This is a genomic window from Halalkalibacter sp. HAAS-P013 (assembly GCF_056619925.1).
The window spans coordinates 115,344-166,681 of sequence record NZ_JBWQTU010000003.1 but is presented as its reverse complement, the minus strand read 5'-3'; the positions used below and the strand labels follow the sequence as shown (position 1 = coordinate 166,681).

Here is a 51,338-nt window from a genome sequence, read left to right as displayed (position 1 = left end):
CCACTCGCTGCGCGCCTAAAGGAGAAACCCACTCCTTTAGGCTTAAAACATTGCAGCGGCTACGCACATTGCTTCGAGCTTAGGAAAAAAGGGAAGGGCGCCCTTTTTTCCTAAGCTCTATACCATCTTATTAAATTCTTTCTGTAATCTTTTAATTATTCTTTTTTCTAATCGTGAAATGTAGGATTGCGAAATTCCTAACATGTCGGCTACGTCTTTTTGTGTTTTTTCTTCATCACCAGCTAGTCCAAACCTTAGTTCCATAATTTGTTTTTCACGATCATTTAACGTATGCAAAGCTTTGACCAAAAGTCTTCTATCTACTTTTTCTTCAATTCCTCTTGTAATAATGTCCTCCTCTGTACCTAATACGTCTGAAAGCAGAAGTTCATTACCATCCCAATCAATGTTTAACGGTTCATCAAAAGATACTTCAGAGCGTGTTTTATTGTTTCTTCGTAAATACATTAAAATTTCATTCTCAATACATCTTGATGCATATGTTGCTAGTTTAATTTTCTTTTCTGGATTAAAGGTATTAACAGCTTTAATTAATCCAATTGTTCCGATGCTAATTAAGTCTTCAATATTAATTCCCGTGTTCTCAAACTTACGAGCAATATACACAACTAAGCGTAGATTACGTTCAATCAGCATTGAGCGAACAGCCTTATCACCAGAAGGTAGTTTCTTCAAAAGGACAGCTTCTTCTTCTTTTGATAGAGGTGGTGGTAAGGCTTCACTTCCACCTATGTAATAAATTTCATCAGCTTTCATTCCAAGGCGATACATTAATTTGTACCACAATAAGGTTAGTTTTAGCTTTAGCATGTTGTGTGCCTCCTAATTACTTGATTATGCTAGCTTATCAGTGGAAACACCGAGTACTAACTTTGGATGAACGATACAATTGAATACCCCATCAGGAGATAACTCCTTTTCTTGTAATCCTAGCAAGACATTAGTTGTTTCAAACTGTTCTTCTTGATGAAAAATCTTAATCTTATCTGGTCTCAGTCCCGTTATAAAAGGCTGTGATTGACCAATTACTCGGTACGGGATAATGCAAGCACGTTCTAGTAAATTCTGCTCTCCTCCCTCTTGTGCATGTTCGTGAAAGTGTACGATATGATTGACTGATTGTTCCGAAAAGAAGGGGTACAATAGTTTGGCCTCAATAATCATTACTGGTTTCTTTGTTAACGGGTCAGTTAATTGATTTCCACTATCGATAAGCCCTTTTGTTCTAAACGTATAGCCAGCTATCGTAATGTCTACATCTACAATTTGATCATATTGAACACGCTTCATTTCAATCGTCTCAAAACGATGCTTCGAAAAATACCAAATTAACGGAAACCCAATCAGAACAAATACCCAACTTATTCCACTACCAAAATAACCGGAATTCACTTGAACCATTCCATCTAAAACATCAATTTCGGTATGCCAGAAATAATGTAAGGCAAACAACCCTCCTCCTGTCATAAATGCAACAAAATAAAACATTAGCAAACCCTGTAAAAAGTATTGCAACCTCCTATACCCAAATGCAATAAATACAATAACTGCTGAATAAAGAAACTTCATCCAAGGCTCGTTAAATAATGATGCAATCGGACTGAACATCAAAAAAACAATTAGTGATGCGAACAGTGCTGCTAGGATCATTCGAATGTGATGGAACTGTCGCTTTAACACTAATGCCGTTAAAGCAATTAATAAATAGTCAATACAAAGATTCAGTAGCCAAATCACATCAATATATAAGGTCATATTCATCCTCACATCCATTGATTTGAAACAAGTATATTACACATTCTATTAAGAAGTCTGTCGCTTCATGACAAGCACGAGGGAGTTATTTTAGGAGATTTTTTGTATTATTGTCATCTTTTCAGTTGAGGAAATAATTGATTAATTCACGGCAATTTTTATGCAAAAAAGGGTTTATCCAAAAGGTATGATTTTCACCTTTTGGGATAAACCCGAAGCAATGTGCGGAGTCGCTACATCTTTTAAGAGCCTTGAGAGGAGTGGGGTACACATTCACGGCGAGAAGCAAACGGTCCATCTCTGTTCCTGACTTTGAACTGCACCCCAATTTTTATGCACAAAAAAGTATCTGCTCTATGCATAGAGCAGATACTTTAAAATCTAATTATCTATTTCTGTTTCTACGGTTGCGCAAGAATGTTGGAATATCCAACGTATCCGTTGGTTCTTGTGGCGTTTGACTTTGTTGAGTAAACCGTGATTCTTTTTGCTCCTCTTGTACAGGTGCTTGGTTGGTTTGTCCTTTTGACATTTTTGGTGACATCGGACGAGGATGTCCATTATTTTCAACATCATCAAAACCTGTTGCGATAACTGTAACAACAATTTCATCTTTTAGATTTTCATTAATTACAGAACCAAAAATCATATTTACTTCTTGATCAGAAGCAGCTGAGACTATTTCTGCAGCTTCATGAACTTCATACAATGATAGGTTCGATCCACCAGTAATGTTCATTAGTACACCCTGTGCACCATCAACTGATGTTTCAAGTAACGGACTTGATATTGCTTTTTTCGCTGCTTCACTTGCACGATTTTCACCAGTCGCAATTCCGATCCCCATTAACGCTGAACCTTTCTCACTCATAATCGTTTTCACATCAGCGAAGTCTAAGTTGATTAGCCCCGGTACAGCGATCAGATCCGAAATACCTTGTACACCTTGACGTAAAACATTATCTGCTTCTCTAAATGCTTCAAGCATCGGTGTGTTTTTATCGACAATTTCTAATAAGCGATCATTAGGTATAACAATTAATGTATCAACTTTTTCTTTAAGAGCTTGTATACCAGATGCTGCATGAGTTGAACGCTTGCGACCTTCAAATGTAAACGGTCTAGTAACAACACCAACTGTAAGAGCTCCTAATTCTTTAGCAACTTCAGCGATAACTGGCGCTGCCCCTGTACCTGTTCCACCACCCATTCCAGCAGTGATGAATACCATGTCTGCTCCTTGTAATACTGCTTCAAGCTGCTCTCGACTTTCTTCTGCTGCTTTTTTTCCGATATCTGGATTAGCTCCAGCACCTAAACCACGCGTGAGCTTCCCGCCAAGCTGTAGTTTTGCTTCTGCTTTTGATAGATGTAACGCTTGTGCATCAGTATTTACAGCAATAAATTCCACACCTTGTAATCCATTCTCTATCATACGGTTAACGGCATTGCTACCACCGCCGCCAACACCTATAACTTTAATTTGTGCTAATTGATCCATATCCATTTCAAACTCTAACATGTAAGGTCCCCCTAATCAGACTGTATCCCGTTCATTATCTATTCAAAAAAAACTTTAAACCAGTTCTTCATTTTACCCTTTGACTTCGTCTTCTCTTTCTTTGGTGCTGCCTGTGCTTCATTACGTTCTCGTTTCGGTTCTTCATATGCTTGATTTTCAGTCACGGAAGCAGCTACTTCTTTTCCTTGAACCTTTGCATTTTTATATGCAAATTGGATGAGACCAACACCTGTTGTATATTGAGGTTCACGCACCCCTAAATAATCTGGAACAGCCACACGAACATTAGCTTGTAGTAGTTCACTTGCTAGCTCTAATACACCAGGTATCATAACGGTACCGCCAGTTAATACATATCCGCTTGGAAAATCACGATAACCTAAACGACTCAATTCACGGAAAATTAATTCAAACATTTCTTCAACTCTTGGTTCAATAATATGAGCTAGCTCATATTGTGAGAACTCTTCTGTATCTGAACGTCCAATCGTTGTCATATCAAAACGCTCTTCTTTTGAGGCATCATCAATATAGGCATGTCCATGTTTCGTTTTGATACGCTCAGCTTCTTCTGACGAAATACGTAGACCAACGGCAATATCATTAGTAATGTGGTCTCCACCTATTGGAAGTACGGTTGTATTTTGCAATGTGCCTTGTTCAAAAATAGAGATAGTAATGGAGCCACCACCAATATCAATCAAACAAACACCCAAACTTTTTTCATCTTTGGAAATAGCAACAGAACTTGTTGCTAAAGGTTGTAAGCATACCTCAGCAACTTGTAGACCTGCACGTTCAACACAGCGAAGCAGATTATGTAAAACCGTTTTCGAACCTGTAATAATCATACCTTCCATTTCAAGCCTTACACCTATCATACCACGCGGATCATTAATTTCATCAAGACCATCTACAATAAACTGCTTAGGTATAACATCAATAATCTCACGCTCAGGCGGGATCGAGAGTACTTGAGATGCATCTATCACACGAGTGATATCTTCATCACCAATTTCTCTATCCGGACTAGAAACAGCTACTACTCCATGACAAGGTTGTAACTGAATATGATTGCCATTAACTCCAACTACCACTTGTTTGATTGAAAGTCCGACCATTCGCTCAGCTTGGTCTACTGCTCTGCGTATAGATTGAACTGTTTCATCAATATCAACAATTGAGCCTTTTTTTATCCCTTCAGAGTTTGCTTTGCCAACTCCAATAATATTCATCGTTCCATTTGACATTTCACCAATGATCACTCTGACATTGGATGTACCGATGTCTAAACTTACGTATATCTCGTTGCTGTTCAATCTATGGCACCTCCTCGTGTAATCAACCGCGTCAATTTAAGTTTAACAATAAGTATAGCTTTTAAGAATTAGCGATTTTAACATATATTCATAGATTATAGACTAATTCAACACTCGATACTATTATCCTTTTAATAAACGCCGTTTTTCTAATTTTTTTCTGTTTTTTCACGCATTTTCATAAGTTTCCTTTTATCTTTGTTATTTTTGGTGACTTGCCTGCCATTTAGAAAGCAGCATTCGACGTATCACTGCAATATTATTAAAAAGACGAACACCAAAAGCAAAGATCGCTGCTAGGTATAAGTCTACACCAAGATGAACCCCTAGAAAAGCTAAACCTGCAGCTAAAAGAATATTAAAGAAAAAACCTGATAAAAATACATTTGAATCAAAAGTATTTTGTAAAAAAGCTCGAATTCCACCAAACAGTGTATCTAAAGCTGCCAATAATGCTATGGACAAATAGCTTGAATACTCAGCCGGCACACGAAATTCAGTCATTAATCCTAATAAAACCCCAATAATTAATCCAACTATCGGTAGCCACATCGATTACCCCTCCTTTACTTCTTCCATATAGCGAACTCGTCTTGTTTGATCATATGCTGGTATTTCCACTTCTTCGGCTTTCTCGATCGTTAAAGAAAACCCTCTGATCTCCAAGTATTCAATCGAAGCAGATACGACCATATGATTGTGAAGACTCTCCGACTTATCTGAAAGAACTTTCACCTGCAATGGAAGAGGTGGTAATCGGCGGTTATTTAAATAGGTTATTTCATTAACATCTCGAAAAGCAGAAGTAGTAATGATTCTCTCTGCCCCAACTGCAATCTCTTCCGCTCCGTAAATGTTTAATTCATTTACGAGATAACGAAGTACCTCGGAAGGAGGAGAACGCTTTGCTTGTCCAACAAATTGATCGTTATAAAGCGAATCAATTGTAATAATAATCCCCTCGCCACGTGTTTCCTCAAGTCCCGCTTCTATTCTTAGATCTTCAATCTGCTGAGAAAGAACTTCTGTGACATCTTCTTCTCTATTATCCATAGATCTTTCATACTGTAACAAAAGGGCTTGCGTCTTATCAATTTCACTATTTAGCTGCTGCCTTCGCTCTTGTTCTGTTAGTAATTCTCTCCTGAGTTCACGAATATCTCTTGTATCTCGAATAACGGGCTCTTGTGTTGTTTGAAATTGAATTGCCAACATTAATCCGATAATAAAGGTTACTATAGTAAAAATCCACTTTATATTATTCATCTTTTCACCCTCTTTCAGACAAGTGCGGTTCTAGTGTGAGGGTGCTTTTCTTTTGAATTCTTACTGTTACCTCGTCATTTACAAGCTGCTGTTGGACACCACCCGGCAATGTTAAAGCTGATTCTAGATGATCAGAATCACCAATAGCAGTGATCACAAAAGGAGCTGACGACGTATTGCCGTCCACTCGAATGACCGGTCCTGTACATTGAATATAGGACTGATGCGATAGCCTAAACCCATTTATAGCCACCGCCTCTGCTCCTGCAACAAAAAGCTCATGAACAACTCGTTGAATATGAAACTCGTGGACAATATAATCATTTGGATTCGCGCCATCAGGTAGATAATCAGAATCTTCAAGTGCTATTTCAATCCCCGGCCCTTGTACTGGTACTTGGCCGACTAGTTTTCGCAGCCTTTCAATATCTTCAAGTAAATTTATTGCTTTTACTTCTTGTTCTTCGTCCAATGAAGCAAGATTATTTTCAAGCTCTCTGATTTCAGCCTGATATAATCGCAAATCCTCTTGTAACTTGCGATTTGTCGTCTGTTCCATAATTACTTGGTTTCTAAGTTCATCTTCAATTTCCCATTGTCTTTCGAAACCTGGTAAAAGTGCCGAACTCCTTTCGCTCGTTATCTCATAACTTAATGCCAAGATAAATCCAGTTACAAGCAAGACGAAGGATAGAATAATATGTTTACCCTTCACCTTCACTATCTGTCTCCTCCTCCGTAATAAATTCCTCAAAGTAAGGACTCATCCGCAAGTGAAGAATCCCTTGTTTTTCTCGATCAAGTTCCTTAACGATTGAAGGATAAGGAGCTATATACTCCGAAAAGTTTCGAATGGATGTATGTACCTCAATGCCATCAGTCATAAATAATACGATAGAAAGGGTATCGCTGTCTGTTGGTTCATATACAATTTCCGATATTCTCTCAATTAACTGACTCGGAACTTTTTGCAGTTCCGCAGAAAGCTCTGCTAATTGCTCTCCTTGAGAGAATTCAACCAGCAATGGGGCATCAGATGGAAATTCTTGCCGTGGCAACTCATCTAAATATTGTCCCGTCTCTAGAATAGGAAAGTATTTATCATCTTGGAAAAGATAACCAATCCTTGAATGTTCTTCAACAGAAATTTTTACTGTACTAGGCAGCTTTCTCTCAATCTGTACATCACGAATGACAACATGTTGGATCATTCGTTCAATGACTGCTTCACTTTCAAGGTTCCACATGCTTGTCCCAGTTGTTATTTGACTGAGATCTGTCAGTTCCTCATCTGAAACAAAGTGATTTCCTTCAACAACGATATTTCTAACATGACTTAGCGGCGATTGAAAATAGACCATTAGCAATAAGAGTAAGAAAAAGAAAGATAAAAAAAACAGCAAACGTCGATTAGCACGCTGCTTTCGCTGCTCTTTCAGCGATGGAATTCGTTCATTAATCGTAACTACCTTTTCCTTGCTCATACCTTCTCCTCCGCCCACGTCAACAATCATAAAGTTAGATCTTTTTTCTCTTTTATCCTTGCCTTATTCCTAGTAAACCCCTAGAAAGGGCTCCTTCCACTCTCCCTATAGGATTGTGAAAGGAGTAGTGACAATTAATCCTCTTATTTGTTTAATTGTAACATATTTACTAATGAAAATAATCTAATTTACTCGTTTTCTTTTGGGCGTCCAATCATTTCTACTTCCGTCTCAATTTCAATATTATGCTTTGATTTTATCGTTTCTTTTACATGGTTAATTAAATTAATTACATCTTCTGCTTTTGCATCATCAATATTTACAATAAAATTTGCATGCATAGTTGAAATTTGAGCACCACCAATTTGAAACCCTTTTAAGCCAGATTCCTCTATTAATTGTCCGGCATAATTAGGGAGCGGATTCCGAAAGACGCTTCCACAAGTAGGGTGTTTCCAAGGTTGAGACTCACGGCGATAATCTTTGTTTGCTTGCATATGTTTGACTATCTCCTCTTTTCCTCCCTTTTTTAATTGGAAAACAGCCTCAACACATATCCCACTTTCCTGTTGAAGGCGAGACGTCCTGTAAGAAAACCCCATGTCTTTTCCTTTTATCCACTCTAGTCTTCCATCTGGAAAAAGAATGAGAGCTTCTTTTAAGATGTTTGAGATATCTGACCCGTGTGCTCCTGCATTCATAAATACGGCACCACCGATAGATCCTGGTATGCCACCAGCAAACTCTAGCCCCGAGAGCCCTTCACGACTTATAATTGTAGCAAGCTTAATAAGAGGATAGCCTCCTCCTACTTTAATTGTTTCACCATCAATTTCAAGATTATCCATTCCTTTTCCGAGCTTGATGACAACACCTTCAATCCCACCGTCAGCCACTAATAAGTTCGATCCCCTTCCAATAACTCTCCAGGGAACATTATGAATAGTAATTAATTCCATAAGACGTTTTAAACTTTCGAGACTATCTGGTTCAATCAAAACATCAGCCGGCCCGCCGATCTTCCAAGTTGTATGATTAGAAAGAGGTTCTCTTTCCTTTACAACTCCAAAATTCTCTTTTTGAATTGCTTCTATAAAATGCTTCATATTACGTTCCCTCTTTTCATGCTACAAGAAGTTATAATTTCTTATATACCTATTTTCAACTTATGCACTTACCTATTTATCGTGCCGTTTCCGTTAGTAGCTGATAGACATTATTCGCAGCTAATGGTACACCAAGTTCCTTTGCAGCTAAATGCATTTCATTCCATTTCTTAGTAACAGTTAACACACTATCAATATCTTTTTGTAATCTTTCACCATTCATATCTTGTTCTTTTACTACAATGGCAGCTCCGCTAGTTTTTAATGCATTAGCATTTTTTTCTTGATGATTATTTGTGACGTATGGACTTGGTATTAAGATACTTGGTAAACCAAGTGCAGTAATTTCTGCAAGCGTCGTCGCACCTGCTCTAGCAACAATTAAGTCAATAGCACCTAATACATCGGGCATATTATGAATAAATGGTTTAATAATCACATTATCTGATTCGTTAGACCCCTTAACCTTTTCCATTACCGCATCATAATGAACCGCTCCTGTTACATACACGACTTGATAATCTTTTTTCGACCATTCATCAATAACAGATAGAAAAGCATCGTTAATAGGTCTAGCTCCCCTGCTTCCCCCAACTATTAATACCGTTTTTTTATTAGGGTTAAGGTTTAAAGATTCTCTTCCGGCTTCAGGATTAATATTCAATACATCTGATGCTCTTGGATTACCCGTGAACACTACCTTCTCTTTAGGAAAAAATTGCTTCGCTTCTTCGAAACAAATAGCAACACGATCCACATACTTGCTCAAGAATTTATTTGTTAGGCCTGGCACGCTATTTTGTTCATGGATCACTGTGGGTATCTTTAACTTTGCTGCAGCAAAAACGACAGGTCCACAAACATACCCACCTGTTCCTATCACAACATCTGGCTTAAATTTATTTATTAATTGCTTAGCACGTCTTGCCCCTGTCAAAAAACGAGTGACCGTTTTAAAGTTTTCAAATGAGAGTTTACGTTTAAAACCGGTAATATGTATGGTTTCAAATGGAATGCCCTCTCTAGGTACAATTTCGGCTTCTAACCCCTTTTCTGTCCCGATATAAAGGATCTCTGCATTTTTATGATTTTTTTTTATCTCTTTAATTAAAGATAAGGCAGGATAAATATGCCCCCCTGTACCTCCACCGCTTACAACTACTCTCATTGGCTTCCTCCCAAAAATACATTAATAATACCATTTTATCATGATCAGAACTTGTATTATACACGAAACCTGTTAGTTTTTTCAGCCTTCCGCTATCTTTCATACTTTCCCACGAATATTTAACTTATGTAATATTTTGATTTCAAATCGTAATTTTCTGTTCATCGTAAAAAAGCTAACTCTATATAGTTGTGACCCTCATATCATCTAGAGTCACAACTATTTGAGATAACCATTATCTTACATATCGACTTATATTTAGTAATACCCCAATTGATACGAGCATGAGTGTTAATGACGAACCACCATAACTAAGCAAAGGCAGCGTAATACCTGTAACAGGCATTAACCCTGTAACAACACCGACATTAATCATGACTTGAATGGCGACCATCGAGATAATCCCAACAGCTAAAAAGCTTCCAAATAAATCTGGTGCCCCTAAAGCGATTCTTATCCCTCGCCATAGTAATATACCAAATAAAAATAAGACAATGAACCCACCTATAAAGCCAAGTTCTTCTGCTAATATTGCAAAAATAAAATCAGTTTGCGGTTCTGGTAAATAGAAATATTTTTGTCTACTTTCGCCAAGGCCCATTCCCATTAAGCCGCCAGGACCAATCGCATAGAGGGATTGAATAATTTGAAACCCACTTCCTAAAGGATCGGACCATGGATCTAAAAATGAAGTAATCCTTTTAATACGGTATGGAGCTGAGGCTATTAACGCAACAAAACCAGCAAGTCCAGCTACACCAAGCCAAGCAAAATGGCTAAGCCTTGCACCAGCAACAAATATCATAATTACGCAAGTTCCTACCATAACCGCGCCTGTCCCTAAATCTGGTTGCAACATAATCATACCAAATGCGACCATAACAAGGGATAGTGAAGGAACAAGCCCTTGTTTAAACGAAACGATTTTCTTCTGGTTTTCGGATAAATACTTTGCAAGAAAAGCGATCATTGCCATTTTCATAAATTCAGAAGGTTGAATAGAAAAAGCCCCTACTCCCAACCAACTTCTCGCCCCACCTCGGACAAGCCCCACTCCTGGGATAAGAACTATGACAAGCAAAATAAAACAAGTAATAATAATGACCTTTGACCAAGTACGCCACGTCCAATAATCAACCCGCATGACAAATAGCATCGCGATAACCCCAACTCCCGCAAAAAAGAGTTGCCGTTTTGCAAAGAAAAACGAATCATCAAACCTATAACTTGCCCACGCAGCACTTGCACTATAAACCATTATTAGTCCAATCGTTAAAAGTGTAATTGTTGTAAACATTAGGACATAATCTGGTGCTGATCTCGTTTTTGGCATTCCTAAACACCTCATCTAACACGATTTAAGTTTTGTTACACTGTACAACCCCTCAACTTAAAGGTATGCATGAGTTCCATAAAACATGTCCAGCATAATGAAAAAAGGCCGACTCAAACATTTGAGTTGACCTTTTTCTTATGATTGTAACGTTGTTTCAAGGCTTTTCACTGCCTCAACAAACCTTTCTCCTCTTTCTTCAAACGTCTTATATTGATCCCAACTCGCACACGCTGGTGAAAGCAATATAACGTCTCCTTCATCTGATTTTTCAAAGGCAGCCAAAACAGCTTCCTGCATTCCATCAGCATAAACAATCGTCTTTACGTTGGCTTCCTCTGCTGTTTTTGCTAGTTTGTCTTTCGTTTCTCCAAATGTGATTAGTGCTTTAACGTTTCCTAAAGATGGCAACAAATCATCAAAGTCATTTCCACGGTCTAGACCACCAGCTAAAAGTACAATTGGTTGGCTAAAAGCTTCTAAAGCCTTTTGAGAAGCCAAAATATTTGTTGCTTTTGAATCATTGAAAAACCTTCTATCTTTATACTCTGTTACAAATTGCAACCTATGTTCAACACCACTAAATGTTTGTAAGACATGCCGAACTTGCTGCAAACGAGATCCTAGCGTTAAAGCAGCTCCAATGGCCGCTAAAATATTTTCAAGGTTATGTGCACCAGGTAATACAATAGAATCTAATGAAATAATTGATTGTCCATTAAAATAAATAGAGTCCTGTTGAATACATAAACCCTTTGAAAGTCTTTGTTTTACAGAAAAAGGAATGAGCGTTGCGCTACTTCCTTTTGCAATCTTACTAACAATTGGGTCATCCATATTATAGACAAGATAATCTTCTTTTGATTGGTTTGCCGTAATTTTTGCCTTTGCTAAACTATATTCATCTTTCGTGCCATGGTAGTCAAGGTGGGCATCAAATAAGTTTAAGAAGACGCTCACTTTTGGCTTAAATTGTTCCGTTCCAAGTAATTGAAATGAGGAAACTTCCAAAACTATAACTTGACTATTCGTTGCCTTTTCAGCCACTTCGCACGCGACAGTTCCAATATTTCCAGCAATTAGAGGCTCTCGATCACTCGTTTTAAGCATTTCATGAATTAATGTTGTCGTTGTCGTTTTGCCATTTGATCCTGTTATTGCCACGATTTCAGCCTCACTGATTAATGAAGCAATCTCAATCTCAGTAACTACAGACAACCCTCTATGTATAGCCTCTTTGATGATCGGATTTGAGTAGGGTATTCCTGGATTTTTTACAACTAAGTCAAGATTTCCATCTAAAAGTGATAGCGGATGATGCCCACAAACCACTTCAATTCCAAGTTTCTCAAGCTCCTTTGCTTGTTGATTCTCCTCATATCGTTTGGCATCATTTACAACAACCGCAGCTCCTAGTTTGTGAAGAAGCCTAGCAGCAGCCTCTCCGCTTTTCGCTAGCCCTACTACCAATATTTTCTTCCCTTTAAATAAATCATTTGATTTCATTACAACCACACCTCTAAATAGATTCCAAGCACAGCGAATACCATTCCAACAAACCAAAATGTTACAACGACACGCCATTCAGACCAACCTGAAAGCTCATAATGATGATGTAGAGGACTCATTTTAAAGATACGCTTCCCTCTCGTTTTAAAGGAGATTACTTGAATAATAACCGAAAGCGTCTCAATAACAAAAACCCCACCAATTAAGATAAGCAAAATTTCCATTTTTGTCATAATCGCAATGGCTGCAATTGCACCACCTAGCGCTAATGAGCCGGTATCACCCATAAAAACTTTAGCAGGGTGCGCATTGTATACAAGAAATCCCAAAACAGACCCAACTATAGCCGCACTAAAGATTGACACATCTATATAGCCGGTATGCCATGCAAGTACAGCAAATGCACCAAAAGCTATTGCTCCTGTTCCAGCAAGTAAACCATCTAATCCGTCTGTTAAGTTTACTGCATTTGACGCACCAACCAACATAACAATCACTAATGGTAAATACAGCCAACCAAGATCAATTGAAAAATTTGTTGCTGGAACATGAATTTCCGTTGAAAAATCCATTTGAATTAATCCAAAATAAAAAAGGATAGCGATAACTAATTGACCGGCTAATTTTTGTTTTGATGTTAAACCAAGGTTACGCTTTAGGACAACCTTAATAAAATCATCTAAAAACCCAACTACACCAAACCCAACAGTTACTAATAATAATAAAAGAATTTCCTGACTAAAAGACAAAAAGCGAGTTGAAATAAAAACTGTCGTTACAAGAACTGTCAAGACAATGACAATTCCTCCCATTGTTGGTGTACCACTTTTCTTTTGATGAGACTTTGGACCTTCCTCACGAATACTTTGCCCAAATTTAAGCCTTCTTAAAAAAGGAATAAAAATCGGGGACAGGAGGACAGCAATTAGAAATGAAGCCAGTAAGGTAAGAAGTAATACACGCTCTAACATCACTGATCATTCCTCCTTTCTTTACAACGAATAACCTTATTCATTTGTCATTATTTTTCTATTATTTAAGTTCAATGATTAAAGACTTTCCGTCTCTAATTATTGTTATCAACTACATGATAATGATATGTCTTTTCATACCAAAAATCTTAATTAGTCTATAAAGAGTTCTTTTCTAAGATTGCTTGGCGAGCTACTTCTCGATCATCAAAGTGAATCGTTTTATCACCAAGAATTTGATATGTTTCGTGTCCTTTCCCTGCAATCACGATGATGTCATCCTTCTTTGCCTCTTTAATTGCTTGTTTTATCGCTTTTTCACGGTCAATAATCACTTCATACTGGCCCTCTTTAACTCCTTCAGTCATATCTTTTAGGATTAATTCAGGATCTTCCGAACGAGGATTGTCTGAAGTGAAAATCGCTCTATCTGCATGTTCACACGCAATTTTCGCCATGACAGGACGTTTTGTTCGATCTCGATCTCCACCACAACCAACAATAGCAAAGATCTTTTTGGTAGCAAATTCTTTTACTGTTTTTAAAACATTTTCTAGACTATCAGCAGTATGTGCGTAATCTACAATAACAGTAAAATCTTGCCCTTCGTCTACGGTTTCGAAGCGGCCAGCTACTCCCTCTACATGATCTAAGCTTTCTTTAATTGAAGCAAGTGAGACGCCTGAAACAAAAGCAGTCGCGATAGCCGCAAGAGCATTGTATACACTAAACATCCCAATTAATTGCAATGAAATCTGTTCTTTTTTTCCAAAAGCCGTTAATTCAAAAGTTGTCCCTGAAGGACTCATTTTTATATTACTCGCTGTAAAGTCAGCTTTTTCTGTAACCCCATATGTAACAATGTCTACAGTAGTTAAACGAGCAATTTCTTTCGAAGCTGGATCGTCTGCATTCAAAACAGCTGTCTTATCTGAAAATGTGTTGCCTAATTGGGCAAAAAGTAACCCCTTTGCATACAAATATGCTTCCATCGTCTTATGATAATCTAAATGGTCTGGAGACAAATTTGTGAAGACAGCAACATCAAAGTCACACCCTCGTACCCGTCCTAAGTGTAGTGCGTGAGAAGAAACTTCCATCAACGTAACATCGACTTTTTCGTCTACCATTTCTTTAAATAACTTTTGTAATGGGAGCGACTCCGGAGTCGTATTTTTCGTTTCATATTGCTTCGATCCTATCTTTGTATACATCGTCCCAATTAAACCTGTTTTCCTCTTTGCATCTTGCATAACCTTTTCTATTAAATGAGTTACCGTTGTCTTTCCATTTGTTCCAGTTACACCAATCAACTGCAGCTTTTGCGTAGGATTATCATAGAAATGACAAGCTAGCTTTGCCATTGCTCTAAATGTATCAGGAACGATGATGACCGGAACAGACACAGAAAGAGGGCGTTCAGCGATAATCGCTACCGCCCCTTGACTTTCTGCTTGCTTCGCATAGTCATGCCCATCAACTGTATACCCTTTGATACAGAAGAATACGGTACCTTCCTTCACTTTTCTAGAATCCATTTCAAGAGATGTAACTTCAGGATTAGTATCACAATTATTGTCTTGAAACCTCAGCGGTACAAGGAGTTCTTGTAGTTTCATCATTCTTAAAACCTCTCAATTCATCCATTTCACTTTTTTTAATCACTTCCACCAATTGTGCAATGTGCAAACACTTTAATTATTTTAGACGTTTTGTCCTTATTTGTCACCCATATAAAGTCGGATTGTTGAACCTTCTTCTACTTTTACTCCAGGTTCTGGAGATTGAGCAAGTACATAATTTCCTTCTCCATCTGCATCGACCTTCAACTCATAATAGGATTCATTAAGTTCACGCATTGTGCGCCCGACTAAATCGGGAACTTCTATTAAAGGAGTATCTGTCCAAGTCATTTCCTTTTCAATTTGTCCATCACGTTTTTCTACCCCCATTGCAAGCAAACTATCTCCAATAATGTTACCGACAATAGGAGCTGCTACAACTCCCCCAAATTGAAGTGTATCTTTTGGATTATCGATGGCTACATATACGACAATTTGCGGATCATCCGCAGGAGCAAATCCAATAAAAGAGACAATGTGGTTATTTTCTAAATAGCGACCGTCCTTTGCTTTTTGAGCAGTCCCCGTTTTTCCGCCAACTCTGTAACCATCAATATATGCTCCTTTACCAGACCCAAGTGCTACAACATGCTCTAAGGCATATCGAACTTCTTTTGACGTTTCTTCAGAGACTACTCTTCTCTTTAGAATCGGGGATTGTTGATCAACTACTTCATTTGTTAGAGGATCAACCCATTCTTTTGCTAAAAAAGGTTGATATAAATAGCCACCGTTGATAGCTGCTGAAACAGCAGCTACTTGTTGTATTGGCGTCACTGCTACCCCTTGACCAAATGCTGTTGTGGCTTGTTCGAGCGGACCAACACGGTCTCTATTAAATAGAATTCCGGTCCCTTCCCCTTGTAAATCGATTCCGGTTTTCTCGCCAAACCCAAAGTCATCAATGTAATCAAACAGACGATCCTTACCGAGACGCTCACCAAGTACAACGAATCCAGGGTTACATGAATTCTGAACGACTTCTAAAAATGTTTGATGGCCATGGCCACCTTTTTTCCAACATCTTAGATTCCTACCAGCAACTTCAATATAACCTGGATCATTGAATGTATCTTTTTCTAAGTCTACTTCTCCCTCTTCAAGAGCCGCTGCCAATGTAATAATCTTAAATGTTGAACCTGGCTCATATTGCATCCATACAGGTTTGTTTTGGTTATAGATTTCCGGAGGAACGTCACGGAAGTTCTCTGGATTATAATGAGGTCTACTACTCATCCCTAAGACTTCTCCTGTGTTAGGATTCATTGCAATCGCAATAGCACCATCCGGATTATAAGTAGCTTCTGCAATATCTAACTCTCGTTCCATAATTGTTTGTACTTGACTATCGATTGTCAAACGTAAATCTAGGCCATTCACTGGAGCAGTATATTCGTCTGCTAAGTTAGGCATGCGGTTCCCTTTTGCTGTGGAAAAGAATGATACGTAACCACTGTCTCCTTTTAAGTTATCGTCATAATATAACTCCAAGCCTGTTAACCCTTGGTTGTCAATTCCAGCAAAACCAAGTACGTGAGATAAGTAACTCCCAAAAGGATAATGCCTTTTACTATCTTCGGCAATATACACTCCAGCTAAACGCAATGACCTTACCTCGCTTGCTTTCTCTTTCGTTACTTTTCTACCTTCAGGATTGATCCTAACAATTGATTCATTTTTTGTGACATATTCATAAGCTTTCTTATGATCCATATCCAAAACCGAAGCTAGTTTCTCAGCTGTATCAACGGGATCTTTCACTTGTCTAGGGACAACTAGAATAGATGGAGCACTAACATTTGTTGCTAGAACTACATCATTACGATCTCTAATCTCCCCTCTTTTTGCTTCAAAAGGGACATCTCTACTCCATGAATCTTCTGCTCGGTCTGTTAACCAATCACCGAGTGCAAATTGGACGTAACCGAGTCTTAATGCAATGATTAAGAATACAGCCAGTCCAAAAAACAATACAAGAATTAGTCGTTTTCTTACTGTTACGTTAGAAACTCGCACCGTAATACCTCCCGCATACATTCGTTTCAAATGCCTATAACTTATGAAAAGGCTACTGAAAGTTGGATTTCACCATTTTCTGTGGTCACATTATGGCTAGGCTTGTTTTAAAAACGTATGCTTGTACACGGATAGTTAGAACAAGTGCGAGTCACTCTAAATTAATTCCTATTCTCCTGTCTATTCAACTTCTACCTCTACATGCTCTATATTTCCATTATGGGGAGCTAGTTCTACGACAATATAATCCCCTTTTTCGATCACTGTCCCGGGCTCAACACTCTGAGTTTGGACATATCCTCTTCCGAAGAAAGTTGGATTAAGATCCATCACTTGAGCAAAACGTCTGACATCACGATTGGACCATCCTGTTAAATCAGGCATCGAAAACGTCTTACTATCTGTACGTAAGAACAATCGTTCCCCTTCTAACATTCCTTTATTAGCAAGAGGCTGTTGCGCTTCTATTTCTGAACCATTCCCAAGTATAGTAAGTTCAATCCCTTCCTCTTCTATGCTCTCTTTCAAACTAGAAGTAGACTGGCCAACATAATTGTCAGTTTTAAAACCTGTCTCTGTTTCCTCTACGATTTCATCAACTGTAGGGGATATATTTAAATATTGTAAACTATGTTTCATAATCGTGTTAAAGATCATTGAGGTCGGAGCTGCCCCAGACTCATCTAACCCAATTTTCGGTCGGTCCACTGCAACATAAACGATAACACGAGGATCCTCTTTAGGTGCCATTCCTAAAAATGAAAAGATATTTTCGCCATGCCCGTGAATATAACCTCTTGCATTCGGGTTGTTAATTTGAGCAGTACCTGTTTTTCCAATCACATCGAAGCCTTCTAAATAGTAAGGATGCCCTGTACCTGCGGAATTCGTCACTACCCCTTCGAGTAGGTCCTTAACTTGGTCGGCTGTTTCTTTAGAAATTGGTTCGCCAACCACCTCTGGTTCATTTTTTTGGACAACTGTATTCTGATTCGGTTCGATAATTCGATCTATGATATACGGTTTCATCATCTTACCGTCATTTGCAATGGCAGTTGCCGCTTGAATTTGTTGGATCGGTGTCACTGCACTACCTTGTCCAAAAGCTGTTGTTGCAGCATCAACCCTACCACTTTTTGCCAGTAAACTATCAGCTTCATTAGGTAAATCAATTCCAGTCTTTTGATCAAATCCAAATTTAGTCAAGTATTCATACAGTTTCTCCGAGCCTAGCTTTTCAAGTACTAATTTAGCCATAGCAACATTAGAAGATCGATAAAATCCTTCATCAAAAGAAATCGATCCCCAACCTCGTGCTTCATTATGATCTCCAATTCTTCGATCAGCTACTTCAATTGTACCAGATTGATATTGTTCCTCACCATTATATACCCCTTCTTCGATTGCAGCTGCAACAGTAAACATTTTCATTGTTGAACCAGGTTCATAACGGTCAGATACAGCGTAATTTAAGTAATTGGTTATTTGCTCATAATGATTCGGATTGAAACTTGGTCGGTTACTCATCCCAAGTATTTCTCCTGTCTTTGGATCTGCAACAATTGCAATCATTTTTTCAGGACTGTATTGTTCCTCGACTTGAGTCATGACCTGCTCAAGAGCCGTTTGAATATTTGAATCCAAAGTTAAATAAATGTCGTGCCCATTTTTAGCAGCTGTTATCGTTTCATTAGGATTTAATAAGGGAAATCCTTTACGATCTCTTTGATAACTAATGGATCCGTCATCAGCTTTCATGATTTCATCGAAGCTGCGCTCTAGTCCCATTCGAGCTTCCCCTGTATTACGTTCTGTAAAACCAATGACATGAGATGCATATGTTTGCTTCGGATAGTATCGTCTAGATTCTTCCCGAAAATAAATTCCGTCTAATTCTAATTCGCGAATAGTTGTGACTTGCTCATACGTTAAATGTCTTGCGCCTGCTCCTAATTCAATTTGAAACTTCCCTTCAGACTGGGCATTAGTAAAGGCTCTAGCAAGATCCTGTTCATTCATGTTTATATGTGGAGCAAGAAGGCTTGCCGTTTCTTCGGCGTCAACTACATAACTTTGATAATTTTGATCTAAAACAGCATAAACAGTATATGAATTTACTTCTTGCGCAACTGGACTACCTGTACGATCAAAAATTGTACCACGAACACCTTCGATCACTTCCGTTCTTGTCCACCGCTCTTCTCCAAGAGATCGTAAATTTTGTCCGTCTATTTCTTGAGTTGATTGAATATAAATAATTCGACCAAGTAATATGACAAATAATAGTAATACAATACCAAGCAATAGTACAGCTCTCTTGTTTGTGACAGATCTTTTAATTTCCAAGCTTTTCACCTCATTTTCTACTATACATAAGGTGTTGGGCAAATACATCGACCCAAATTATTCCAATTCAGTGAAAAAACCAGCTCATAGCTGGAGGGTAGGAAAAAGGTTGACCTTTTCACTACCCTCCATCGCTAAACTAGTTTTGCACAACTTTCACCTTATTATCATCTAAAGACATTCCTAGTTGTTCTGAAGCAATATGTAAAATACGATCTGGAGCACTCAGTTCTACAACTTGCAAAGATAGTCCTTCATTTACTTGTTTTTGTTGACTAATGGTTTGCTCCAGTCGATAATTCTCTTGATTCATTGTATAAAGAGAAGCAAAATTATTTACCATGAAACCAAGAACGATAAATGTTACGAAAGCAATTAACCCGACAATCGCCTTTTCGCCTGTAGTGATAGGGTTACGGACATGACGGATTCTTTTTTTCGTCTGAATTTGTGGTTGATGCTGTTCTTGAATCTTACGTGCTACCATACTCAAATCTCATTCCCCCTTAACGTCTTTCTGCCACCCTTAGCTTTGCAGAACGTGAACGATTATTACTTTCTAACTCCTCGGTAGAAGCTACAATCGGTTTTCTTGTAATTAATTTCAAAATCGGTTCATAGCCCTCTGGAATAACAGGCATCCCTGGTGGTAAATCTGGCCCTTTGCTTTTTTCTTTAAAAACTTCTTTACATAATCGATCCTCTAATGAGTGAAATGTAATAACTGAAATGCGCCCTTCTTTGGCTAAAAGAGAAATAGCATCCTCTAGCGCTTCTTCAAAAGCCCCTAATTCATCGTTAACTGCAATCCTTATGGCTTGAAATGTTCGTTTAGCTGGGTGTCCGCCTGTCCTTCTTGCAGGTGCAGGTATTGCATCCTTAATAATCTCAACCAGTTCCCCTGTTGTTTCAATCTTTGCCTTTTCTCTCTGTGCCTCAATCTTTCTTGCAATTTGCTTAGCAAATTTCTCTTCTCCATACCTTGAAATCATTTTTACAAGGCGCTCAAAAGGCCAGTCATTTACAACATGATAGGCTGTTAATTCAGCAGTCTGGTCCATCCTCATATCAAGAGGAGCATCTTGGTGATAACTAAATCCCCGTTCAGCCTCGTCTAACTGTGGACTTGAAACACCTAGGTCAAATAATATCCCATCAACTTTCGTGACTCCAAACTTAGCTAGCTCACGTTTGATATGTCTAAAGTTGCTTCTGATTAAAGTCACTTTTCCCTCATAAGGTCGTAATTGGTCTTTCGCATGAGCAAGTGCTTTATCATCTTGATCAAATGCATAAAGATGCCCATCCTCTGTAAGTTGTGCGGCTATAAGAGATGAATGTCCCGCACCACCTAATGTACAGTCGACATATATTCCATTAGGTTTAATTGCTAAACCATCGACTGATTCTTGTTTTAAAACTGTCACATGATGAAACATCCCACTACCTCCAAAACGGACGACTAAAAATCAAAATCCACAATATTTTCAGCAATTTCACTAAATGATTCTTCTGATTCAGCAAAATATTCTTCCCAAATTGATTTACTCCAAATTTCCACTCTGTTTGAAACACCAATGACAACACACTCTTTATCAAGCTTGGCATATTCCCTTAAAGGTGAAGCTATGTTTACTCTTCCCTGCTTGTCCAATTCACATTCAGTTGCACCAGAAAAGAAAAAACGAGTGAAAGCACGTGCATCTTTTTTCGTAAAGGGGAGGGTTTTTAACTTGTTCTCTAGCTTACTCCATTCATCCTGTGGATAAACGAACAAACAGCGATCTAGACCTCGGGTCACAATAAAAGAAGAGCCTAAACTATCCCGGAATTTAGCCGGGACAATCATGCGACCTTTCTCATCTACGTTATGGCGATATTCTCCCATAAACATCGCGAACCCAACTCCCCCCACTTACTACCCTTAAGTTACCACATTCCTCCACTTTGCACCACACTAAATTTCCGATTTATCCACACAAAAAAATCCTGCCCTTTGGCAGGATTTCATTTATCCACATTTCGACGGAAAATCATTACATGAATTTACAAGTACACAACTTTATGAATGTGATTAACCGACATGTCTGTTGACATCAATCGCCTGAATCCATCTTCTCCAATGACATTCATCAACAAGATTGGATGAAATATACGTTCTTGTGGTCGATTTAATGGCGCTAGCCAGAAACCCGTTTCCGTAAATTTCGCAAGTGTATGATCTTGACTTTGTCGAACGAAATTTTTCATCTTTTTTCTCATAAAATTAATTTGGTTTTCAATAATTGCTAAGTTTTTCTCGCTTAACTTAGCTATAGTCGGATCCATTTCTTTCGCTAAATCACGCAAAGGCTGGTGATCAGAAAGGAGATTGCGCCTTACTTGTTCAACCACATCCTCAACAGGGTATTCTGTTACTTCTTCTAACCAAGCTTCTCGTTGGTCTTCCATTTTCCCCATTAAAAACGGTTCTAGTTCATACCTTGTCTCTGCCAACCATTTTTGAACAGCAGGTGGAATAAATGTAAGCTGAATCCGAGGAATGACAGGAGGCATTTTCACCTTAAAATGAGTGAATACATGTTTTAAAGTAGCCCAATAACGTAATTCACCTGGTCCCGATACGAAAGCTAATACAGGCAAAAGCCACTCTTGCATCAATGGTCTTGTTACAACATTATTACTAAATCTTTCTGGATGCTTCTGTAAAAGTGTAAATAACTGTTCTTTTGAAAATGTAGTCTCTGTTCCTTTGACACGAAACAAGCTCTGATCATAGTCTAATCTTTTTCTCTCGCCCTCCACTTCTAAGAAAAGGTGAGCATTATGTTCATCGGTCACAATTGGTTCGCCGTAACCAACATCCGCAAAAGCTTTGGCACCTTTTTGCTGCGCCTTTTGAACATGTTCCACTTCGTGTATTAACTGTTCAAAATACTCAATTTCTAACTTCCGAATGGCAGGGTCATGAGCATCTAATAATAACAATCCTTCATGCCCAAAAAACCAGTTCATCACATATCTAAAGAAATCAACAAATGTAGTGGATTTATCCAAGAAAGTAGCTAGCCTTTCCCACAATGATGTCGTATGCACCGTTTCAGGAAACGAAGCAAAGAGCTCTTTTAGCCATTTTTTCATTTCATCTTTATTAATTAATAAAGATGAAGCAGACGAAGCTTGATTGGCATCATTATATAGATGCTTTTTCCAGCTCCCTTTTTTTTCTTTATAAACAAATCGAATCTCATCAACATCATGATCTTCTCCAGCAATCCAAAAAATAGGAACAACAGGAACATTAAGCTTTTCTTCCTGTTGCTTAGCCATAATAATAATGGACATCGCCTTATATACAGTATAGAGCGGTCCCGATAATAACCCAGCCTGCTGTCCTCCTACCACGACAACCGAATTGGGTTGCCTAAGTTTCTCAATTTGACTTAGAGCTTGATCTGCTTCTTCTAGAGAAGTATGAACTTTCATTAAATAATCTGCCAATTCTTCTCGTTTATAAGACCTTGTTAAAAGGTTATCCACTCTTTTTTCATATTTTTCTTCGTCGTTATATGTATAATCAAAAAATTGCTCAATCATATGACTGCCACTTACATAATCATTCATAAAACCAGTCTTTGATATTAGGTCGATTTCTCTAACTTCCAACATGTATAGACGTCCCTTCGTATCACTAAATTCATCTTCATCATAGCAAAGTATTTGCCACCTACCAAGTGTTACGACCTATCTTTCAACTAAATATTCTTGCTAGCAGTCCATAGCCACTTAATATAACGTAGATAATGACGAAGGTCAGGAAGTTAAACCTCCATATTCCTTTAAATAATTTAATCGTTTGGATATCTCCTGAAACCCTCCATTGAATCCAAGTAACTACTAACGCGATAAAAAAGAAAATGGCTAAGATCATCCATATTAAGGACTGGGACCAAATTTCAATCATAATAAAGTAAACAGCGATCATAAATAGCAAGGTTGTCCAATCAGAAGCACGGCGCATTGATTTAGATTTGTTTTTAGAAATTTTTACAGAAGTAATATAAATCATATACCACCCTAATAAAGGGATAGTTACAATCGTAGCAATGACGGACGCTACCAGTTCTGTCATAAATTAGCCTCCCCTAACTTATTTTCTTTCTCTTTGCCTTTGATCGCTTCAAACAGGAAGTTTAAAACAGGCATAGTCATTTGTTTCCTGACAGCTTGCCGTAGTAAATAGCCTACAATACTATCTATTTCTGTTTTACGTTTATTTTCCAAATCTGATAACATAGACGAACGATTGGCTCCTGTTTTTTTACTTATGTGACAGACATACTCCCACATTTGTTCTTCACTTCCAATATCAATTACCTTCATTATTTCTAAAAAAACTTGTTTTAATATAGAGTAATAATGGGGGTTCTGAAGAAGTTCAGAATTTCGGATGCCAAAAAGCGCAGTTAGTGGATTAATACAAGCATTTACAACTAATTTATGTTGTAACATAGGCTTCCACATTGGCTCGTATTTAGTTCGGAATTTTCCATCTATTGTTTCTTGAAACACCGCTTCTACCGTTGAGCTATGGTTTCGGACATAACTCCATTTTAGTTGTCCAACCCCTGTATGTTGAACCGTATAATCATTTGTCCTCCTCGCTCCATGTTCAACTACTCCAACAGCAATCTCAGGAACCGAAATCGTTGAAAACAACTCCGTATGCGCCATTCCATTCTGTAAAAATAGAATCGAAGAAATAGTAAGCTTTGAAGCTTCGATCGTTTTTAATACTTGTTCAACCTGATAAGATTTAACTGTAACGATTAATAAATCGATTATTTCTTCATGTTCCAGCGTCAAAATACTTTCTACAGTCACATGAATCATCTCACTATTTCCATCCTGATGTATAAGATGAAGTCCTTTTTCTTCAATAAATTTAGCCTGTTTTATACGATTTGTAACTAATAAGGTATGGCGCCATTGTTTAGTAAGATAGAATGCCGTAAGCATTCCAATAGAGCCAGAGCCTAATACCACTACTTTCACTTGTGATTACTCCTCTTTTTTATGAAATTGTACCATACTCACAAGTAAAACTTACAAGATAAAATAATCTGATTATTTAAACATTTCTTTCTTTGTTAAAAAAATAAGCAAATTCAAACGTTTTCAATCTAAATTGTAGTAAAATAAAATAGAGATCTGAACATTAAGGAGGAGATCAATATGTATGATTATGAAGTTAAGCGTTTACTTGTCAATTATAAAACATTAGAAGAGTTTAAAAACTTCCGCGAGTACGGTTCTGCGGAGCTTTCTATGAAAGGCGATTTAGAATCAAATATTATTGAAAATGACAGCGAGTCTCCTTTTTACGGCATTTATTTCGGAAATAAGCTTGTTGCGAGAATGAGCTTATATCGCATTGACGGAAAATACGATCGCTATTTTAATCCACCTCAAGATTATTTAGAGCTTTGGAAATTAGAGGTATTAGAAGCTTATAGGAAGCAAGGATATGGTGAATCATTAGTCAACTTTGCCAAGTCATTTAAATTGCCAATTAAAACAAATGCTAGACAAGGTTCAGGAGGGTTCTGGGAACATATGGGGTTTGAAGCAGCGACTTATGATGTATTAAGAGATCGCGGTGAGAGCCCATACGTGTGGTATCCTGAAGGAGTAAAAGAACAAGTAGCTAAGAAAGAACCGGTTCAAATTGAGTCCGAAGATGATTTAACGTAAGTAAGATGGAACTACTCGTTTAGTATCAACTGAACGAGTAGTTTTTTATTTTCTTTTTCCTTAATATCAAAAAAGAAACACACACATTTTTCTGTTATGTGTGTGTTTCTTTTAATTGACGCCTATTAAATAGATAATTTTCTCGCCCGATCCATAATAGACAATAAAGCACGATAATCTTCTGCCATTACTTTCTTTTCTGCCTTAACCTTATTAAGCTCTTCTCGTAACTGAGCATTCTCATGTTTCAACAGCTCTATATCCTCGGATGGAATTCGCTCTTTCATACTTTCATGATAATCTGTTAAAAAAGTAAGAACTGCCTCCATTGTAAGCTCGGGTGAAACGGGCTCTTTCGTTTTTAGCTTTTCTTTTTTTATTTCCAGTTTTTCTTTCTTCTTTTCTTTTGTTATCGTTGCAACAGGCTCAACTATTTCCTCGCTAGCTTCATTTCCCCACTCTGTTGTATCAAGCTGCTGCTTTTTTCCTTTTGAGCGTTGCTTCTTTGCTAATGCAACGGCAGATTCATATTTCTTTCGAATGGCTGAGTTCCACCTAAATCCACATGCTGCACTCGTTCTAGACAAGCGTTCCCCAACTTCTTCAAAAGCGGCAAGCTGTGTACTTCCCTCTCTTATATGTCTAAGAACAACCTCAGCTAAAATTAAATCTTCATCTGTACTCCATGCATCTTGGCGAATCGTTGTCATAGAATCCCTCCTTAAGAGTCTCATTTACTTAAACATATGCATCTACTAGAGTAGAAAGACTCATTATCAGTAAAAAGATATTCTCTTTTTATTACCAGATAGATTTCGTTCTATTAGTCAATTATTACCGAAATGCCAAGATCTATTCAGAAATCTAGCATTAGATGTTTTTAGATCTTTGTAAGAAAGTACGAACAGCTTCGTGATGCTCTTCTGATGCCCACAATTTTGCACACTCCATTATTTCTTTTTGCATATTCATATGTATTCGTTCTTGATTAAACCGATCCATGAATCTACCCTTATATGCTTGTAATACCCTTTTGCTTTTGTTCAAAAATGGTGCTACATAGTCCATGACACCGTCTTCAAATGAGTCCTTCATTATCACTTTTTGTACAAATCCGTCCCTTAAAAGCTCTACGGCTGAATACATCTGAGCTGATAATAACATTTGCAAAGCTTCTGATTTTGCCATCCGCTCTAATAGTAATGTTCCTCCACCCCAACCTGTTGTAATCGCTAAGTTAGCTTGCACGAAACCAACCTTTGTATGAGAAGCAGCAATTCGTAAATCACAGGCTGAAGCAAGCTCTGCCCCTCCACCAACGGCCGTACCATTCAAAGCTGCTATCGTTATTTTCGGAAAAAAGGCAATTCTCTCTAATATTACACCCATTCTCATCAACATGCTTCTGGCATCTTCTTCATTCATGATATGTTGAAAGACCGATAAATCACCTCCAGAGCAAAAAGATTTCTTACCTACCCCACTTAAAATAACAACTTTGCTATCATCACCTTCAGCAATTGATAATAACTCATCTAGTTCTTCCATGACTTCAAAGTTCACAGCGTTCCGAATTTCTTCACGATTAATTCGAATCCAGGTTACGCCATTTTTATTTTGTTCTAATTGTACATTCGCCATCAAATCACACCTTTCACAAATTACATACCAGCCTAATAAAATGAAGCTCCTCCATTCTTATTTTTCAGATAAGTTTTTCCCATCAAAAAAGACGAAGAGAAAACTCTTCGTCTTTTTGTTCTTATCAAATTATTTGCTAACCACATCTTGGCCTTTGTAAGAGCCACACTCTTTACAAACACGGTGAGCAAGCTTTAATTCTCCACACTCAGGACATTTAGTCATGCCAGGTACTGCTAACTTGTAGTGAGTACGACGCTTATTTTTGCGAGTTTTAGATGTTCTTCTAAATGGTACTGCCATCATTCCCACCTCCTTAAAAAATCTATAAAATCCAACTGCACCCAAGCTTAGTTGGTTATATGAAATGAAGGCCCGAACGTTGCCGGTGCTTCGACTTTCCTATTCTTTCTCAAAAAACTTTGCCAAATCAGCTAATCTTGGATCGACACGGTTGCTATGCTCTTCCTCTGTTACAATACCCCAGTCTTTTCCTGTAGGAGGTGCTAGGCGCTCTGCTTCTGAATCAGCGTAAACTTGAATCGGAATCTCAAGTAAAATACGCTCCTTTATGATCGGAAGTAGGTCGACTGTTTCCCCTTCAAAAAAATTAATTTCATCATGATCGACATCTGCCGTAACATAATCATTTGTTGGATGGAAATGCTCAACGACATGAAGATCAATAGGGAATTTCACATCAGCTAATGTTCTTACACAAGGAAGAATTAATTCACCTGTAATCTCAAGCTGAAATGTAATCATGGAACCAGTATAGGTAACTTCTCCCTTAACATGAAATGGAGAAACTGATCTGACATCTTGATTTAGCTCTTTTAAGCTGGATACATCAATATCTTCTTCAAATGTAAATGGTTTGCGCTTAGCAACAGATAATTGCTGTAATGACCATTTCATTTCTGATCACCTCTAAGACAACAAAATTAAGTATAGCTCTACACCAATTGAATGTCAACCTTTTTTCTTTACACTCTAGTTGCAAACGTAAGATCTAGAACTTGTACTTGTTTTAAGCATGACGTTTATTGTAGCATGACATAAAAGAAGAGTAAAGAAGCACTAGAACATTTCTAGTTATTAAATATACTGAATTAGGAAGTCAATTTTAAAAGGAGACGTGGAAAAGAGTGAAAGCAGTTGGTATTGTCGTTGAATATAATCCTTTTCATAATGGACATTTCTTTCAAGCTGAACAAGCTCGAAAGTTGACAGGGGCAGACGTAGTAATCGCTGTAATGAGCGGGACATTTTTACAACGTGGAGAACCTGCCATTGTTTCAAAGTGGTATCGAGCTCAAATGGCTCTAACCTCCGGAGTTGATTTAGTTATTGAGCTCCCATATATGTATTCTACCCAAAAAGCCGAATTATTTGCTAATGGTGCCATTTCATTATTAGCTGAAATGGGCGTAGAATTTATTAATTTCGGTAGTGAGTCAGGAGACATTGAGGACTTTGAAAAACTACATACGTTTATGAAATCTCATCAAACAACCTTTAATCAACTTGTAAAAGCAAAAATGAAGCTTGGGTTAAGTTATCCTCGAGCCACTTCGGAGGCATTCTGTCAATTAGATCCTGACTCATCGATTCTAACTTTAACCGAACCTAATAATATTCTTGGTTTCCATTATGTAAAAGCAATCTCAGAGCAAGGACACAAAATAAAGGCAACTACTACGATACGGAAGCAAGCACATTACCATGACAGAGATATTACCCAAGAGAGGATTGCAAGTGCTACAAGTATTCGCCAAGCCATTGCAAATGGGCAATCAAGTGAGGTCAAACATGTCATGCCAGAAACGTCCTATCGCCTTATAAATGACTATAAGGAAACGTTTTCCCTTCTTCACACATGGGAACACTATTATAACTTATTGCAGTATAAGATTCTCTCTACCCCACTTAACCAACTAGAACTAATCTACGAATGTGAGGAGGGACTAGAATATAGGATGAAACAAGCCAGTAAGCTATCAAGTTCCTTTGCTGAATGGATGGAACACATGAAAACGAAACGATACACCTGGACAAGATTACAACGCCTTGCTACACATGTGTTAACGAATACGACAAAAGCAGAAATGAAGGAAGTGCTCTCTTTAAAGCCGCAATACATCCGCTTATTGGGCATGAATCAAATTGGACAAACCTATTTAAACCAAACGAAAAAACAACGTGCTCTTCCTCTTATTACAAAGCCTGCCAAATTGGAAGGAACCGTAGCTGATATTGAAGTAAGGGTTACAAATGTTTATCTTGCTCCGCTTAATACAGATCGAAGGACGAAACAAATAAGAGAAGAAATGACCAGACCTCCGATTGTAATTCAATAAAGCAATGAGCTAATATGTCGCAATCCTTTAAGGCTGTCATGAGTGGGGTTCACAGGTGCAAACTTGCTTTGCGCCGACAGCCGACTTTAGGAGGCACATGTTTCTCATAACAGCCGAGCGACGAGTGTGCCATTTCCAACTTGGGACACTCCTCAATTTAATTACGATTTTCCCGGAAGTGACTGTAAGAAGGTAAGTGCTTCATCGAATGTATCGATAGCAATGATTTGCATATCTGTTCCGATATCTTCTGCTGCTTCCTTTGCCTCTACAAAGTTCGAATTACTTGCACCACCTTCATTCGGTGCAAAGAAATAATCTGCCCCAGCTTTATCAGCAGCAACCACTTTTTGACCAGCCCCTCCGATTCGACCTACAATTCCTTCTTCATTTATCGTGCCGGTTCCTGCTACATCATAGCCTTTTGTAATATCCCCTTCAACTAACTGATTATAAATTTCTAATGAAAACATTAAACCTGCTGATGGTCCCCCAATCTGGCTCGTATCAATCGTCACCTCTGGGTCAAATGTTACCTCCCTATCAGTAACTGGAGCTGAAATCCCAATACCAACTCTTCCAGCAGGTGCATTCATATCTTCAGGAAAAGGGGAAAAACCAACTTCTATAACCGCTTCTTGTCCTTCACGTAATACTGTTAAATCAACTGTATTCGTTTCATTCATTCCTTGCAGTTGATCAATTAATTGTTCTGACGTAATAACTGGTTCCCCGTCTACAGCGATGATATGATCCCCTATTTGCAAGACATCATAAGCTGGCATTCCTTCAATCAGTGATGTAACTAATACTCCTTTATGTTCATACTCTACTTGCATCCCAGCTGCCTCATAGGCAACAATTTTTGCAATTTCTTGTGATCCCGTCATCGCCATTAATTGACGATGCTGATATTCTTCATCCGTTTCCCCTTCAAACCGAAGCTGTTCCTCCGGATAAATCATACGATAAGGGCTTAAATGGGCCCATCCATAAAAGAAAAGGTTTGCTTTCCCCATTTGGACTGTCGTTAGCATAAAAGAACCTTCTTCTTCTGTAAATCCTTCATCTACAGAAATGACTTCATCTAACACTTTTGCTCCACCGGGTTGTGAATAGTAATAGGGCAACTGATAGAATTGTAGAAAAAGCAATAAAGCGATGAGGAAAATCCACCTTTTTTTAATCATTGACCCTTTCATCTTCGTTCTCCTTCCATTGTTCAATGCACCTTTTTATTTCAGCTAATTTATCTCTTGTTGCTTCTTCCCCTCGCTCGATTAATGCTTCCACTTCAGAAAAATCTAGAGAACTAGAATGCTTTACAATTGGCCGAATCATGACTGAACTATCAAATTCCTGTACACGAATCATTTCACGAGCCATGATGTCCATACTTTGCATAATTACATCGTATACGGTATGCAACTCAGGCTCTGTTCGAAAATAAGAAACATCAACTGCTATTGTAACATCAGCTCCCATTTCTTTCACTACTGAAACAGGGACACGATCAATTACTCCTCCATCTACTAATAAGCGATCATCTATTTTCTCTGGAACAAATATTCCAGGTATTGAGATACTTGCCCTTACAGCTGCTGCTACATCTCCCTTTTTAAGTACAACTCTTTCCCCATTTTTTATATCCGTAGCAACAACAGCTACAGGAGGATTTAGCTCTTCTAATTTCTTACTTTTTGCCAACATTCGAATAACTTCTTTTGCTTTTATGCCCGCTACAAACCCAAGCTTAGGTACAACAAAATCAATAAAATATTTCCTTCGAAATAATGTCGCAAATTGTTCAAGGTTGGCTGGTGACTGACCGACTCCATACAAGCTCCCTACGAGCGCTCCCATACTGCTACCAGCGATAAAATCAATAGGAATATTTTCTTTTTCTAATACTTTCAGTACACCAATATGGGCAAACCCCCGAGCCCCGCCAGAACCAAGTGCAAGACCGATTTTTGGTCGTTGTTTCCCCATCCTATCCTCTCCTTACTTTTTATCTGACTCAATCTAAATCATATGGTCTATTACGAGCTTGTATACGTATAGTTATATTATGGACAGGTTGGTTTGGATGTTACATAAAAGGAGGCAGCTATACAATGCAATTATCAATGATAAAAACACTCACACTCGCTCTAATGAGCATTTTATTAGCAGCCTCGCTAATGATATTTCCTCAAGAAGCACTAGAAGGATCCATTCGAGGTCTACAAATTTGGTGGGACGTTGTCTTCCCTTCTCTTTTGCCCTTTTTCATTGTTTCTGAACTTTTAATTGGATTTGGAGTTGTAACATTCATTGGGGTGTTGCTTGAACCTCTAATGCGTCCACTATTTAGAGTTCCAGGAGTTGGCGGATTTGTATGGGCAATGGGACTTGCATCCGGAAACCCAGCAGGTGCGAAAATAACGGCGAGGCTTCGTCAAGAAAAAAAATTGTCAAGGATTGAAGCAGAACGTCTTGTCTGTTTCACAAGTTCGGCAAATCCACTCTTTATTTTTGGAGCTATTGCTGTCGGCTTTTTTCACAATGCTGCACTTGGTATTGTGCTTGCCCTTGCTCATTATTTAGGAAATATCTTTGTTGGATTAATTATGCGTTTTCACGGTCGTGAAGAAGAGGCTGCTAGCCCACCTCAAAAACCGAAAGTAAGCGGATTAATAACTGCATTTAAGATGCTCCATGAAGAACGTATCAAAGACGGTCGTCCATTTGGCAAATTACTTGGAGATGCCGTACAATCATCAGTTAGAACGCTGCTTATGATCGGTGGTTTTATTATTTTATTTTCAGTTTTAAATAATATTTTAAGCCTTGTTGGAGTTGTTGCTTTACTCGGATCATTCTTTTCTGTAGTTTTAACATTCTTTCATTTACCTAGTGACTTGAACTCCTCCATAATCTCGGGTCTTTTCGAAATGACTCTTGGAGCACAGATGGCAAGTGAAACGACATCTGTTGGGTTGCTAGAACAAGTAATTGTCTCAAGTTTCATCCTGGCATTTAGCGGCTTTTCCATACAAGCACAAGTAGCAAGTATACTTGCTGAAACAGACATTCGCTTTAAACCATTTTTTATATCTAGGTTGATACATGGGTTCTTCGCAGCATTCCTTGTCTTTTTCTTTTGGCACCCATTCTACATTAATCAAAAAACAACAGGAGACCAGTGGCAAGCCATCCCTGTATTCTTACGGGAACAATCGAGTTCTTGGTTCCACTCAACTTGGAAAATCGTCACAGAGTACGGTCCTTTATTTACACTAATTATGCTTATACTGTTTATTTTACTAACTGCTAAAAAAGCTTTATCTAATGCAGAATAATTTAAACAAAAACAAGCCACTTTACATTTCATTAGTTAGTCAAAGGGTGATGCAAAAGATAAACCTTTTTCCATCACCCTTCTCTCTACTTAAATTTCTTTTTTAGTGCTTCTGCTACAACATCTGGAACAATATCCGAAACATCTGCATTGTATTTTGCTACTTCTTTAACAATGCTTGAGCTTAAGTAAGAATAATGATTGTTCGTCATCATGAAAAACGTTTCAACATCAGGACCTAACTTCTTATTTATGGATGCTGCTTGCATCTCATACTCAAAATCAGATACAGCACGCAATCCGCGAATAATAGTATTTGCCTTTTTTTCTTTCACATACTCAATTAATAAACCATTAAATGAATCAACCTCAACGTTATTAAGGTTCTTGGTTGCTTCGTAAAGCAATGAGACACGTTCCTCTACCGTAAACATAGGCTGTTTATTTCGATTGTGAAGAACCGCTACGATTACTTTATCAAAAACTGAAGCCCCCCGCGTAATAATATCAAGATGACCTAATGTCACCGGGTCAAAACTACCTGGGCAAACCGCAACACTTGTCATGTCGCCACCTCTTCCTTTTCATTCGTAAATATAGAAATAGTTGTATCGCCATACGTTTCTGATCGGCTTTTTCTCCCAGAGCATATTATTTCTGGTACTTCAACTGTAGTAGCATGCTCACAAACAATAACGCCACTTTGCTCAAGTAGCTGATAGTCAAGTATAATACTTATTTCATTTACTAGGTTCTGTTTTGCGTACGGCGGGTCTAAAAAGATTATCGAAAAGGCCATTTCTCTTTTGATTAAAGCTTTAAGCGCTCGACTTGCATCATTTCTATATACTTCTGAGCGCTCCTCAAATTGACATTGTTGCAAATTATACTTAATTGTATCAATTGCTTTTTTATTTTGATCAACAAAAATCGTCTTATCTACGCCACGACTAATCGCTTCAATCCCTAATCCTCCGCTGCCGGCATATAAATCAAGCACTAGTCCCCCAGAGAAGTATGGACCTATCATATTAAAAATTGATTCTTTCACTTTGTCTGTTGTTGGTCTAGTTGACGAACCTGGAACCGCTTTTAACGGTAGTCCTCTCTTTTCTCCTGATATAACTCTCAAATAACTCATCCTCTTCTATCTTGTTACCTTAATTATTTCAAAAGTATCATACGATCATCATTTAGACAAATAAATCAGAAGAAAAATCTAGACAAAATATGTGAAATTTTTCTATTCCTGCACGTATGGAAAATTGAAACTCGGGTCATACTTCAAATAGTAGCACTTATTGTGTTGCTACAACCGCGGAGAAGGCTTACGTTTCCCCATAAGTTCTTCCTCCGGTTTCTCCTCTCCCATAGCCTCATGGCATACATAAGTATGTGTATGGGCACCTCGCAAGGATTCCTTGCGAGGATTTTTTTTGCTCGACATGTTCCGTGAATCATGCTACATTTTCATTCATACATACTTAAGAAAGAGGTCATTAATCATGATTCAACGATTTATTCTGTTAGGAGAAGGGTACAATGATTTATATGAATTGTTAGAACTCGCAAGGTCGAACCGATCTAGAATTCATATGCTTTTACGTCTCGATACAGTATATGAGAAAAAAGAGAAAAGCTCGCTCGTTCTCATCTTAAAACCTGCTTCTCCCGGTAAGATGATGCCCTTGTATTTATGCTTAGAAGGAATTCATAATCCCGAAATCCAATCATCTAAACGCTATCGATTATTCGAGCAATTATCTCAAGAATTAGATAGGTCTATTTATAGATTAAAAGTGAAATCTTCTCATGAATTTGAGGATGTGGAGCTATATTATCAATACCTTATTGGAGTTCTTCGAATGAACCGATATATTCCCCCGCTTAACTAAAGAAATTATTATACGTAGCCATAGTAAGAACTCTTGTTCATGACAACCCGTTATACGGAATCCTCTTATTCCATTAAACGGGTCTTTCTTTCTAGATTAAGGATGTGATGGTGCATTATCTGCTTCTTTTCTTAATTTCTCTTTATAGAAAACTTTATTGGCATTGGGCAATACTTTTATTTTCACAATCATAACATTAATAAGTAGAACAAGTGCGCAAACAAAAAATAATCCTCTAATCCCTACTGCTGTTACAACGAGACCACCTAGTATTGGTCCTAGCATCGTTCCAAGATACATAGCACTATTTGAAAAACCATAAGTCCTGCTTTCCATACCCTCTGGTGCATGTAGACGAATTAGTGTATTTACAGCAGGTAATAACCCACCTAAACATAAACCAATAAGAAAACGTAAGCATATTAATTGCCAAATATCAGTTACAAATGCTTGCGGAATTGAAAATAATGCTACTCCAAGCATGGAATAGATTAAAACATGTTGCGCACCTTTCTTATCACTTAATTTTCCTAATTGCGGTGAAGTTAGCATATTGGCAAAACCCATCACCGAAATAGCTAGACCTGCATAGAAAGCAACCGTTTCAGGAGACGTTAACTCTTCTACAAACAATGATAATAGAGGGTTAACTCCCATGACAGCAAATTGTATTAAGAAAATTACAACATAAAGTGATAGAACTGGCTTCTTTTTTGTGATGAACTTGAATTCAGCAATTGTACTTGATTTCTTTTGTGTCTTAACTGGAGAGAATTTCTCTTGGACAAAGAAGAGGACAACAAATGTAGCGAGTAGAATACACAATCCAGTTATAAAAAAAACGACACGAAATCCAAAAGCTTGGGCTAATACACCCCCAATTAGCGGACCGCAAATAACCCCAGAAACTGATCCTGATTGTAAAAGACCTAATGCATACCCCACGCGATCTTTAGGCGTATTTGCCGACACAAGTCCGATTGATGCTGGAATAAATCCAGAAACTACACCATTTAATAGCCGTAGAAGAAGTAAGGTAACTGGACCCGTTGCAAAACCTGTTAAACTTACAAACAATGCCATCCCGAATCCCGACCGTAAAATCATCATTTTACGGCCATACTTATCCCCCATCCTCCCCCAAAAAGGAGAAAACAAAAAGGCCGTTAAGAAGTTTGCACAAAAAATAACTCCTGCCCAAATACTTAAAGTGTCTTTAGTTCGTAACGCCTAACTCTTGCAAATAAAGGGGGAGAAAAGGAATAATCATTGTCATAGCACTAATCACAATAAACTGACTAATCACTAAAATCCATAAATTCCGTTTCCAACTTACCATAGCTACACTTCCTTTTTATCCTTCCTCTATTATAAATTTCGATTACCAAAACAATCAACTTCCATTATGCATCTTATGTACGCCTATGACTTTACTTTCTAAATAAAAGATCTCTCTATCTCCCGTTTTTATCCAATTATGTGAAAATAAAAAACGACTCCGTATAAGCCGCATACAGCTCCTATACAGAATCGCTTTAAATTCCCATTTTATAATCATATTCTTTTGCTTTATCCGGTTTTGCGTTTTGAAATTCCGTCTCGATAAAAGGACGCATCGAAGGTTTCACATCACGTACAAAGGGGAATGCTTGTAATTTCTTGATTGTCTCATCAACTTTTTCTTGATCACAATAAAAAACAACATATTTCATTTTTTTTGAAACATAATGGACATTACCAAACCGTCGAAGTTGTCTAGCAAATTTAAGTGACGTTAGCCAAACTGCCACTCCTTGCCGCTTTGAACCTAGCATAAATTTGTTCTCCTCCTAAAGAGTATACTTTAAATTAGTCTAGCATGTTCGTAACGTTCCAGCAATAGATGTAGTTGTCAAAATTAAACATGAAGATTATCTTAGTACTAACAAACTTTCATTTTTGAGGGGGGATGAAAATGAATCTCGAATTAATATGGACTTCATTTATAAAAAAGTTACAACAAGACGAATGCATTAAATCAATTCAGAGAAAGAAGTTTGGCGGTCTCCCATTTATTTATATTGACTTAAAAAAAACAATCAGTAAACCTCAGTTAGATAACCTGCTCACACGCTCCTCTAAAGAAGCAATGCAAGGAAAACGTCTCACTTGTGACATCTCTTTTGTTCGGATGCAACACAAAGCATTTGTTTACCACATTCGCTTTAAAGTGCCTCAAGAAAAACTTTTCTGTTGTGGAAACGGATGTACGGATTGTGTACGTTTCAAATAAGAAAAGCCGCGCATGCAATCTTTTCTTCTCTCTAAAACGAGGGGGAAGCTGACGCTTCCCCCTCTCGTTTTTAACTGCAGCCACAACCACCGCCTGTACTACATCCACCACTACATGACATATTGTCAAAAAATGGATTACCAGTTGGGACCTTTATCGTATGTGAAACAGCTCTAGCAACAATCTCGCTAATTTCATTCAAAAGAGATTCTAGCTCACGTTCTGCCTTCTTGAAAACAGTAACGGTTTCAGATAAATCAACCTCACGTTTCACTTGCCTAATATCTTTTGAAACTTTATCGTAATCTGGGTGGTATTTCCCAAAACGTTGTACTTCTTCATATTGTTCCTTTAGTTGATTAAACTTGTGAATTCTCTCTTGCGCATTAGAGTCTGCTTGCAGCTCTTTCTTTGCTATCATATATTGCTGATATACATCAGACTTTATAATTGCTTGACCAAGTTCACTAGCTTCGTCAATCAACTCGTATGTTGAAATAGTTGCGAGCATACTCACACCTCCTAGCAATCATTATAACATGTCTTTATCAATTAAGATAATCGTGTGCTATTGATCGTAATAGAAGAAGGATTCTGAACTTGTATACTATTTATTTGAGATAATTCTTCGTATAACTTTAATAGAGCTTTATCTTTTTGTTTTGCTTCGATCATAACATCCACTTGATCAACCGTACCTGATATTAATTGCAAAAAATCATAGAACCTTTGAACATCGATAAAATCATGATGCTTTCTATCAGCTTTTCCATCTTTCGGACTTGAAATATGGATTTTAATTGGCAAAGGACTATGTTTCCACGTCTGCACGACTCGCTCCCACAATGCAAGAAGATCTGTTGACTCATGTAACACATCAAAATGGTGGAGATCAAGGATAACAGGTATATGTAACTTTTCTCCTATGTATAATACATCTTCAAGAGGATAATTCACATCATCATTTTCTAACATAATCATCTCCTGAATGACTCTTGGAATCTTTGCAAAGTTTTCAATGAATTGTTCTAACCCCTCTTCTCTTCCAGCTTTCTTACCACCAATATGTAAAACACAACGATGAAAATGAGAGAACCCCATTCCCTTTATTAATTTATAATGCATAATAAGTGTACGTAATGATTGTTGTAATATTTCTTTAGAATTATTATTTAGCACGACAAAATGATCAGGATGAAAATCGACTCTCATGTTTTCTTGCTGTATAAATTCACCTATCTCTTTTAATAATGGTGCTAATGCTTTTTCATATCTCCATCCTTCGGTTAACGGATGATTTGCAAGTGGAACGAGACGAGATGATAAACGAAAAAAAGAAATTTCGTGAGCTTTATTGTGCTTTAACAATCGAAAGCAATTGTTTAAATTGGATGCAGCAATCCGTTCTAACCTTCGAATCCCAGCTTCATGGTCTGAAATTTTCTCAAATTGCCTCACCGTCATTGTTTGAGAAGGAGAAGCATTTGAGAGCATCACACTCATTGCTACATACCCTAGACGAACCTTATAAGTTTTATCCATGATTGACTTCCCCCCTGACTTTGTCTATAATTCATTCGTCTTGTTTAATTGTATAAAGAAGGTGAGTCGAATAAATGAAGATTGTAACATTTAACCCATTTCGAACAATTGGTATGCCTGGCATCCAGTATGTGAAGCCTGAGCATATGTTCGACGAACGTGAAAAAATTGCTGATGCAGACGTATGTCTGTTTCCTGAGAACTGGCAAGTAAATGCACTTGTGTACGGTATGAAAAAAGCCATTTTTCCAAGTATTCAATCCATTCAAATGGGCTTTAATAAAATTGAAGTAACCCGTGCTCTATGGAGTGTATGCCCTGACCATGTTCCGCGAACGGTGATTTTAGGTCGTAATCACGATAATATTAATCGGGTTTTCGCAGAATTCCCTTTTCCTTTTGTCGCAAAAGAAATCCGTAATTCAATGGGCAAAGGTGTATTTTTAATTGAGAATCATAAGCAATTTAATGAATATGCCGAAAACAATCCATATTTCTACGTACAGGAGTACTTACCAATTGACCGAGACTTACGTGTTTGCTTTGTAGGAGATGATGTCGTATTAGCTTATTGGCGAATCAATGATCGTAATACTTTCCGAAACAATGTAGCGCAAGGTGGCCGCATTTCTTTTGAGGATATTCCTGAAGAAGCACTTGACCTTGTTCGAACAACGGCTAGAAATTTAGGTGTCAACCATGCTGGTTTTGATGTCATTTCCGTTGGTGGAAAATATTATTTCCTTGAATTTAATACTCTTTTTGGTAATCAAGGTTTTCAACAATTAGGAGTATCGATTGAACAAACAATCTATAATTATCTACAAAAAACAGTTAATCCATCGTAACTACAAATGTCTCTTCAAGTTCATAAGGCGAACGGTCATTTTTAACAACAACGACTCGTATTTCATATTCACCTGAAGGAATGTCCTCAATGAGAAAGGCTGATTCATAAATAGTATCAACATGCTCATCGTTAATATAAAGCCGGATATGCCCTTCTCCATCTTGATGAAGGGCCCCGGCTTTTTCTTCATTAAACGAAAAGTGATTAACAAAACACTCTACAAACAAATCATTTTGCCTAACTTCATGATAGACTTGTAATTCTCTTTTTCCACCTATTTGTACTCGAATAACGCCCGTATTTTGCAAAGGAACGATATGTAAACCTTTAAGGTCGTTTTTTTCAGCGATGGCTGCATTTGCGCTCACAATTGGTGAGAAGATTGAGATTAGAAAAAGAACACACAAAAAAATAGTTGCAGATTTCAACATTTTCCTTCTCCTCCTATATTTTGTCACCTTTATCCTCTCACTTTCTTAGACCTTCTATTCGTTCGCTTCTAGCCATAAAAAAATAGACCTGTCATCTATTGGACAGGCCCTTGTGAATCACCAGCAGTTGATTGACCCATTTTTAACATTTCCATCATCATCATAACAAGTCCAAGAGAATTTTGAACCCTTTCTACCCGTTGAGGGAGTGTACGTCCGTAAAACTGATTTGCCTCCTTTTCTAGGGCTGGAATTTGACTCGGATCTCTTGATAATTTACGATACCAATTAGGATGCTGCCTTATATATTGGCGTAGTTCAGGGCGCTCATAGAGCATTTGTTGAACTTCAGCTCTCACACTAATCTCCTCCTATACCAATCATTTAGTCACGCCGGAATGAAAATGGATGGTCATGTTGCCTTTGATTTGGCGGATTAGAAGGCTTCTGAAATGATTGAATGACATTTTGAACATTAGACAGTACCGAACTAAATTGCGTAAGGTGGTGCTGAAGGTCATCGACATTCATGCGTTTGATAAGTCCCATAATCTGTCCAAGGGTATCACTTGCACTTTTTGATGACTTTTCATTCTCTAGATTTTCTTCAGTTTCTGCCTTCGCAACATTATCAGGAGTCGTGTTTCCATAATTTCCCCATTGCTCATGTTCACTTCCTAATACGCTCCATTCTTCAAAAAGCTCTTGAAGCGTTTTTCTTTTTTCTTTTACTTCCTGCAGTAAGTGTGGGTGAGACTTCATGAATTGTTTAAATTCTTCAACAGAAGGATGCAAACCCTGTCTAGATCCCATCTCCTTCGTCCTCCTTTGTCTATTCTTTATAATAGTTTACACAGGTGCCCAGTCCAATGTTCGCGAAAATCAAGAAGCTAAACTATTTGTTGTTTGCTACAATATGGGAAACCCCAAAAAAAATGAGTCATTACCTCTTTAAAAGTATAAAAGGAGCACGTTCTCTTCCCATAGCATTTACAGTTGCTAAGGTGTCAAGAAATTCTGGGTATAGTGCTCTCTAAATACCCCTACGCCCAAGTGCGTAAATTCTTCGTGCAGCAGGTTTAAACGATGCCCTTCACTATTTAACCATCCTTCTACTGAAGCCAAACCATCAACATATTTAGCCGCAATATTTTCCCCGGCTAACATAAAGGGAATACCTCCGCGGTCAAACCTATCCGATACTTCACCGTAGTTAGGTGATGTGTGTGAGAAATACTCATTCTCACTCATATCTTTACTGTGTAAATAAGCAACTCTAGACACACCTTCTTCCCATTCAAATGGCTCCAAGCCATGTCTTGACCGAATAATATTCGTAAAGTCAAAAATTTGTTTTGCATTTCCTTCTTCAATCCGATCCCACTGATCCTTTGAATAAGTTGGGCGTTCTGGAGGCGTTCCTCGGTAGGATACAGAATAAGGTCTCTGTCTTATGAGAACATCCTTTTCTAGAATACGCATACTCGATAATTCATCTGTATACGTGTCAAAATAAAATTGAACCCATACATCTTCAACCTGACCAAGTGGCCTCATCTTTAAATCTTCATTTGTTAATTCAAATTGATACATTCCTCCATCACTCGACGTTACATCTACTTTTTCTTTAAATTCTAATAACTCATTTATTTCATGATACGTCTGCCCTAAAGAAAGTGATTCTCCTCGTATGTTACCTGTTAGAAAGACTGTAACAACCTCCCCCTTTTCTATCCCTATTTGCATATAGGAATTATTGGATGATGGATAAATCCACCAGTCATACCCGTATGCCGATAAGTCGATGCGCGTCGGTTCACCAAATTCATTTTTTATCTCTTCATCTGTCAAACCTATAAAACGCTCATGGTCTGCAAAAGATATTGAATATTCTTCCTCTGTTTCTGTTACGATTGAGGAAACTTCCTCAGCAGCTAACGTCTCTTCCTCATAAGTCTCTGTCTGTTGAAACCACTCTGAAATTTGATCCTCATAAACTTTCTCAAAAAGGACGATGGAAACAAAAAGCAAAATAGTTCCTGCTATCATGTATTTTTTCTTCATATATTCCCCTCTCTCTCAAATCAAAAAAGATCTTGTATTCAATTGTTAACAACAAATGTAATAGTCACACACTCTTTAATATCCTTTACAAAAAATTCGCAATGGACCTTGTCATATCCTTTCACTAACTATGTAAGGTTGTGTCGCTTCCAACACCAATACTGTCGAAGAAATTTTATCCATAAAACATTCATGATTAATTGATTGCAACTGAAGAGTTTTCATACTATCATAAGTAGAGTACATATTTGATGAATTGGAGGCGCATTCGTAGTGAAATTTGAACATATTGAACTTGCAGACAAAGAATTAAAATTTGAAACACTTCGTTACGCTGCAGAATCAATTGGCTTTATTCATGCTGGGCAATGGGATTATCAACGAGTAACATTTGATTACAAAATTGTAAATCAAGGAGATATCTACTACCTTCGTGTTCCTGCATATGCAGTAAAAGGAGATATTCCTAAAGACGACACAATTGTTAAGCTTATGACACCAATGCTTGGCAAACACTATTATCCTCATGGTGTTGAATATGAAGGAGAAACATTCCCACAGCCAATTATTGATAAGTGTAATAAAAAACTTGAGTTACTATTAAAAAACATCGATGCAAACTAAAAATAAGACAACGAGGCACTCCCTCGTTGTCTTATTTTCTTTCTTTTATCGTTACGATCCGAAAAGAGTCATCTCCGCCACGAACGAGTTCAAAGCGTAATTCCCTAGAAATCTCCTTCTCTTCACCATGCTCGTACAATGTCACCACTTCGTCAACATCAGCATGAATTTCGCCAATTTCATCTTCATAAACTGCTTGTACATCAAAATGATCCAACTCTTTTGTTGAGCGCTCTCCGTGTAAATCACTCGTATATCGCCTTAAGGAGTGATAGAAACTATTATTTGTAATTAAATAAGGCTCTAACTTGTTGAAATCACCAGTATTAACTGACTCAATCATATTCTCCTTGTATGAGCGTAAAAAATCAGCAATCTCATCGGCTTGTTCACCTTCAAGTAACGTTAATTCTTCAGGCTCTGAACCACATGCTGTTAAGGTTATTAACAACATGATATAGATACATAACTTTTGCATTCAAACTCTCCTTGTTTCCCTATTTTTTATCTTCGAATGATTATAACATAGAATATGAAGCAAGCAGTAGCGATTAAAAATGACGACTTTAGGAAATTAAGTCATTAACCTGTTCATCTGTTTAGGTTCGTAATATAATAAAGATAGCATTACGAGAGAGGAGTCTCACATTGGCAGCACTTATGACAAAAAAGACGTTAATAATCATAATAACCATTCTTGCCGTTTTACTTGTAGCTTATTTTATCTTACCTGTATCAATCCCACTTATTGCGGCTTTTGTAACAGCACTTATTTTGACACCTGCTGTCACTGCGTTACATAAACGAGCAAAAATAAAGAGAAATATAGCTGTAATGATTGTGTTTACTTTATTTGTTTTCTTTATTGGACTAGCTGGCTACTATATTACAACCCAAGCAGTCACTCAAGGGACACAAATTGTAGAAAACTTCCCGCAATACATTAATGATCTTAATCGCGCTTGGCTTAATTTTCAGCGAGGACTAGAAGAGGAATATGAAAATCTCCCACCAGATCTCGTTCATGAAATTAATGTTCAAGTAACCCATACATTAAATTCAATCCGAACAACAATTGGTGAACGAAATCTTATTAATGACTTAGCTTCGATTATAACGAGCATTCCAGGCTATTTAGTTACATTTATTGTTTATTTAATTGCTTTATTCTTGTTTATGCTTGAACTACCTTCACTGAAAGATAAGGCTTTTACTTATTTATCAGACCGTACTAAAGATAAAGTGAATTTTATGACCTCAAGGTTAACATTTGTAATTTGGGGATTTTTCAAAGCACAATTTTTAGTGAGTATTATCATTTTTATTGTTTCTTTAATAGGACTGCTACTAATCGTGCCAGAATACGCGTTGCTAATGGCTTTTATCATTTGGTTAATAGACTTTATTCCCTTAATCGGATCCATTGCCATTTTAGCTCCATGGGCCATTTTTCAATTTATTGCAGGCAATACTACTATAGGAACTCAGCTGTTAATCTTAGCCGCTGTATTACTCATTATCCGCCGAACTGTCGAACCAAAAGTAATGGGCCAACAAATAGGCTTGTCACCTCTAGCTACATTAATTGCGATGTATTTAGGTCTTATGTTATTTGGCGTTATGGGGTTTGTTATTGGACCACTTCTTGTTATCGCCTTTACTTCAGCAAAAGAAGCTGGAATTATTAAATTAAATATTAAGATCTAACATTAGAAAAAGACGGAAAAAAACTTGGTCACCATCGTGACCAAGTTTTTTTAATAATATGGTGAAATCATAATATAAACGAGAACACCAGTTAAGCTTACATATAACCATAAAGGCATTGTCCACCTAGCAATCTTACGGTGTCGCTCATTTTCCATATTCCACGCACGAGCAACAGATGTTAGAGCAAGTGGGACAATCACTGCAGCTAAAATAATATGCGTAATTAATATAAAATAATAGATTCCAGCCATGACCCCAGTCCCTCCATATGGAGTAGAAGCGGATAAGAAGTGATGGGCTACATATGTGACAAGAAAAAGAGTTGTTGTTATAAAAGCTGCATAAATAAAACGACGATGGATAACTACATTTTTCTTCATAATCGCAATTAATGCCGCAAGCAAAAATAAGAATGTAAAGCTATTCAAAATGGCATTCATCAATGGAAGAATCTTCACATCAAATGCATTGAAATTTTCAACTCCAGGTAAACCTGCAAGTAGTACTACTAACCCATTAATTAAAATCGTAATGATGATAATAGCAGGTTTATAATTACGTTTACGATGAGTTTGACCTATAACCCCTTGATTATGTTGATCGTTCATTTAATCACGCCTTCTTCTAGTTTTCATACGTGTTCATTATACAACAAAAAATCGACCCTATACCATGATCTCTCTTTACAATATCATGAACAAAACAAGTTAGAACCCATAATAAAGATAAGGCACTGCGAAGGTGAAACACCAATTTTCAGTGCCCTCATAACTAGCCCCTTACCTAAAAAAGAGGTGATTCTATCACTAGAATCACCTCTTACTTTCATTTAGTATTTTGTAATACCAATTAGCAACATTAATGCTGCAATCGTTGGAATTGTTACAAAGATTCCAGAAATCATAAACGCAGTTGCCCAACCGTGATCCTTATCTTTCAAGTGCATAAAGAATATCAACTGAAGTGCAAGTTGTACTAATGCTAAAAGTAGAATAAACGGTATCGCAAATGAACGCGGAATTATATCTGCTCCGACAGCTAAAAACGAAATGATTGTTAAGAAAATCATTAACGCAAAAACAACAATCTGTTTACGAATTTCTTTACTCGTTTGACGTTTTTCTTCTTCTGTCATTGCACTTTTCTCAAATGGTGTACTTAAGTTATCTGCCATGTACTAGCCCCCCTTATAATACTCCCATAAGATATACAACCGTGAAGATAAATACCCACACGACATCAATGAAGTGCCAGTATAAACTTGCTAAATAAAACTTAGGAGCATTCGTTAATGTAATACCACTCTTATTGTAGCGAATAAGTAGGACAGTAATCCAGCACAAACCGAATGCAACGTGTGCACCATGCAATCCAACAAGTGAGAAGAAAGATGAAGCAAACGCACTTGTTGTAAAGCCTAAGCCATGATGTACATACTCATAGAATTCATAAATCTCGAAACCTAAGAATGCAAGACCTAGTAAGACGGTAATCCACATCCAAATTTTAAATGTGCCGAATTTATTTTTCTTCATCGCAAACATTGCTAAAACACTCGTTAAACTACTAGTTAAAAGTATCATTGTCATAACAAAGACAAGTGGTAAGTGAAACATTTCTTGTGACGTAGGACCATCGGCAACGCCGTTACGAAGCGCTAAATATGTTCCAAAAAAAGTTGCAAATAAAATCGTTTCGCCGCCAAGGAAGAACCAGAAACCGAGAAACTTGTTTTTACCTTCTAGTGTCGCTCTCTCCGGATGTGAAGGAAGCCCTTTGGAAGTATCTACATGACCCGCCATTTCTTAGTTTCCTCCTTTCTTAAGATCCGCTTTTACTTGCTCAACAGGAACATAATAACCATGATCCTCTTTTACTGAGCGAACAAACATTGCACCAAATGTGATTACTAAACCACCAATGACAACAATCCACGGATTCATAATTGGGTTTTCCATATTCATCATAATGAAACCAAATCCAGCAAAGAACAAACCAATTGAGATAATCAGAGGCAAGATTGAACCATTCGGCATATGAATAGCTTGAACTGGTTCAGCTGGCTTCATTGTTCCATCACCATGAACTTTTTCGTAGAACACAGGATCTAATGAGCGAACTTGCGGTGTTTGTGCAAAGTTATACTCTGGTACTGGGGTAGGCACTGCCCACTCAAGTGTACGAGCATCCCATGGATCGGCAACTGTAACACGCTCACCTTTTAATGCTGAATAGATAACATTAATCACGAGTAGGATCACACCTGCTGACATGAAGAATGTTCCAATTGTACTAATAAAGTTAAATGTATCAAGCCCTTGGTCGCCAAGGTATGTGTAAACACGACGCGGCATTCCCATAAGACCCAATAAGTGTTGAACAAAGAACGTTAAATGGAATCCAATATAGAATACCCAAAAGAAAAGCTTTCCAAGTGTTTCATTTAACATATGTCCAAACATTTTTGGATACCAATAGAAAAGACCAGCAAATAATGCCAATACGATACCACCAACGATAATATAGTGGAAGTGAGCAACAACAAAGTACGTATCATGGTAAAGGTAGTCAACTGGTGCCATAGCAAGCATAACCCCTGTTACCCCACCAAGTACGAAAGTTGGAACGAATGAAGAGGCAAAAAGCATTGCTGTATTAAACGTAATTTTTCCGCCCCACATTGTAAATAGCCAGTTAAAGATTTTAATACCAGTCGGAACAGCAATCGTCATCGTTGCAATCGCAAAGATTGAGTTTGCTACAGGTCCCATACCTACAGTAAACATATGGTGAGCCCAAACCATGAATCCTAAGAAAGCGATAAGTATTGTTGCAAATACCATTGCAGAATAACCGAAAAGACGCTTTCTTGAAAACGCTGGAATAACCTCAGAAATAATACCAAAAGCCGGTAAAACTAGAATATATACTTCTGGGTGACCGAAAATCCAGAAAATATGTTGCCATAAAACAACATTACCACCCATATTCGGAATAAAGAACTGTGCATCAAATATACGATCTAACATTAATAGTGCAAGACCAGCAGCAAGTGGTGTAAAAGCAAATAAAATTAATGTCGATGAAATGAATGATGACCAAACAAATAATGGTAGGCGCATCATCGTCATTCCAGGTGCACGCATATTAATAATTGTTACTAGGAAGTTAATTGCAGAAACTAATGTTCCAATCCCTGAAACCTGTAAACCTAGTACGTAGAAGTCGAGTCCTACTCCTGCATAATCTCGACTTGAAAGTGGTACATATGCAGTCCAACCTGCATCTGGTCCCCCACCAAAAAACCAACTCATACTAAGTAACAAACCACCTGATAAGAAAATCCAGAATCCAAGTGCGTTTACAAATGGGAATGCAACGTCACGAGCTCCAATTTGTAATGGTATGACATAGTTCATAAATGCAAATAATAACGGTGTGGCAGCTAAGAATAGCATGATCGTACCATGCATCGTGATGAACTCATTAAATGTTTGACCACTTAAGAAATTCATCTCTGGATACATGAGCTGGATACGCATAAATAGCGCCATCACACCAGCTTTTACAAAGAAAAGCGTCCCTGCAATCAAATACATGATTCCAAGCTTTTTATGGTCAACCGTTGTTAACCAATCCCAAATAACGCTTTTTTCCTGTTTTTGTGCAGCCAAAGGGTTTACCTCCTTTTAAATCAATTTTTAATTGTTTTGTACGTCTAGAGAACGAAGGTAAGCAATAAGCGCTTCCATATCTTCATCGCTCATATCTGGAAATGCTGGCATGTTATTGCCTTGTTTTAAAGCCTCAGGATCACGAATCCAAGCTTCTAAGTTTTCATCGTTGTTTTCTAAGTATCCCGCAACAACTTCACGATTTGCAAAGTCTGATAGAGCAGGCCCTGTAGCTGAACCCATGCCGCCTACTGCGTGACAGCCAATACAGCTAGCTTCGAAAACATCTCTTCCTTGTTGAGCTAATGTTTCTGTAGGCTCTTCTACTTCTGCTTGCATTCCTTCAACCCAAGCATCATATTCATCTCGCTCAAGTGCAATAAGTTTAAAGTCCATTAAAGCATGTGAAGGTCCACAAAGCTCAGCACATTTTCCTTTGTAAACACCTGGCTCATCAGCTTCTAGCCACATATGGTTCGTAATACCTGGAACCGTATCAAGCTTACCAGCTAAAGCAGGTACCCAGAATGAATGCAAAACGTCTTGAGCATGTAATTCGAAGATTACTTTTTCTCCTACTGGTATGTATACTTCTTGACCAGCAGTAAAGCCTTCATCTTCATAATCAAATTGCCACCAGAATTGGTGCCCCGTTACTTTAATATAGACTGTATCGTCGCCGATCTCTGGATCAGGCTCTACATCAGCTAACATAAATTGTCCAGTAATTGTTGGAACAGCTAAAATTGTTAACAAGATAATTGGGATAACAGTCCATGTAATTTCTAGTGCCGTATTACCGTGTACTTGCTTTGGAATCTCATCGTCTCCAGGAGCACGACGGTACTTTGCAAGAATAATGAAAAAGATTGCGAATACGACAATCGTCACTAAGGCCATGATGTACAACGATAATAACATGTTGTCAAATAACCATTGTGATTGTGGTCCCTTTGGATCAAGGGCAGTTAAGTTCGTCTCTCCCAAACAACCCGTTAAAACAAACACGAGTAATGAAAGAGGTAGAAAACGCCATGCAGTTTTCCAAAGTTTCATCTGACAATCCAACCTCACTTTCGTTACGTAGTTAAAACTACAATTAAGATATATATCTACAGTCATTATTCATTTTAATATCTTCAAATAGTAATAGAGATATCTGCATTATTAAATATGAACAATAACCATAAGAACAAAGAGAATAGTTAAATAGTTGAGCGAGTATACAAACATCAATCTTGCCCATTTTATATCATCTTTCATTTTAAAACCAGCAAATCCTAACACAATCCATCCTAAACCGAGTATCGTTGCTACAACTGTATACACAATGCCAAATGGATAAAGCATAAGTGAAACTGGTAGTAAAGCAATCACATAAACAACCATTTGTCGTTTTGTCACTTCAAACCCTGCAACAACTGGTAACATAGGAATTCCTGCTGCACGATATTCTTCCACGCGCTTCATTGCAAGAGCTAGGAAATGTGGCGGTTGCCAAAAGAACATAATAAAAAACAAAACCCAAGCAAATGTGTGTAAACTTCCATCAATGGCTGCCCAACCAATTAGCGGCGGTACAGCTCCAGAAAAGCTACCAACAATTGTGTTTAGCGTTGTAGTACGCTTTGTCCACATTGTATATAAAACAACATATATAAATAATCCAATTAACCCGATGACAGCAGCTGTTGCTGTCGTTAGGGCTAAAAAGCCTAAACCGATAGCTGCTTGGATTAATCCAACTAATAATACATGGTTAGCAGAAAAACGCCCTGTAACCGTTGGACGATCCTTCGTTCGTTCCATAATGTGATCGATATCTCGATCAATGTAATTATTTAACGTACAACCACCTGCCATGACAAGCGCTGCACCAATTAGTGCAAAGAACATTGTTGCTAAATGTGATCCTAATCCTACTCCTGTATAAACAGCCGCTAAATATATCCCGGCAAATGTAGTAATCAAATTTGACGTAACAATCCCTTGCTTCGCAAGTACTAGATAGTCCTTCCATGACCTTTGCTGACTAACAGCAACTGATGAATCAGGACTAGGTATAACCTTTGATGAGTCCAGCACAGTATTAGTCTTATTCATCAATTCTTCACCCCCTTTGTAGAGTCAACCAAATCGAGCACTTTCGTAAACAATAAATATAGGAAAAAAATTAATTAGAAGTGCTACAAGTCACATTATATCTTAAAATCTATTTAGTTTCATTAAAATCATGAGTTTCACATTATCTTCACATTTAGCGACGTCCATAAAAAATTCACTCTAGTAAAATTGACTTTTTTCTCGTTTGTTTTTAAGATCAATGAGGGAGCTTTAAAGTTTTCCCTTGCTAACTCTAGCATATATCTTAACAATTTTATAGAAGGAAAGGTGAATTGAATGCATAAAAGATTAAAAATCTACGGCATTCTGACCTCAATAGGCCTACTCATTGTCCTACTTCAAGGTGCACTTGTTACAAAGACGGGATCGGGAGAAGGATGCGGTGCAACATGGCCTTTATGTTTTGGAGAGGTGATCCCTGTCAATCCTGCTATTGAAACGATCATAGAATATAGTCATAGAATTGTTTCTGGTTTAGTAGGTGCGCTGGTCATTATACTTGCCATCTGGTCGTGGAAGCAGCTAAAGCATGTGAGAGAAACGAAATTTATGGCTATTACTGCCGTCGCTATGATTATTTTTCAAGGTTTACTTGGTGCAGGAGCCGTTGTCTTTGGTCAATCTAAAGCAATATTAGCTCTCCATTTTGGTATTTCAGCAGTATCGCTTGCCTCAGTCGTTCTCTTAACAATTTTAGCTTTTGAAGATGGAAAGCCTAAACAGATAGCCCCTAAAGTAACAAAGGGATATAAAGCATTTTTCTTCTTTGTTATCACATATTGTTACGCCGTTATTTACACTGGTGCATATGTGAAGCACACTGATTCAGCTTTAGCTTGTGCTGGATTCCCTTTATGTAATGGAATGTTATTCCCTGGACTAACCGGACCAATAGGAGTGCAATTTTTGCATAGGGTAGCAGGAATAACGTTGGCGATTTTGTTGCTTATTCTTATGATGTGGACAATTAGCATTTTTCGAAATGAGTTAGTGCTCGTTTGGACAAGCATCATTGCCTTTATTCTTATTATTTTACAAATGATTACTGGAATTTCAGTTGTATTTACTCAGAACGAAATCTTATCAATAGGTCTTCTGCATGCATTAATCATTTCGATCTTATTTTCTAACTTAGCTTATATGGCAATGGTCTTACTCCGTAAACCAACAAAATAAACCTGAAAAAATGACAGCATTTCTGAGGGCACTAAAAAAGGCGGTTTTCCCCTTTTTTAGTGCCCTCTTTCAGTGGCTTCCATTCTCGCTGTCATTTTTTCATTTATTGCCCAGTTTAAATAATTTTATACGTCTTTAAATGACCTTTTTATCAAAAAAAGCTGATCTACCCTTATACGAATGGGTAGACCAACTATTCTTATTATGCTAATTCAATTAATAAATCTCCCGTTAAAATTGGATCTCCATCATTTACATAGACATCCTTAACAACACCATCAAATTGAGCTTGAACTGTTGTTTCCATTTTCATCGCTTCTGTAATCATTAAATGATCACCTTTTTTCACTTTATCTCCTTTTGTAACCAGCGCCTTAACAACCGTTCCAGGCATTGAAGCTCCAATTTGATTTGGGTTATCCTTATCTACTTTTGGTCGT

At 37.7% G+C, this 51,338-nt stretch carries 56 protein-coding genes (1 of these 56 only partly in view); 9 read left to right on the top strand and 47 right to left on the bottom strand.

What is annotated here, in order from left to right:
* Positions 1–117: 117 nt before the first annotated feature.
* The 22 genes from sigE to AC1FXP_RS07045 all read right to left on the bottom strand — a co-directional run bounded on the left by sigE (position 118) and on the right by AC1FXP_RS07045 (position 24,493).
* Positions 118–831 (bottom strand): RNA polymerase sporulation sigma factor SigE, encoded by a 714-nt coding sequence (gene sigE, locus AC1FXP_RS07150; RefSeq protein WP_035662472.1) that lies wholly within the window; start codon positions 829–831, stop codon positions 118–120.
* 24 nt (positions 832–855) lie between these two features.
* Positions 856–1,782 (bottom strand): sigma-E processing peptidase SpoIIGA, encoded by a 927-nt coding sequence (spoIIGA, locus tag AC1FXP_RS07145; RefSeq protein WP_480059808.1) that lies wholly within the window; start codon positions 1,780–1,782, stop codon positions 856–858.
* A gap of 379 nt (positions 1,783–2,161) precedes the next feature.
* The gene (gene ftsZ, locus AC1FXP_RS07140) at positions 2,162–3,298 is read right to left on the bottom strand and encodes a cell division protein FtsZ (protein ID WP_480059806.1); all 1,137 of its coding nucleotides are present in this window, start codon (positions 3,296–3,298) and stop codon (positions 2,162–2,164) included.
* Between the two features lie 38 nt (positions 3,299–3,336).
* Positions 3,337–4,617 carry a cell division protein FtsA gene (gene ftsA / locus AC1FXP_RS07135; RefSeq protein WP_480059804.1) on the bottom strand — a complete coding sequence of 427 codons (1,281 nt, stop codon included), beginning with the start codon at positions 4,615–4,617 and terminating at the stop codon, positions 3,337–3,339.
* A gap of 201 nt (positions 4,618–4,818) precedes the next feature.
* Positions 4,819–5,169, bottom strand: a complete 351-nt coding sequence (locus AC1FXP_RS07130) for a small basic family protein (RefSeq protein WP_480059802.1) — start codon at positions 5,167–5,169, stop codon at positions 4,819–4,821.
* Between the two features lie 3 nt (positions 5,170–5,172).
* Positions 5,173–5,883, bottom strand: a complete 711-nt coding sequence (locus AC1FXP_RS07125; RefSeq protein ID WP_480059800.1) for a DUF881 domain-containing protein — start codon at positions 5,881–5,883, stop codon at positions 5,173–5,175.
* Between the two features lie 4 nt (positions 5,884–5,887).
* Positions 5,888–6,604, bottom strand: coding sequence for a DUF881 domain-containing protein (locus AC1FXP_RS07120; RefSeq protein WP_480059798.1), 717 nt, complete (start codon positions 6,602–6,604; stop codon positions 5,888–5,890).
* Positions 6,588–7,367, bottom strand: coding sequence for a cell division protein FtsQ/DivIB (locus tag AC1FXP_RS07115; protein WP_480059796.1), 780 nt, complete (start codon positions 7,365–7,367; stop codon positions 6,588–6,590). The genes AC1FXP_RS07120 and AC1FXP_RS07115 overlap by 17 nt, the downstream gene beginning before the upstream one ends.
* 188 nt (positions 7,368–7,555) lie before the next feature.
* Positions 7,556–8,473 carry a UDP-N-acetylmuramate dehydrogenase gene (murB, locus tag AC1FXP_RS07110; RefSeq protein WP_480059794.1) on the bottom strand — a complete coding sequence of 306 codons (918 nt, stop codon included), beginning with the start codon at positions 8,471–8,473 and terminating at the stop codon, positions 7,556–7,558.
* Between the two features lie 76 nt (positions 8,474–8,549).
* Positions 8,550–9,641 (bottom strand): undecaprenyldiphospho-muramoylpentapeptide beta-N-acetylglucosaminyltransferase, encoded by a 1,092-nt coding sequence (murG, locus tag AC1FXP_RS07105; protein ID WP_480059792.1) that lies wholly within the window; start codon positions 9,639–9,641, stop codon positions 8,550–8,552.
* Positions 9,642–9,876: 235 nt separating this feature from the next.
* On the bottom strand, positions 9,877–10,974 hold the full coding sequence (spoVE, locus tag AC1FXP_RS07100; RefSeq protein ID WP_480059790.1) for a stage V sporulation protein E: 1,098 nt from the start codon (positions 10,972–10,974) through the stop codon (positions 9,877–9,879).
* A gap of 138 nt (positions 10,975–11,112) precedes the next feature.
* Positions 11,113–12,480, bottom strand: a complete 1,368-nt coding sequence (gene murD / locus AC1FXP_RS07095; RefSeq protein ID WP_480059788.1) for a UDP-N-acetylmuramoyl-L-alanine--D-glutamate ligase — start codon at positions 12,478–12,480, stop codon at positions 11,113–11,115.
* Positions 12,480–13,454, bottom strand: coding sequence for a phospho-N-acetylmuramoyl-pentapeptide-transferase (gene mraY, locus AC1FXP_RS07090; protein WP_480059822.1), 975 nt, complete (start codon positions 13,452–13,454; stop codon positions 12,480–12,482). The genes murD and mraY overlap by 1 nt, the downstream gene beginning before the upstream one ends.
* A 158-nt stretch (positions 13,455–13,612) precedes the next feature.
* Entirely contained in the window at positions 13,613–15,073 is a 1,461-nt protein-coding gene (locus AC1FXP_RS07085) for a UDP-N-acetylmuramoyl-L-alanyl-D-glutamate--2,6-diaminopimelate ligase (RefSeq protein WP_480059820.1), read from the bottom strand.
* Between the two features lie 99 nt (positions 15,074–15,172).
* The gene (locus tag AC1FXP_RS07080) at positions 15,173–17,092 is read right to left on the bottom strand and encodes a stage V sporulation protein D (protein WP_480059786.1); all 1,920 of its coding nucleotides are present in this window, start codon (positions 17,090–17,092) and stop codon (positions 15,173–15,175) included.
* Between the two features lie 180 nt (positions 17,093–17,272).
* Positions 17,273–19,438, bottom strand: a complete 2,166-nt coding sequence (locus AC1FXP_RS07075) for a penicillin-binding protein (RefSeq protein WP_480059784.1) — start codon at positions 19,436–19,438, stop codon at positions 17,273–17,275.
* 139 nt (positions 19,439–19,577) lie between these two features.
* Positions 19,578–19,925: a cell division protein FtsL gene (ftsL, locus tag AC1FXP_RS07070; protein ID WP_480059818.1), complete on the bottom strand. Its 348-nt coding sequence runs from the start codon at positions 19,923–19,925 to the stop codon at positions 19,578–19,580.
* A gap of 19 nt (positions 19,926–19,944) precedes the next feature.
* Complete coding sequence (gene rsmH / locus AC1FXP_RS07065) at positions 19,945–20,877, bottom strand: 16S rRNA (cytosine(1402)-N(4))-methyltransferase RsmH (protein ID WP_480059782.1); 933 nt, start codon at positions 20,875–20,877, stop codon at positions 19,945–19,947.
* Between the two features lie 23 nt (positions 20,878–20,900).
* Positions 20,901–21,332 carry a division/cell wall cluster transcriptional repressor MraZ gene (gene mraZ / locus AC1FXP_RS07060; protein ID WP_034627479.1) on the bottom strand — a complete coding sequence of 144 codons (432 nt, stop codon included), beginning with the start codon at positions 21,330–21,332 and terminating at the stop codon, positions 20,901–20,903.
* Positions 21,333–21,484: 152 nt separating this feature from the next.
* Positions 21,485–23,107 carry a bacillithiol biosynthesis cysteine-adding enzyme BshC gene (gene bshC, locus AC1FXP_RS07055; protein WP_480059780.1) on the bottom strand — a complete coding sequence of 541 codons (1,623 nt, stop codon included), beginning with the start codon at positions 23,105–23,107 and terminating at the stop codon, positions 21,485–21,487.
* Positions 23,108–23,189: 82 nt separating this feature from the next.
* Positions 23,190–23,570 carry a DUF3397 domain-containing protein gene (locus AC1FXP_RS07050; RefSeq protein WP_480059778.1) on the bottom strand — a complete coding sequence of 127 codons (381 nt, stop codon included), beginning with the start codon at positions 23,568–23,570 and terminating at the stop codon, positions 23,190–23,192.
* Positions 23,567–24,493: a 2-dehydropantoate 2-reductase gene (locus AC1FXP_RS07045; protein ID WP_480059776.1), complete on the bottom strand. Its 927-nt coding sequence runs from the start codon at positions 24,491–24,493 to the stop codon at positions 23,567–23,569. The genes AC1FXP_RS07050 and AC1FXP_RS07045 overlap by 4 nt, the downstream gene beginning before the upstream one ends.
* A 180-nt stretch (positions 24,494–24,673) precedes the next feature.
* Here AC1FXP_RS07045 and AC1FXP_RS07040 point away from each other — a divergent pair, with 180 nt between their 5' ends.
* Complete coding sequence (locus AC1FXP_RS07040; protein ID WP_480059774.1) at positions 24,674–25,192, top strand: N-acetyltransferase; 519 nt, start codon at positions 24,674–24,676, stop codon at positions 25,190–25,192.
* A gap of 125 nt (positions 25,193–25,317) precedes the next feature.
* Here the strand turns inward: AC1FXP_RS07040 and AC1FXP_RS07035 are convergent, their stop codons facing one another.
* From AC1FXP_RS07035 to AC1FXP_RS07020, 4 genes are all read right to left on the bottom strand, one after another.
* Positions 25,318–25,902: an RsfA family transcriptional regulator gene (locus tag AC1FXP_RS07035; protein WP_480059772.1), complete on the bottom strand. Its 585-nt coding sequence runs from the start codon at positions 25,900–25,902 to the stop codon at positions 25,318–25,320.
* A 160-nt stretch (positions 25,903–26,062) separates the two neighbouring features.
* On the bottom strand, positions 26,063–26,833 hold the full coding sequence (locus AC1FXP_RS07030) for an enoyl-CoA hydratase/isomerase family protein (protein ID WP_480059770.1): 771 nt from the start codon (positions 26,831–26,833) through the stop codon (positions 26,063–26,065).
* Positions 26,834–26,962: 129 nt separating this feature from the next.
* On the bottom strand, positions 26,963–27,136 hold the full coding sequence (gene rpmF, locus AC1FXP_RS07025; protein ID WP_034627262.1) for a 50S ribosomal protein L32: 174 nt from the start codon (positions 27,134–27,136) through the stop codon (positions 26,963–26,965).
* Positions 27,137–27,235: 99 nt separating this feature from the next.
* On the bottom strand, positions 27,236–27,751 hold the full coding sequence (locus AC1FXP_RS07020; protein WP_480059768.1) for a YceD family protein: 516 nt from the start codon (positions 27,749–27,751) through the stop codon (positions 27,236–27,238).
* A gap of 230 nt (positions 27,752–27,981) precedes the next feature.
* On the opposite strand from AC1FXP_RS07020, the gene AC1FXP_RS07015 reads away from it, so the two are divergent.
* Complete coding sequence (locus AC1FXP_RS07015) at positions 27,982–29,193, top strand: nucleotidyltransferase (RefSeq protein ID WP_480059766.1); 1,212 nt, start codon at positions 27,982–27,984, stop codon at positions 29,191–29,193.
* Between the two features lie 161 nt (positions 29,194–29,354).
* Here the strand turns inward: AC1FXP_RS07015 and AC1FXP_RS07010 are convergent, their stop codons facing one another.
* Positions 29,355–30,395, bottom strand: a complete 1,041-nt coding sequence (locus tag AC1FXP_RS07010; protein WP_480059764.1) for a SepM family pheromone-processing serine protease — start codon at positions 30,393–30,395, stop codon at positions 29,355–29,357.
* Positions 30,376–31,185, bottom strand: coding sequence for a patatin-like phospholipase family protein (locus tag AC1FXP_RS07005; RefSeq protein WP_480059762.1), 810 nt, complete (start codon positions 31,183–31,185; stop codon positions 30,376–30,378). Before AC1FXP_RS07005 ends, AC1FXP_RS07010 begins: the two co-directional genes overlap by 20 nt.
* 125 nt (positions 31,186–31,310) lie before the next feature.
* On the opposite strand from AC1FXP_RS07005, the gene ylbJ reads away from it, so the two are divergent.
* Positions 31,311–32,537 (top strand): sporulation integral membrane protein YlbJ, encoded by a 1,227-nt coding sequence (gene ylbJ / locus AC1FXP_RS07000; RefSeq protein ID WP_480059760.1) that lies wholly within the window; start codon positions 31,311–31,313, stop codon positions 32,535–32,537.
* Between the two features lie 85 nt (positions 32,538–32,622).
* Here the strand turns inward: ylbJ and coaD are convergent, their stop codons facing one another.
* Positions 32,623–33,102: a pantetheine-phosphate adenylyltransferase gene (coaD, locus tag AC1FXP_RS06995; RefSeq protein ID WP_480059758.1), complete on the bottom strand. Its 480-nt coding sequence runs from the start codon at positions 33,100–33,102 to the stop codon at positions 32,623–32,625.
* Positions 33,099–33,668, bottom strand: coding sequence for a 16S rRNA (guanine(966)-N(2))-methyltransferase RsmD (gene rsmD, locus AC1FXP_RS06990; protein ID WP_480059756.1), 570 nt, complete (start codon positions 33,666–33,668; stop codon positions 33,099–33,101). Before rsmD ends, coaD begins: the two co-directional genes overlap by 4 nt.
* Positions 33,669–34,041: 373 nt before the next feature.
* On the opposite strand from rsmD, the gene AC1FXP_RS06985 reads away from it, so the two are divergent.
* Positions 34,042–34,431 (top strand): DUF7147 family protein, encoded by a 390-nt coding sequence (locus AC1FXP_RS06985; protein WP_480059754.1) that lies wholly within the window; start codon positions 34,042–34,044, stop codon positions 34,429–34,431.
* 96 nt (positions 34,432–34,527) lie between these two features.
* Here the strand turns inward: AC1FXP_RS06985 and AC1FXP_RS06980 are convergent, their stop codons facing one another.
* The 3 genes from AC1FXP_RS06980 to AC1FXP_RS06970 form a co-directional block, all read right to left on the bottom strand.
* On the bottom strand, positions 34,528–35,589 hold the full coding sequence (locus AC1FXP_RS06980) for an MFS transporter (protein ID WP_480059752.1): 1,062 nt from the start codon (positions 35,587–35,589) through the stop codon (positions 34,528–34,530).
* Between the two features lie 58 nt (positions 35,590–35,647).
* Complete coding sequence (locus tag AC1FXP_RS06975) at positions 35,648–35,770, bottom strand: hypothetical protein (RefSeq protein WP_480059750.1); 123 nt, start codon at positions 35,768–35,770, stop codon at positions 35,648–35,650.
* Between the two features lie 196 nt (positions 35,771–35,966).
* Positions 35,967–36,245, bottom strand: coding sequence for a YlbG family protein (locus AC1FXP_RS06970; protein WP_332632217.1), 279 nt, complete (start codon positions 36,243–36,245; stop codon positions 35,967–35,969).
* A gap of 140 nt (positions 36,246–36,385) precedes the next feature.
* Between AC1FXP_RS06970 and AC1FXP_RS06965 the strand changes: the two genes are divergently transcribed.
* A complete protein-coding gene (locus AC1FXP_RS06965) occupies positions 36,386–36,703 on the top strand; it encodes a hypothetical protein (protein ID WP_480059748.1) in 318 nt (105 codons plus the stop codon).
* Between the two features lie 70 nt (positions 36,704–36,773).
* On the opposite strand, the gene AC1FXP_RS06960 is transcribed toward AC1FXP_RS06965, so the two are convergent.
* Together AC1FXP_RS06960 and uvsE are read right to left on the bottom strand one after the other, a co-directional pair.
* On the bottom strand, positions 36,774–37,214 hold the full coding sequence (locus AC1FXP_RS06960) for a YlbF/YmcA family competence regulator (protein WP_480059746.1): 441 nt from the start codon (positions 37,212–37,214) through the stop codon (positions 36,774–36,776).
* Positions 37,215–37,255: 41 nt separating this feature from the next.
* Complete coding sequence (gene uvsE, locus AC1FXP_RS06955; protein WP_480059744.1) at positions 37,256–38,245, bottom strand: UV DNA damage repair endonuclease UvsE; 990 nt, start codon at positions 38,243–38,245, stop codon at positions 37,256–37,258.
* A 74-nt stretch (positions 38,246–38,319) separates the two neighbouring features.
* Here uvsE and AC1FXP_RS06950 point away from each other — a divergent pair, with 74 nt between their 5' ends.
* On the top strand, positions 38,320–39,093 hold the full coding sequence (locus AC1FXP_RS06950; protein WP_480059742.1) for an ATP-grasp domain-containing protein: 774 nt from the start codon (positions 38,320–38,322) through the stop codon (positions 39,091–39,093).
* Here the strand turns inward: AC1FXP_RS06950 and AC1FXP_RS06945 are convergent.
* The 4 genes from AC1FXP_RS06945 to AC1FXP_RS06930 form a co-directional block, all read right to left on the bottom strand.
* Complete coding sequence (locus AC1FXP_RS06945; RefSeq protein WP_480059740.1) at positions 39,080–39,526, bottom strand: hypothetical protein; 447 nt, start codon at positions 39,524–39,526, stop codon at positions 39,080–39,082. The two genes, AC1FXP_RS06950 and AC1FXP_RS06945, sit on opposite strands and share 14 nt — an antisense overlap.
* Before the next feature lie 95 nt (positions 39,527–39,621).
* Entirely contained in the window at positions 39,622–39,885 is a 264-nt protein-coding gene (locus AC1FXP_RS06940; RefSeq protein ID WP_480059738.1) for a YlbE-like family protein, read from the bottom strand.
* Positions 39,886–39,910: 25 nt separating this feature from the next.
* The gene (locus AC1FXP_RS06935) at positions 39,911–40,339 is read right to left on the bottom strand and encodes a YlbD family protein (RefSeq protein WP_480059736.1); all 429 of its coding nucleotides are present in this window, start codon (positions 40,337–40,339) and stop codon (positions 39,911–39,913) included.
* A 186-nt stretch (positions 40,340–40,525) separates the two neighbouring features.
* Entirely contained in the window at positions 40,526–41,590 is a 1,065-nt protein-coding gene (locus AC1FXP_RS06930) for a CAP domain-containing protein (RefSeq protein WP_480059734.1), read from the bottom strand.
* 273 nt (positions 41,591–41,863) lie between these two features.
* Between AC1FXP_RS06930 and AC1FXP_RS06925 the strand changes: the two genes are divergently transcribed.
* The gene (locus AC1FXP_RS06925; protein WP_480059732.1) at positions 41,864–42,214 is read left to right on the top strand and encodes a YugN family protein; all 351 of its coding nucleotides are present in this window, start codon (positions 41,864–41,866) and stop codon (positions 42,212–42,214) included.
* A gap of 31 nt (positions 42,215–42,245) precedes the next feature.
* On the opposite strand, the gene AC1FXP_RS06920 is transcribed toward AC1FXP_RS06925, so the two are convergent.
* Positions 42,246–42,692 (bottom strand): TcaA NTF2-like domain-containing protein, encoded by a 447-nt coding sequence (locus AC1FXP_RS06920; protein ID WP_480059730.1) that lies wholly within the window; start codon positions 42,690–42,692, stop codon positions 42,246–42,248.
* A gap of 170 nt (positions 42,693–42,862) precedes the next feature.
* Between AC1FXP_RS06920 and ytvI the strand changes: the two genes are divergently transcribed.
* Positions 42,863–43,921 (top strand): sporulation integral membrane protein YtvI, encoded by a 1,059-nt coding sequence (gene ytvI / locus AC1FXP_RS06915; RefSeq protein ID WP_480059728.1) that lies wholly within the window; start codon positions 42,863–42,865, stop codon positions 43,919–43,921.
* Positions 43,922–43,971: 50 nt separating this feature from the next.
* On the opposite strand, the gene AC1FXP_RS06910 is transcribed toward ytvI, so the two are convergent.
* From AC1FXP_RS06910 to cyoE, 6 genes are all read right to left on the bottom strand, one after another.
* Complete coding sequence (locus tag AC1FXP_RS06910; protein WP_480059726.1) at positions 43,972–44,532, bottom strand: DUF420 domain-containing protein; 561 nt, start codon at positions 44,530–44,532, stop codon at positions 43,972–43,974.
* Between the two features lie 221 nt (positions 44,533–44,753).
* The gene (locus AC1FXP_RS06905; RefSeq protein ID WP_480059724.1) at positions 44,754–45,098 is read right to left on the bottom strand and encodes a cytochrome C oxidase subunit IV family protein; all 345 of its coding nucleotides are present in this window, start codon (positions 45,096–45,098) and stop codon (positions 44,754–44,756) included.
* A 13-nt stretch (positions 45,099–45,111) separates the two neighbouring features.
* Positions 45,112–45,726, bottom strand: coding sequence for a cytochrome (ubi)quinol oxidase subunit III (locus tag AC1FXP_RS06900; RefSeq protein WP_480059722.1), 615 nt, complete (start codon positions 45,724–45,726; stop codon positions 45,112–45,114).
* A gap of 3 nt (positions 45,727–45,729) precedes the next feature.
* Positions 45,730–47,598 (bottom strand): cytochrome c oxidase subunit I, encoded by a 1,869-nt coding sequence (ctaD, locus tag AC1FXP_RS06895; RefSeq protein WP_480059720.1) that lies wholly within the window; start codon positions 47,596–47,598, stop codon positions 45,730–45,732.
* Positions 47,599–47,625: 27 nt separating this feature from the next.
* Positions 47,626–48,654 (bottom strand): cytochrome c oxidase subunit II, encoded by a 1,029-nt coding sequence (gene coxB / locus AC1FXP_RS06890; protein WP_480059718.1) that lies wholly within the window; start codon positions 48,652–48,654, stop codon positions 47,626–47,628.
* Between the two features lie 111 nt (positions 48,655–48,765).
* The gene (cyoE, locus tag AC1FXP_RS06885; protein WP_480059716.1) at positions 48,766–49,701 is read right to left on the bottom strand and encodes a heme o synthase; all 936 of its coding nucleotides are present in this window, start codon (positions 49,699–49,701) and stop codon (positions 48,766–48,768) included.
* A 297-nt stretch (positions 49,702–49,998) separates the two neighbouring features.
* Between cyoE and AC1FXP_RS06880 the strand changes: the two genes are divergently transcribed.
* Positions 49,999–50,898, top strand: a complete 900-nt coding sequence (locus AC1FXP_RS06880) for a COX15/CtaA family protein (RefSeq protein ID WP_480059714.1) — start codon at positions 49,999–50,001, stop codon at positions 50,896–50,898.
* Positions 50,899–51,100: 202 nt separating this feature from the next.
* On the opposite strand, the gene pyc is transcribed toward AC1FXP_RS06880, so the two are convergent.
* Positions 51,101–51,338, bottom strand: partial view of a pyruvate carboxylase gene (gene pyc / locus AC1FXP_RS06875; RefSeq protein WP_480059712.1) — the 3' portion only. 3,209 nt of this gene lie beyond the right edge of the window; the window shows 238 of its 3,447 coding nt (coding positions 3,210–3,447); the start codon falls outside the window, past its right edge; its stop codon occupies positions 51,101–51,103.

Bases quoted from the DNA above. Each gene is read 5' to 3' on its own strand.
- sigE (WP_035662472.1), bottom strand. From the start codon at position 831: ATGCTAAAGCTAAAACTAACCTTATTGTGGTACAAATTAATGTATCGC.
- spoIIGA (WP_480059808.1), bottom strand. From the start codon at position 1,782: ATGAATATGACCTTATATATTGATGTGATTTGGCTACTGAATCTTTGT.
- ftsZ (WP_480059806.1), bottom strand. From the start codon at position 3,298: ATGTTAGAGTTTGAAATGGATATGGATCAATTAGCACAAATTAAAGTT.
- AC1FXP_RS07130 (WP_480059802.1), bottom strand. From the start codon at position 5,169: ATGTGGCTACCGATAGTTGGATTAATTATTGGGGTTTTATTAGGATTA.
- AC1FXP_RS07125 (WP_480059800.1), bottom strand. From the start codon at position 5,883: ATGAATAATATAAAGTGGATTTTTACTATAGTAACCTTTATTATCGGA.
- AC1FXP_RS07115 (WP_480059796.1), bottom strand. From the start codon at position 7,367: ATGAGCAAGGAAAAGGTAGTTACGATTAATGAACGAATTCCATCGCTG.
- murB (WP_480059794.1), bottom strand. From the start codon at position 8,473: ATGAAGCATTTTATAGAAGCAATTCAAAAAGAGAATTTTGGAGTTGTA.
- murG (WP_480059792.1), bottom strand. From the start codon at position 9,641: ATGAGAGTAGTTGTAAGCGGTGGAGGTACAGGGGGGCATATTTATCCT.
- spoVE (WP_480059790.1), bottom strand. From the start codon at position 10,974: ATGCCAAAAACGAGATCAGCACCAGATTATGTCCTAATGTTTACAACA.
- murD (WP_480059788.1), bottom strand. From the start codon at position 12,480: ATGAAATCAAATGATTTATTTAAAGGGAAGAAAATATTGGTAGTAGGG.
- mraY (WP_480059822.1), bottom strand. From the start codon at position 13,454: ATGTTAGAGCGTGTATTACTTCTTACCTTACTGGCTTCATTTCTAATT.
- AC1FXP_RS07085 (WP_480059820.1), bottom strand. From the start codon at position 15,073: ATGAAACTACAAGAACTCCTTGTACCGCTGAGGTTTCAAGACAATAAT.
- ftsL (WP_480059818.1), bottom strand. From the start codon at position 19,925: ATGGTAGCACGTAAGATTCAAGAACAGCATCAACCACAAATTCAGACG.
- rsmH (WP_480059782.1), bottom strand. From the start codon at position 20,877: ATGTTTCATCATGTGACAGTTTTAAAACAAGAATCAGTCGATGGTTTA.
- mraZ (WP_034627479.1), bottom strand. From the start codon at position 21,332: ATGTTTATGGGAGAATATCGCCATAACGTAGATGAGAAAGGTCGCATG.
- bshC (WP_480059780.1), bottom strand. From the start codon at position 23,107: ATGTTGGAAGTTAGAGAAATCGACCTAATATCAAAGACTGGTTTTATG.
- AC1FXP_RS07050 (WP_480059778.1), bottom strand. From the start codon at position 23,570: ATGACAGAACTGGTAGCGTCCGTCATTGCTACGATTGTAACTATCCCT.
- AC1FXP_RS07040 (WP_480059774.1), top strand. From the start codon at position 24,674: ATGTATGATTATGAAGTTAAGCGTTTACTTGTCAATTATAAAACATTA.
- AC1FXP_RS07035 (WP_480059772.1), bottom strand. From the start codon at position 25,902: ATGACAACGATTCGCCAAGATGCATGGAGTACAGATGAAGATTTAATT.
- AC1FXP_RS07030 (WP_480059770.1), bottom strand. From the start codon at position 26,833: ATGGCGAATGTACAATTAGAACAAAATAAAAATGGCGTAACCTGGATT.
- rpmF (WP_034627262.1), bottom strand. From the start codon at position 27,136: ATGGCAGTACCATTTAGAAGAACATCTAAAACTCGCAAAAATAAGCGT.
- AC1FXP_RS07020 (WP_480059768.1), bottom strand. From the start codon at position 27,751: ATGAAATGGTCATTACAGCAATTATCTGTTGCTAAGCGCAAACCATTT.
- AC1FXP_RS07010 (WP_480059764.1), bottom strand. From the start codon at position 30,395: ATGAAAGGGTCAATGATTAAAAAAAGGTGGATTTTCCTCATCGCTTTA.
- AC1FXP_RS07005 (WP_480059762.1), bottom strand. From the start codon at position 31,185: ATGGGGAAACAACGACCAAAAATCGGTCTTGCACTTGGTTCTGGCGGG.
- ylbJ (WP_480059760.1), top strand. From the start codon at position 31,311: ATGCAATTATCAATGATAAAAACACTCACACTCGCTCTAATGAGCATT.
- coaD (WP_480059758.1), bottom strand. From the start codon at position 33,102: ATGACAAGTGTTGCGGTTTGCCCAGGTAGTTTTGACCCGGTGACATTA.
- AC1FXP_RS06985 (WP_480059754.1), top strand. From the start codon at position 34,042: ATGATTCAACGATTTATTCTGTTAGGAGAAGGGTACAATGATTTATAT.
- AC1FXP_RS06975 (WP_480059750.1), bottom strand. From the start codon at position 35,770: ATGGTAAGTTGGAAACGGAATTTATGGATTTTAGTGATTAGTCAGTTT.
- AC1FXP_RS06970 (WP_332632217.1), bottom strand. From the start codon at position 36,245: ATGCTAGGTTCAAAGCGGCAAGGAGTGGCAGTTTGGCTAACGTCACTT.
- AC1FXP_RS06965 (WP_480059748.1), top strand. From the start codon at position 36,386: ATGAATCTCGAATTAATATGGACTTCATTTATAAAAAAGTTACAACAA.
- AC1FXP_RS06960 (WP_480059746.1), bottom strand. From the start codon at position 37,214: ATGCTCGCAACTATTTCAACATACGAGTTGATTGACGAAGCTAGTGAA.
- uvsE (WP_480059744.1), bottom strand. From the start codon at position 38,245: ATGGATAAAACTTATAAGGTTCGTCTAGGGTATGTAGCAATGAGTGTG.
- AC1FXP_RS06950 (WP_480059742.1), top strand. From the start codon at position 38,320: ATGAAGATTGTAACATTTAACCCATTTCGAACAATTGGTATGCCTGGC.
- AC1FXP_RS06945 (WP_480059740.1), bottom strand. From the start codon at position 39,526: ATGTTGAAATCTGCAACTATTTTTTTGTGTGTTCTTTTTCTAATCTCA.
- AC1FXP_RS06935 (WP_480059736.1), bottom strand. From the start codon at position 40,339: ATGGGATCTAGACAGGGTTTGCATCCTTCTGTTGAAGAATTTAAACAA.
- AC1FXP_RS06930 (WP_480059734.1), bottom strand. From the start codon at position 41,590: ATGAAGAAAAAATACATGATAGCAGGAACTATTTTGCTTTTTGTTTCC.
- AC1FXP_RS06920 (WP_480059730.1), bottom strand. From the start codon at position 42,692: ATGCAAAAGTTATGTATCTATATCATGTTGTTAATAACCTTAACAGCA.
- AC1FXP_RS06910 (WP_480059726.1), bottom strand. From the start codon at position 44,532: ATGAACGATCAACATAATCAAGGGGTTATAGGTCAAACTCATCGTAAA.
- AC1FXP_RS06905 (WP_480059724.1), bottom strand. From the start codon at position 45,098: ATGGCAGATAACTTAAGTACACCATTTGAGAAAAGTGCAATGACAGAA.
- AC1FXP_RS06900 (WP_480059722.1), bottom strand. From the start codon at position 45,726: ATGGCGGGTCATGTAGATACTTCCAAAGGGCTTCCTTCACATCCGGAG.
- coxB (WP_480059718.1), bottom strand. From the start codon at position 48,654: ATGAAACTTTGGAAAACTGCATGGCGTTTTCTACCTCTTTCATTACTC.
- cyoE (WP_480059716.1), bottom strand. From the start codon at position 49,701: ATGAATAAGACTAATACTGTGCTGGACTCATCAAAGGTTATACCTAGT.
- AC1FXP_RS06880 (WP_480059714.1), top strand. From the start codon at position 49,999: ATGCATAAAAGATTAAAAATCTACGGCATTCTGACCTCAATAGGCCTA.